This window comes from Actinokineospora spheciospongiae, assembly GCF_000564855.1.
GTDB lineage: Bacteria > Actinomycetota > Actinomycetes > Mycobacteriales > Pseudonocardiaceae > Actinokineospora > Actinokineospora spheciospongiae.
Genome location: NZ_AYXG01000087.1, coordinates 1 through 57,496, shown reverse-complemented (window position 1 = coordinate 57,496; position 57,496 = coordinate 1). Strand labels below are relative to the sequence as shown.

51 protein-coding genes and 1 tRNA gene (1 of these 52 cut by a window edge) are annotated in these 57,496 nt (G+C 72.4%); 29 read left to right on the top strand and 23 right to left on the bottom strand.

All coding sequences use genetic code 11. The features are described 5' to 3' along the window. Positions 1-499, top strand: the final stretch of a protein-coding gene (locus UO65_RS12390) for a (2,3-dihydroxybenzoyl)adenylate synthase (protein WP_035281917.1). The gene continues 1,052 nt to the left of window position 1, outside the view; the window shows 499 of its 1,551 coding nt (coding positions 1,053-1,551); its start codon lies beyond the left edge, outside the window; its stop codon occupies positions 497-499. 53 nt (positions 500-552) lie between these two features. On the opposite strand, the gene UO65_RS12385 is transcribed toward UO65_RS12390, so the two are convergent. The 3 genes from UO65_RS12385 to UO65_RS12375 all read right to left on the bottom strand — a co-directional run bounded on the left by UO65_RS12385 (position 553) and on the right by UO65_RS12375 (position 3,685). Next, positions 553-1,893, bottom strand: a complete 1,341-nt coding sequence (locus UO65_RS12385; protein WP_233427548.1) for a salicylate synthase — start codon at positions 1,891-1,893, stop codon at positions 553-555. A gap of 208 nt (positions 1,894-2,101) precedes the next feature. Next, positions 2,102-3,292, bottom strand: coding sequence for an RNA polymerase sigma factor (locus UO65_RS12380; RefSeq protein WP_052021091.1), 1,191 nt, complete (start codon positions 3,290-3,292; stop codon positions 2,102-2,104). Between the two features lie 39 nt (positions 3,293-3,331). Then, a complete protein-coding gene (locus tag UO65_RS12375) occupies positions 3,332-3,685 on the bottom strand; it encodes a YciI family protein (RefSeq protein ID WP_035281913.1) in 354 nt (117 codons plus the stop codon). Positions 3,686-3,855: 170 nt separating this feature from the next. On the opposite strand from UO65_RS12375, the gene UO65_RS12370 reads away from it, so the two are divergent. Continuing rightward, a complete protein-coding gene (locus UO65_RS12370; protein ID WP_035281911.1) occupies positions 3,856-4,767 on the top strand; it encodes an NADP-dependent oxidoreductase in 912 nt (303 codons plus the stop codon). Positions 4,768-4,786: 19 nt separating this feature from the next. Here the strand turns inward: UO65_RS12370 and UO65_RS12365 are convergent, their stop codons facing one another. Both UO65_RS12365 and UO65_RS12360 read right to left on the bottom strand, forming a co-directional pair. Next, complete coding sequence (locus tag UO65_RS12365) at positions 4,787-5,578, bottom strand: PP2C family protein-serine/threonine phosphatase (RefSeq protein ID WP_233427547.1); 792 nt, start codon at positions 5,576-5,578, stop codon at positions 4,787-4,789. A gap of 282 nt (positions 5,579-5,860) precedes the next feature. Continuing rightward, positions 5,861-6,337, bottom strand: a complete 477-nt coding sequence (locus tag UO65_RS12360; protein ID WP_161784456.1) for a hypothetical protein — start codon at positions 6,335-6,337, stop codon at positions 5,861-5,863. Between the two features lie 128 nt (positions 6,338-6,465). Between UO65_RS12360 and UO65_RS12355 the strand changes: the two genes are divergently transcribed. Next, positions 6,466-9,375 carry an AfsR/SARP family transcriptional regulator gene (locus tag UO65_RS12355; RefSeq protein WP_161784455.1) on the top strand — a complete coding sequence of 970 codons (2,910 nt, stop codon included), beginning with the start codon at positions 6,466-6,468 and terminating at the stop codon, positions 9,373-9,375. Between the two features lie 162 nt (positions 9,376-9,537). Here UO65_RS12355 and UO65_RS12350 read toward each other — a convergent pair. After that, positions 9,538-9,613: transfer RNA gene (locus tag UO65_RS12350), tRNA-Thr, on the bottom strand. A 212-nt stretch (positions 9,614-9,825) separates the two neighbouring features. On the opposite strand from UO65_RS12350, the gene UO65_RS12345 reads away from it, so the two are divergent. From UO65_RS12345 to otsB, 3 genes are all read left to right on the top strand, one after another. Beyond that, positions 9,826-11,187, top strand: a complete 1,362-nt coding sequence (locus tag UO65_RS12345) for a threonine/serine exporter family protein (protein ID WP_052021100.1) — start codon at positions 9,826-9,828, stop codon at positions 11,185-11,187. Between the two features lie 120 nt (positions 11,188-11,307). Beyond that, complete coding sequence (locus UO65_RS12340; protein WP_035281909.1) at positions 11,308-12,753, top strand: alpha,alpha-trehalose-phosphate synthase (UDP-forming); 1,446 nt, start codon at positions 11,308-11,310, stop codon at positions 12,751-12,753. A 44-nt stretch (positions 12,754-12,797) separates the two neighbouring features. Next, on the top strand, positions 12,798-15,326 hold the full coding sequence (gene otsB, locus UO65_RS12335) for a trehalose-phosphatase (protein WP_035281907.1): 2,529 nt from the start codon (positions 12,798-12,800) through the stop codon (positions 15,324-15,326). A 238-nt stretch (positions 15,327-15,564) separates the two neighbouring features. On the opposite strand, the gene radA is transcribed toward otsB, so the two are convergent. Both radA and UO65_RS12325 read right to left on the bottom strand, forming a co-directional pair. Further along, a complete protein-coding gene (gene radA, locus UO65_RS12330) occupies positions 15,565-16,944 on the bottom strand; it encodes a DNA repair protein RadA (RefSeq protein ID WP_035281905.1) in 1,380 nt (459 codons plus the stop codon). Positions 16,945-17,002: 58 nt separating this feature from the next. Continuing rightward, complete coding sequence (locus UO65_RS12325; protein ID WP_052021087.1) at positions 17,003-17,662, bottom strand: copper chaperone PCu(A)C; 660 nt, start codon at positions 17,660-17,662, stop codon at positions 17,003-17,005. A 287-nt stretch (positions 17,663-17,949) separates the two neighbouring features. Here UO65_RS12325 and UO65_RS12320 point away from each other — a divergent pair, with 287 nt between their 5' ends. The 13 genes from UO65_RS12320 (at position 17,950) to UO65_RS12260 (ending at position 30,123) form a co-directional block, all read left to right on the top strand. Continuing rightward, positions 17,950-18,441 carry a CarD family transcriptional regulator gene (locus UO65_RS12320; RefSeq protein ID WP_035281903.1) on the top strand — a complete coding sequence of 164 codons (492 nt, stop codon included), beginning with the start codon at positions 17,950-17,952 and terminating at the stop codon, positions 18,439-18,441. Between the two features lie 92 nt (positions 18,442-18,533). Beyond that, positions 18,534-19,223 carry a 2-C-methyl-D-erythritol 4-phosphate cytidylyltransferase gene (gene ispD / locus UO65_RS12315; RefSeq protein WP_035281901.1) on the top strand — a complete coding sequence of 230 codons (690 nt, stop codon included), beginning with the start codon at positions 18,534-18,536 and terminating at the stop codon, positions 19,221-19,223. Beyond that, a complete protein-coding gene (gene ispF / locus UO65_RS12310; protein ID WP_035281900.1) occupies positions 19,220-19,687 on the top strand; it encodes a 2-C-methyl-D-erythritol 2,4-cyclodiphosphate synthase in 468 nt (155 codons plus the stop codon). Before ispD ends, ispF begins: the two co-directional genes overlap by 4 nt. A 41-nt stretch (positions 19,688-19,728) precedes the next feature. Then, a complete protein-coding gene (locus UO65_RS12305; protein WP_035281898.1) occupies positions 19,729-20,121 on the top strand; it encodes a PPOX class F420-dependent oxidoreductase in 393 nt (130 codons plus the stop codon). Positions 20,122-20,139: 18 nt separating this feature from the next. Continuing rightward, positions 20,140-20,832, top strand: coding sequence for an HAD family hydrolase (locus UO65_RS12300; RefSeq protein ID WP_035281966.1), 693 nt, complete (start codon positions 20,140-20,142; stop codon positions 20,830-20,832). 85 nt (positions 20,833-20,917) lie between these two features. After that, a complete protein-coding gene (cysS, locus tag UO65_RS12295; RefSeq protein ID WP_084175499.1) occupies positions 20,918-22,312 on the top strand; it encodes a cysteine--tRNA ligase in 1,395 nt (464 codons plus the stop codon). A gap of 1 nt (position 22,313) precedes the next feature. Further along, positions 22,314-23,261, top strand: coding sequence for a 23S rRNA (guanosine(2251)-2'-O)-methyltransferase RlmB (gene rlmB / locus UO65_RS12290; protein WP_035281896.1), 948 nt, complete (start codon positions 22,314-22,316; stop codon positions 23,259-23,261). 124 nt (positions 23,262-23,385) lie between these two features. Next, positions 23,386-24,819, top strand: coding sequence for an MBOAT family O-acyltransferase (locus UO65_RS12285; RefSeq protein WP_035281895.1), 1,434 nt, complete (start codon positions 23,386-23,388; stop codon positions 24,817-24,819). A gap of 151 nt (positions 24,820-24,970) precedes the next feature. Beyond that, positions 24,971-25,615, top strand: a complete 645-nt coding sequence (locus UO65_RS33250; protein ID WP_052021086.1) for a hypothetical protein — start codon at positions 24,971-24,973, stop codon at positions 25,613-25,615. A gap of 133 nt (positions 25,616-25,748) precedes the next feature. Next, positions 25,749-26,978 carry a DUF445 domain-containing protein gene (locus UO65_RS12275; protein ID WP_035281893.1) on the top strand — a complete coding sequence of 410 codons (1,230 nt, stop codon included), beginning with the start codon at positions 25,749-25,751 and terminating at the stop codon, positions 26,976-26,978. 76 nt (positions 26,979-27,054) lie between these two features. After that, positions 27,055-27,564 carry an IS607 family transposase gene (locus UO65_RS12270; protein WP_052021085.1) on the top strand — a complete coding sequence of 170 codons (510 nt, stop codon included), beginning with the start codon at positions 27,055-27,057 and terminating at the stop codon, positions 27,562-27,564. Next, positions 27,561-28,865 carry an IS607 family element RNA-guided endonuclease TnpB gene (tnpB, locus tag UO65_RS12265; protein ID WP_052021084.1) on the top strand — a complete coding sequence of 435 codons (1,305 nt, stop codon included), beginning with the start codon at positions 27,561-27,563 and terminating at the stop codon, positions 28,863-28,865. Before UO65_RS12270 ends, tnpB begins: the two co-directional genes overlap by 4 nt. Positions 28,866-28,908: 43 nt before the next feature. Continuing rightward, on the top strand, positions 28,909-30,123 hold the full coding sequence (locus UO65_RS12260) for a DUF445 domain-containing protein (protein WP_035281956.1): 1,215 nt from the start codon (positions 28,909-28,911) through the stop codon (positions 30,121-30,123). 17 nt (positions 30,124-30,140) lie between these two features. Here UO65_RS12260 and UO65_RS12255 read toward each other — a convergent pair whose 3' ends face one another. From UO65_RS12255 to UO65_RS12245, 3 genes are read right to left on the bottom strand one after another with little or no spacing between them, the layout of a single operon-like run. Further along, a complete protein-coding gene (locus UO65_RS12255; RefSeq protein WP_035281891.1) occupies positions 30,141-30,980 on the bottom strand; it encodes a metal ABC transporter permease in 840 nt (279 codons plus the stop codon). Between the two features lie 2 nt (positions 30,981-30,982). Next, the gene (locus UO65_RS12250; protein ID WP_035281889.1) at positions 30,983-31,789 is read right to left on the bottom strand and encodes a metal ABC transporter ATP-binding protein; all 807 of its coding nucleotides are present in this window, start codon (positions 31,787-31,789) and stop codon (positions 30,983-30,985) included. Then, on the bottom strand, positions 31,786-32,724 hold the full coding sequence (locus tag UO65_RS12245) for a metal ABC transporter solute-binding protein, Zn/Mn family (RefSeq protein WP_035281887.1): 939 nt from the start codon (positions 32,722-32,724) through the stop codon (positions 31,786-31,788). Before UO65_RS12245 ends, UO65_RS12250 begins: the two co-directional genes overlap by 4 nt. 170 nt (positions 32,725-32,894) lie before the next feature. Here UO65_RS12245 and UO65_RS12240 point away from each other — a divergent pair, with 170 nt between their 5' ends. Continuing rightward, positions 32,895-33,995, top strand: coding sequence for a LacI family DNA-binding transcriptional regulator (locus UO65_RS12240; RefSeq protein ID WP_035281885.1), 1,101 nt, complete (start codon positions 32,895-32,897; stop codon positions 33,993-33,995). An 11-nt stretch (positions 33,996-34,006) separates the two neighbouring features. Here the strand turns inward: UO65_RS12240 and UO65_RS12235 are convergent, their stop codons facing one another. Continuing rightward, the gene (locus tag UO65_RS12235) at positions 34,007-34,684 is read right to left on the bottom strand and encodes a hypothetical protein (RefSeq protein ID WP_152552074.1); all 678 of its coding nucleotides are present in this window, start codon (positions 34,682-34,684) and stop codon (positions 34,007-34,009) included. A gap of 173 nt (positions 34,685-34,857) precedes the next feature. Here UO65_RS12235 and UO65_RS12230 point away from each other — a divergent pair, with 173 nt between their 5' ends. The 4 genes from UO65_RS12230 to UO65_RS12215 all read left to right on the top strand — a co-directional run bounded on the left by UO65_RS12230 (position 34,858) and on the right by UO65_RS12215 (position 37,949). Then, positions 34,858-35,349: a beta-class carbonic anhydrase gene (locus tag UO65_RS12230; RefSeq protein WP_035281883.1), complete on the top strand. Its 492-nt coding sequence runs from the start codon at positions 34,858-34,860 to the stop codon at positions 35,347-35,349. Positions 35,350-35,365: 16 nt separating this feature from the next. Further along, on the top strand, positions 35,366-36,244 hold the full coding sequence (locus tag UO65_RS12225; protein ID WP_181399867.1) for an HhH-GPD family protein: 879 nt from the start codon (positions 35,366-35,368) through the stop codon (positions 36,242-36,244). 124 nt (positions 36,245-36,368) lie between these two features. Further along, a complete protein-coding gene (locus tag UO65_RS12220; RefSeq protein ID WP_035281882.1) occupies positions 36,369-37,379 on the top strand; it encodes a peptidoglycan recognition protein family protein in 1,011 nt (336 codons plus the stop codon). Between the two features lie 54 nt (positions 37,380-37,433). Next, positions 37,434-37,949 carry a 2'-5' RNA ligase family protein gene (locus UO65_RS12215; protein WP_035281881.1) on the top strand — a complete coding sequence of 172 codons (516 nt, stop codon included), beginning with the start codon at positions 37,434-37,436 and terminating at the stop codon, positions 37,947-37,949. Positions 37,950-37,953: 4 nt separating this feature from the next. Here UO65_RS12215 and UO65_RS12210 read toward each other — a convergent pair whose 3' ends face one another. Then, positions 37,954-38,766: an alpha/beta fold hydrolase gene (locus tag UO65_RS12210; protein WP_052021082.1), complete on the bottom strand. Its 813-nt coding sequence runs from the start codon at positions 38,764-38,766 to the stop codon at positions 37,954-37,956. On the opposite strand from UO65_RS12210, the gene UO65_RS12205 reads away from it, so the two are divergent. Together UO65_RS12205 and UO65_RS12200 are read left to right on the top strand one after the other, a co-directional pair. Next, entirely contained in the window at positions 38,765-40,213 is a 1,449-nt protein-coding gene (locus UO65_RS12205; protein ID WP_035281880.1) for a M1 family metallopeptidase, read from the top strand. The genes UO65_RS12210 and UO65_RS12205 overlap by 2 nt on opposite strands. Before the next feature lie 59 nt (positions 40,214-40,272). Further along, complete coding sequence (locus UO65_RS12200) at positions 40,273-43,476, top strand: BTAD domain-containing putative transcriptional regulator (protein WP_035281879.1); 3,204 nt, start codon at positions 40,273-40,275, stop codon at positions 43,474-43,476. Between the two features lie 143 nt (positions 43,477-43,619). On the opposite strand, the gene UO65_RS12195 is transcribed toward UO65_RS12200, so the two are convergent. Next, positions 43,620-44,411 carry an ABC transporter permease gene (locus tag UO65_RS12195; RefSeq protein ID WP_035281878.1) on the bottom strand — a complete coding sequence of 264 codons (792 nt, stop codon included), beginning with the start codon at positions 44,409-44,411 and terminating at the stop codon, positions 43,620-43,622. After that, positions 44,408-45,379, bottom strand: a complete 972-nt coding sequence (locus tag UO65_RS12190; protein ID WP_035281877.1) for a daunorubicin resistance protein DrrA family ABC transporter ATP-binding protein — start codon at positions 45,377-45,379, stop codon at positions 44,408-44,410. The genes UO65_RS12195 and UO65_RS12190 overlap by 4 nt, the downstream gene beginning before the upstream one ends. Positions 45,380-45,493: 114 nt before the next feature. Between UO65_RS12190 and UO65_RS12185 the strand changes: the two genes are divergently transcribed. Continuing rightward, positions 45,494-46,513, top strand: a complete 1,020-nt coding sequence (locus UO65_RS12185) for an endonuclease/exonuclease/phosphatase family protein (protein WP_063935931.1) — start codon at positions 45,494-45,496, stop codon at positions 46,511-46,513. A 19-nt stretch (positions 46,514-46,532) separates the two neighbouring features. Here UO65_RS12185 and UO65_RS12180 read toward each other — a convergent pair whose 3' ends face one another. From UO65_RS12180 to UO65_RS12170, 3 genes are all read right to left on the bottom strand, one after another. Then, on the bottom strand, positions 46,533-47,315 hold the full coding sequence (locus UO65_RS12180; protein WP_035281876.1) for an SIR2 family NAD-dependent protein deacylase: 783 nt from the start codon (positions 47,313-47,315) through the stop codon (positions 46,533-46,535). Beyond that, positions 47,312-47,626 (bottom strand): antibiotic biosynthesis monooxygenase family protein, encoded by a 315-nt coding sequence (locus tag UO65_RS12175; RefSeq protein WP_035281875.1) that lies wholly within the window; start codon positions 47,624-47,626, stop codon positions 47,312-47,314. The genes UO65_RS12180 and UO65_RS12175 overlap by 4 nt, the downstream gene beginning before the upstream one ends. A 126-nt stretch (positions 47,627-47,752) precedes the next feature. Further along, entirely contained in the window at positions 47,753-50,308 is a 2,556-nt protein-coding gene (locus tag UO65_RS12170; protein WP_035281874.1) for an ATP-dependent Clp protease ATP-binding subunit, read from the bottom strand. Between the two features lie 396 nt (positions 50,309-50,704). On the opposite strand from UO65_RS12170, the gene UO65_RS12165 reads away from it, so the two are divergent. Then, on the top strand, positions 50,705-51,541 hold the full coding sequence (locus UO65_RS12165) for a (2Fe-2S)-binding protein (RefSeq protein ID WP_084175497.1): 837 nt from the start codon (positions 50,705-50,707) through the stop codon (positions 51,539-51,541). Positions 51,542-51,716: 175 nt separating this feature from the next. Here the strand turns inward: UO65_RS12165 and UO65_RS12160 are convergent, their stop codons facing one another. After that, a complete protein-coding gene (locus UO65_RS12160; protein ID WP_035281873.1) occupies positions 51,717-52,064 on the bottom strand; it encodes a histone-like nucleoid-structuring protein Lsr2 in 348 nt (115 codons plus the stop codon). Between the two features lie 469 nt (positions 52,065-52,533). On the opposite strand from UO65_RS12160, the gene UO65_RS12155 reads away from it, so the two are divergent. Further along, positions 52,534-53,274, top strand: a complete 741-nt coding sequence (locus UO65_RS12155; RefSeq protein ID WP_035281871.1) for a class I SAM-dependent methyltransferase — start codon at positions 52,534-52,536, stop codon at positions 53,272-53,274. Positions 53,275-53,714: 440 nt separating this feature from the next. Here UO65_RS12155 and UO65_RS12150 read toward each other — a convergent pair whose 3' ends face one another. Genes UO65_RS12150 through UO65_RS12135 form a run of 4 tightly spaced genes read right to left on the bottom strand, consistent with a single transcriptional unit; the run spans position 53,715 to position 56,769 of the window. Beyond that, a complete protein-coding gene (locus UO65_RS12150) occupies positions 53,715-54,491 on the bottom strand; it encodes a type III pantothenate kinase (RefSeq protein WP_035281869.1) in 777 nt (258 codons plus the stop codon). 3 nt (positions 54,492-54,494) lie between these two features. Further along, complete coding sequence (panD, locus tag UO65_RS12145) at positions 54,495-54,947, bottom strand: aspartate 1-decarboxylase (protein WP_035281867.1); 453 nt, start codon at positions 54,945-54,947, stop codon at positions 54,495-54,497. 23 nt (positions 54,948-54,970) lie between these two features. Beyond that, complete coding sequence (panC, locus tag UO65_RS12140; RefSeq protein ID WP_035281865.1) at positions 54,971-55,861, bottom strand: pantoate--beta-alanine ligase; 891 nt, start codon at positions 55,859-55,861, stop codon at positions 54,971-54,973. Next, the gene (locus tag UO65_RS12135; RefSeq protein WP_035281863.1) at positions 55,858-56,769 is read right to left on the bottom strand and encodes a Rossmann-like and DUF2520 domain-containing protein; all 912 of its coding nucleotides are present in this window, start codon (positions 56,767-56,769) and stop codon (positions 55,858-55,860) included. Before UO65_RS12135 ends, panC begins: the two co-directional genes overlap by 4 nt. Positions 56,770-57,496 lie beyond the last annotated feature (727 nt).

Below are 57,496 nucleotides of genomic sequence, written 5' to 3'. Positions count from 1 at the left end.
CGTCGTCGACGAGGACGGTGACGCGGTCGCCCCCGGTGAGCTGGGACAGTTGCTGACCCGCGGGCCGTACACCCTGCGCGGCTACTACCGCGCCGAGGAGCACAACGCCCGCGCGTTCACCGCGGACGGCTTCTACCTGACCGGCGACCTGGTGCGGGAGCTGCCCAGCGGCCACCTGGTCGTCGACGGCCGGGTCAAGGACGTGATCAACCGCGGCGGGGAGAAGGTGTCCGCCGAGGAGGTGGAGAACCACCTGCTGGCCCACCCGCTGGTCCACGACGCGGCCCTGGTCGGGGTGCCGGACGACATGCTCGGCGAGCGCACCTGCGCGTTCGTGCTGGCCCGGGGTGAAGCGCCGACGCTGGCCGGGATCGCGGCGTTCCTGCGCGAGCGCGGGGTGGCGGACTACAAGCTGCCCGACCGGCTGGAGGTGCTGCCGGAGTTCCCCTACACGGCGGTGGGCAAGGTCAGCAAGAAGGAGCTGGCCGCCCGGCTGTGAGATGCGGAAAAGCCCCGGCCCGGGTTCTCCCGGGCCGGGGCTTTTCCTTGTTCTCAGGCGGAGATTTCGACCAGTTCGCGGACCGCGCGGACCACGTGCGGGGCGACGCTGCCCAACTTCTCGCAGGTCTCCTCGTACTCGCGCTCGGGGGTGGAGTCGGCGACGATGCCCGCGCCCGCGCGCAGCCAGGTGCGGCCGTCCCGCTGGTAGATGGCGCGCAGCACCAGCGCCGCGTCCAGGGCGCCGTCGCAGTCGGTCATCAGGACGGCGCCCGCGTAGAGGTCGCGGCGGCGGTCCTCCATCCGGGCGATGCGGTCGTAGGCGGGGAGCTTGGGGATGCCCGAGGCGGTGACCGCCGGGAACAGGGCGGCCAGCGCGGAGAAGGCGTCCTGGCCGGTGGCGAGTCGGCCGTTGACCCGGGAACCCAGGTGCTGCACGCTGCCGCGCTCCTTGACGGCCATGAACTCCTTGACCGTCACCGACCCCGGCTCGCACAGGTCTTCCAGTTCCTCGCAGGCCAGCTTGACCGACGCCGCGTGCTCGTAGACCTCCTTGGGGTCCGACAGCAGGTCCAGCCTGCGGTCGAGGTTCGTCGTCTCGTCGCCGTCCAGGGCGCGGGTGCCCGCCAGCGGCTGGGTGCTGACCTCGCCGTCGGCGGCGACCTCGGTGACCGTCTCGGGGCTGAACCCGGCGGCCCGCCAGCCGCCGAGGTCGAGCAGGAACGAGCGGGCGGGGGTGTTGCGGGTGCGGCCCAGCACGTACGTCGACACCAGGTCCACCTCGAAGGGGACGTCGACCGCGCGGGAGAGGATGACCTTGTTGAGCTGGCCCGCGCGGATGTCGGCGACCGCGGCGGCGACGGCGTGCTGGTAGGCGATCCGACCTTCATCGGCGGTGATCTCGACCGGGGTGGCCTCGACCTCGGCCGGGGCGGCGGGGGTGCCGAGCAGGTCGGTGATCTCGGCGAGGCGGGGCACGTCGACGGTGCGGACCACGACCTCGTCGGCGCCGAGGCGGATCTCGGTGCGCGGGACCGCCAGGTGCAGCAGGGGCTGGTCGGCGACCAGGTCCGGTCTGCCCGCGATGGCGTAGGCGAGTTCGAAGCCCGCCCAGCCGAAGGCCCGCCAGCGCGACACACCCGCGTCCGCGAGGGCCTGCTTGACCTGGGCCAGCGAGTTCCCGGTCCACGGCTGGGCGGTGGTGCGGCCGTCGACCGTGGTGCGGACCGCGTCGCGGTTGAGGACGACCTCGACCAGGCGGTCACCGGCGAACCAGAACTCCCCCGCGCGCTCGTAGACGACGTGCGACTCGAACACCCCGGACGAGGCCAGGCGCCCGGCCAGCGCCAAGGGCTCGAACCGGCCGGGAATCCTCAGTTCGTGGTATCGGTGCACGCGGCTCTCCCAGGGCGTCATCGACCGGTTCTTAGGTCAGGCTTGCCTAATCTAACCGCAGGTGGGCGCCCTGAGAAGGGGTCGGTGTGAGATGAATCGGACACCACCGCGGCGCAGGGTCCCTGGCCGATGTGGATCGTGCTGTCAAGCCGCCCACCGGGTCATCGTTGTGCACAGGCCCATCCCCAGGCTGGGGAAAACCCGGGTGTCAGCCGCAGGCGGCGGCCCGGTCGAGGAGCAGGGCGCGCTCGCGGGTGTTGCGGGTCAGCCCGGCGGCGCGCTCGAACTCGGCGCGGGCCTCGGCGGGGCGGCCCAGCTTCACCAGCAGGTCGCCGCGCACGGTCGGCAGCAGGTGGTAGCGGCTGAGCGCGGGCTCGCCTGCCAGCGCGTCCACCAGGTCCAGGCCGGCCTGCGGGCCGTGCGCCATCGACAGCGCGACCGCCCGGTTCAGCTCGACGACCGGCGACGGGTTCACCGAGGCCAGCTCGGCGTACAGGTCGGCGATGCGCGCCCAGTCGGTGTCCTCCGGGCGGGCGGCGCGGGCGTGGCAGGCGGCGATCGCGGCCTGCGCGGTGTACGGGCCGCGCGGCCCCAGCCGCTCCGCCTTCTCCAGGGCGTCGAGGCCGAGGCCGATGAGCAGCCGGTTCCACCGGGTGCGGTCCTGCTCCAGCAGCAGCACCGGTTCGCCGTTGGCGTCGACCCGGGCGCCCGCCCGCGAGGCCTGGATCTCCATCAGGGCGACCAGGCCGTGCACCTCCGGTTCGCGCGGCATCAGCCGGGCGAGGACTCGGCCGAGGCGCTGGGCGTCCGCGCACAGCTCCGGGCGCATCAGGTCGTCGCCCGCGGTGGCCGAGTAGCCCTCGTTGAAGATCAGGTAGATGACCTCCAGGACCGAGGCCAGCCGCCCGGCCAGCTCCGGGCCGGACGGCACCTCGTACCGGACGTCGGCCTTGGCCAGCGCCTTCTTCGCCCGCACCAGCCGCTGCGCCACGGTGGACTCGCCGACGAGGAACGCGCGGGCGATCTCCTCGGTCTTGAGCCCGCCGAGCAGCTTCAGCGTCAGCGCCACCCTGGCCTCGGCGGACAGCACCGGGTGGCAGGCGGTGAAGATCAACCGCAGCAGGTCGTCCCGGATCTCCCCCGCGGTCGGCTCCGGGACCTCGGTCTCCAGGTCGCGGGCGATCTCCAGGTACTTGCGGTCCAGGGTCTCCCGGCGGCGGAACTGGTCGACGGCGCGGCGCTTGGCCACGGCCATCAGCCAGGCGCCGGGGTTGCGCGGGGTCCCGGTCTCCGGCCACTGCTCCAGCGCCGCCACCAGGGCGTCCTGTGCCAACTCCTCGGCCATCCCGACGTCGCGGACGAGCCGCACGAGCCCGGCGACGAGCCGTGCGGACTCCATCCGCCACACCGTTTCAACCGCGTCCGCCACGCGGTCAGGCTACGGCGCCTCGACCACCAGCCGGACGTCCATCTCGATGTCGTGCCCGAGCACGTCGGCGAACCGCAGCGCCCACTGCACGGCCTCGGCCCGGTCCGGCAGCTGCATGATGGCGAACCCGGCAATCAACTCCTTGGTCTCGGCGAACGGCCCGTCGGTGACCGTGGCCTCCCCGTCCTTCACCACGACCCGGGTGGCCTCCTTGGTCTCCCGCAGGCCCTCACCGGCCAGCAGCACCCCGGCGTCGACGGCCTCCTGGATGAACGCCCCCATCCGCTGCATCAGCTCGGGGGTCGGCGGGACACCGGCCTCCACGTCGGGGGTCATCTTGTGCATCATCATGAAACGCGGCATGTCGCTCTCCTCGATCGTGTGGCTCGAACACTGACGCGTCGAACGAGCCACCCCCGGAATCGACACCCGGTCGAAAAAAGTTTCCGCGCCCGGGTGAGCGGTGTGTGGGCGTGGTCCGCGCGGGTAGGCCCAGGGCATCGCCCACCCGATCGCCTGCGCAGAGGAGTGTCATGAGGGCATACGGATTCCGCGAGTACGGGGGCCCCGAGGTCCAGGAATACCTCGACCTGGACCCGGTGGAGCCGATGGCCGGTGAACTGCTGGTCGAGGTCGCCGCGGCCGGGGTGAACCCGGTCGACTGGAAGATCCGCGCCGGGCACATGAAGGACGTGCGCCCCCTGGAACTGCCCGCCGTCCTCGGCACCGAGGTCTCGGGCGTGGTCCGCGCGGTCGGCAAGGACGTCGAGGGCTTCGCCGTGGGCGACGAGGTGTTCGGCAGCACCGCCCCCGACTCCGGCGCCTACGCCGAGTTCGCGCTGACCACGGCAGCCGCCACCGCGCACAAACCCCCGCACGTCTCCTTCACCGACGCCGCCACCCTCCCGGTCGCCGCCGCCACGGCGTACGACGCGCTGGTCCAACTGGGCCTCGAGGAAGGTCAGACCCTCCTGATCAACGGCGCCAGCGGCGGCGTCGGGGTCGCCACCGCGCAACTCGCCCGGGACCAGGGGCTCACGGTCGTCGGCGTGGCAGGCCCGGACAAGCGCGAGCTGATCGAGTCACTGGGCGCGATCTTCGTCGAGTACGGCCCCGGCATCGTCCAGCGCGTGCACGACCTGCTGCCGAAGGTCGACGCCATCTTCGACCTGGCGGGCGGCGACGGCCTGCGGGCGGTCGCCCCCCTGCTCGACGGCGGCCCGATCGTCACCGCGGGCGACCCGGCCACCGCGGCCGAGTTCGGCGGGGTGATGGTCGAGCGCGACCGGACCGCGCGGGTGCTGGCGATCGTCGCGGGTCACGTCGCCGAGGGGAAGCTGGACCCCAGGGTCGAGGACGTCGTGCCGTTCGAGGAGGCGGAGAAGGCGGTGGCCGCGGTCGAGGTGGGCCACGCCAAGGGCAAGGTCGTCATCTCCCTGCGCTGACCGCCCCGAACCCGCGGTGTCACCGTTGCGCGAGCGGGATGGCCTCCGTCACCTGGTCGGCTTCCGCCGCCGCACCGGATTCCGACGCCACGTGGTCGACCAGCACAACGGTCACGTTGTCCCGCCCCCCGGCGGCCAACGCGGCGTCCACCAGCCTGTCCGCGGCCTCCTGCGGGTTGACGACCTCACCGAGAACGGCCGCGATGTCCTGATCGGCGACCTCCCCGGTCAGCCCGTCGGAGCAGATCAGGAACCGCTCCCCCACCACGGGCGTCCGCGGCCAGAGATCGGGCTCCGGGGGCGCGTCCGACCCCAACGCCCGGGTCACGACGTTGCGCCGCGCGTGCACCGCCGCCTCCTCCGGGCTCAACCGCCCGGCGGCCACCATCTCGGCGACCTCGGAGTGGTCCCTGGTCAACTGCTCCAACCCACCGTCGGCGTACCGGTAGACCCGCGAGTCCCCGATGTTGAACACCACCCACCGAGCCTCCCCGTCCACGTCGGCGAGGCACACCCCGGTGACGGTCGTCCCCATCCCCGCCTGCTCCGGGTGCCGCTCCGCGGCGGCCACGATGTCCGCGTTCACCCGCACGAGCCGCGCCCGCACGTCCTCCCCCCGCACCACCCGCTCCACGTCCAGCTCGCGCAGCCCGTCCACCGCCATCCGACTGGCCACGTCCCCCGCCGCGTGCCCACCCATCCCATCGGCGACGGCGAACACCCGCCCCTCCGCCAGGAAGCAGTCCTCATTGGCGGCGCGCACCAACCCCACATCAGTCGCGGCCCCCACCCGAATGACCGGAACGCTCACGCCGACCTCCACCCGCTCCCGCGGACGACACCGCCCGCACCCGCAAGAATGTTGCACACCGCCACTACCTGGGGTACCCCAATCCGCGAGCACCGCACCGCACTGTGATCGAAAGAGTGCGTCCCCCGTGGACCGGGGGTGCCCTCGACACACGCGGTGATCTGCGGAACCAAGCGCTGGGAGCGGTGGGCGGGGCGCGCGGGAGCGCGCGTGGAGCGATGGGGCGAACGGCCTGGAGTTGATCTTCACACGGTTTCGGCCCCGGCTGGCACCAAGGACCGGTCAGGGATGCGCGTAGCCCTCGCAGACGAGGTCGTAGGTGTCGTTCTCGTCCCTGAAGCAGAGGATGACGTAGCGCGGGCCGCCCGCGATGTCGACGGGCACGTTGATGGTGTCGGTGGACACGTCGTTGCAGTGCAGACTGGTGCTCCTCGGCGGCCATTCGTTGCCATTGGCGTCGTAACCCCAGGCGTAGAGCCGACGGCAGTTGCTCGCCTTGAACGAGTAGTCGACGTCGACGGATCGTTGATGCCAGCGCAGCTTGCCGAGGGCGTAGGTCGCGCCGTAGCGGAGGATCGGATCGATCGAGCTGGACGGGTCCGCGGTGGTCGTGAGGGGTGTCGCGGTCGCGACCGGTGCCCCGGCCAGAACGGTCGCCGCCACGACCGCGGTCACGGTGGCGTACGCCTTCGCCCGGCGGACCGGCTCGCCTGCCCTCCAGCCACCTGAGCGGCGTGCCTTCGCGTCGATTCCCATCATGGATCTCCCCTTTCGTCACCACGTGTCGGCTGACGACGAAAGGCTCGCAGTGTTCACTGCAGTCGTACTGCAGTCCTACGGAAAGTAACTGGTCAGAGGTACGATCGAGCCGGGGAGGGGGTGTTTGCGTGCCTGGTGTTCGGTTCGGCGTGCTCGGCCCGGTCGTGGTCTGGCGTGGGGTGGACACGGTCGAGGTCGGCTCCGGCAAGTGCCTGCGTGTGCTCGGGGTGCTGTTGCTGCACGCCAACCAGCGAGTGGACCGCCAGCGGATCATCGAGGGCGCCTGGGACGGGAACCCACCGAGGAGCGCGGTGAACCTCGTCCAGAAGTACGTCGGTGACGTGCGCAGATCGCTGCGGCTCGATCGCGGTTCACTGCAGACGATCGGCACCGGTTACCTGTTGCGGGTGGCCCCCGACCAACTGGACAGCGATCAGTTCGCCTCCCGCCTCGTCCGGGCGCGCGAAACGAAGAGCGACGGTGATCTCACCGCGGCCCGGCAGCACCTCGCCGAGGCCGTGAAGTTGTGGCGCGGGCCTGCCTTCAGCGGCATCGACACGCCCGCGGCCACCACCGAACGCGCCCGGCTCGCCGAGTACCGGTGTGGTGCACTCGAGGACCTCTCCGAGCTCGACCTGCTGCGCGGCGAGCACGCGCTGGCCGTCCCCGAGCTGTTCCGGCTCGCCGAGGAGCACCCGTACCGCGAACGCGCGCGGGAGCTGCTCATGATCGCGCTCTACCGCAGCGGGCGCCAAGGCGACGCGCTCGCGGTGTTCCACGACGTCCGGCGACTGCTGGCCGACGAGCTCGGCGCCGACCCCGGGCCCGGGCTGCGGCGTGTGCACGCGCAGATCCTGCGCGCGGACCCCGCACTGGACTGGGTCGCCACGGCCGGGCAGCAGCGGCCGATCGCCCAGTTGCCCGCGGACATCCCGGACTTCACCGGGCACGCCGAGCCGCTGGGCGAGCTGCTGGGGCTGCTGGGCGAGCGCCCGGTGGTGGTGATCGTCGGCGCGCCCGGGACCGGGAAGTCGACGCTCGCGGTGCGCGCGCTCCACCAGGTACGGGACGGCTACCCGGACGGCCAGCTCCACCTCGACCTCGCAGGCACGTCCGAGGTGCCCCGGGACCCGGCGCCGATGCTGGCCGAGTTGCTGCGCGCCCTCGGCGTCACGGACGCGGTCATGCCCGCCGGTCTGCACGAACGAGCCGCCCTCTACCGGTCACGGTTGGCCGACCGCCGCCTGCTGGTGTTGCTCGACGACGCGGCCTGCGCCCAGCAGGTCCGGCCGCTGCTGCCGCCGTCCGGCGGTTGCGCGGTGGTGATCACGAGTCGGCACCGGCTGGCGGACCTGGCCGGTGCCGAGCACGTCGAGCTGGACGTGTTGTCCCCGCGCGATGCCCGTGACCTGCTGGCCCGCATCGCAGGCGCGGAGCGCGTCGGGCGGGAACCGGAGGCGGCCGATGCGATCGTCGAGCTGTGCGGGCACCTCCCGCTGGCCATCCGGATCGCAGGCGCGAAGCTCGCGGGCAGGCGCGGGTGGACCCTGCGGGTGCTGCGCGACCGCTTGGAGGACGAATCCCGGCGCCTGCGCGAGTTGCGGGTCGGCGACCTCGACGTGCGAGCCAATTTCGACCTCAGCCTTCGCCAGCTCCCCGAGGAATCCGTCCGGGCGTTCCGGCTGCTGGGGTTGCTGGGCGCGGAAACACTGCCCGCGTGGGTGATCGGCCCGCTGCTCGGTGGACGGGTGGCGCACGACGTGCTGGACGCCCTGGTCGACGCCTACCTCGTACGCCTGGTGACCACCGACTCCGCGGGCCAGCCGCGGTATCGACTGCACGACCTGCTGCGCGCCTACGCGACGGAAGGCGCATCGGGCAACTACCCGGTCGCGGAACGCCGGGCGGCGGTGGAACGGGTCATCTCGGCCTGGCTCGCCCTCGCAGAGCAAGCCCGGGACTTGTTCTACCCCAGCCTCTTCCGGCCGACACCGGGCCGTTCACCGCGCTGGAGCCCGGATCACCGGGTCGTCGATCCCCTCGCCTGGTTCGACGCCGAGCGCGGGACGCTGCTGCGCGCGATCGAACTCGCGGCCGAATGGGGCTTCGCCGAACTCGCGTGGGAGTTGGCGGTCGCCGCGGTGCCGTACTACGACCACCGCAGCCTCTACCAGGACTGGAACCACAGCCACCGGCTCGCATTGGCAGCGGCCACAGCGGCAGGTGACACCCACGGCGAAGCGGCTTTGCTGCAAGGACTGGGCCAGGTGCACATCTACCTCGACGAGGTGGACGAAGCCCGCCAGGACCTGCGCCGGTGCGTGGAGCTGTACCGGACCACCGGCGATCGACGCGGCGAAGGACTCGCGTTGGCGAGCCTGGGCACCGTGCACCGCGTCCGCGGCGAACTCGACGAGGCGCTGGCCTTCGACGAGGAAGCGCTGGCCCACTTGGTCGCCGCCGGGCACCGGCAGGCGGAAGCGCAGATCCGGACCGCCATCGGCATCATCGGCTTCGAGCGGGGCTCCGACGACGCGGGTCTGTGGATCGAGGACGGCCTGCGGATCGCCCGGCACCTCGGCGACCGCCACCGGCAGGCGGTGATCCTCCGCACGCTCAGCCGGTACCACCTGGGCATCGGCGACACCCCGGCCGCGCTGCGCGACCTCACCGAAGCGTTGACGATCTTCAACGAGATCAGCGACGAGCGGTGCGGTGCCTACACCGACCAACGGCTCGGCACGATCTACGCGGAGCTCGGTGACCGTTCCCGTGCGGAGTCGGCCCTCCAGCGCGCGGCACTCGTCTTCCGCCTCAACGGCGACCGCAGCAACGAGGCCGCGTGCTGGCAGCAGCTCGGCGAACTCGAGAGCGAGCTCGGTGACGCCGCCGCGGCCCAGCGTCACCTGGGCTCGGCGGTCGAGCTGTGGCGGGCCATCGATCTGCCCGAGCGCGCCGACGCTGTGCAGGCCGTGCTCGACGCGGTGACCGGCGACCAGAGCCGCCGGAGGTCGAATCGCGACCCGACGTGGAGGTAGGCACGTCGAGGGGGCCGGATCTGGCTGGAGCGCCGTGACACGAGGGGGCCGAACGATCTTCGCTCGGTAGCCGACAGCGGATTGTCACCGTCAACGACGCCGCCTGCTCCCGGCTTGTCGACAACATCCGCCAGCCCGAGCGGTACCGACTCTGACCTGCAGTGGAGCCGGTATCGGGACTTGAACCCGAAACCTTTCGCTTACAAGGCGAGTGCTCTGCCAATTGAGCTATACCGGCGCGGCGCCCTCGGGCGCCGCGCCCATCCTAAGGCCGGAGCCCGCGCGGTTGCGGGGTGGGCCGGGATCGGAGACTGTCGCCTGGACGGCCCGGGTCACCCGGGAGGGTGACGCTGGGGTGGGGAGGCGGTTGTGGGGCGCTTCGGGCGCGGTGGGCGGCGGGTGGGGCTGTGGTGGCAGCGCGACAGGGCCGCTGGACCGGCGGGCGGTGGGGTGGCTCCGGTGGCGGGTGAGGCGGTGGAGGGGCCTGCCCAGTTGGCGGAGCGGCAGGTGCACTTCGTGCTGGACCTGGCGTTGCGGATCGGGGAGGTGCAGATGACGTCGGGGGCCGGGGCCTCCGACGTGACGGCGACGATCATCGCCGTGGCCGCTGCCTACGGGTTGCCGCACTGCGAGGTGGACGTGATCTTCACGTCGATCACCGTGGCGTGTTGGCGGGGGACGGAGGAGCCGCCGATCACCTCGTTGCGGGTGGTGCGGTCGCGGTCCCTGGACTACACGCGGTTGGCCGCGGTGGAGAACCTGGTTCGGCGGATCACCCGGCAGCGGGTGTCGGCGGAGGACGCCCACGTCGAGTTGGAGGGGATCACCACCGCTGAGCACCCCTATCCGCGGTGGATGGCCACTGCCGCGTGGGCGGGGATGGCTGTGGCGGTCACCGTGCTGATCGGTGGGGATCTGTTGAGTGCGTTGTTCGCCGGTGGGATCACCGCGGTGGTGGATCGGGTGGGGCGGGTTCTGAACAGGAGGGCGCTTCCTTTCTTCTTCCAGCAGGCTGTCGGGGGTGCGTTGGCGACCGGTGGGGCGCTCGCGCTCTTTGTCAGCGGGTGGGTGCCCGCGGCTCGGCCGACGTTGTTGGTGGCGGCTGCCATCACCGTTCTGCTCTCCGGGCTGTCCGTGGTGTCCACCGTGCAGGACGCCATCACCGGGTACAACGTGACCGCGGCGGGGCGGACCATGGAGGTCTCGCTGATGACCGCGGGGCTGATCGCGGGTGTCGTGCTGGCCTTCAACGTCGCCACCGCGCTCGGGATGCAGTACACGCCCCTGGCCGATCCGCTGCCGCCCAGTGCGCTGCGGCTGCCGGTGCTGGCCCTGGCCGGGGCGGCGGCCTCGGGGTGCTTCGGGTTGGCCAGCTACGCGACGCCGAGAGCGCTCGTGGTCTCGGCCGCGGCCGGGGGGATCGGGGCGGCGGGGTTCGGGGCGCTCTCGCTGACCGGGGCGGGGCCGATCGCCGCTTCCGCCGGGGCCGCCGTGGTCATCGGGTTCGGTGGTGGGGTGGTCTCGCGGCGGTTGGGGATGCCGCCGCTGGTGGTGGCCGTGTCGGGGATGGTGCCGTTGCTGCCGGGGATCACCACCTACCGGGCGCTCTACCAGCTCGCGGTGGAGCGGACCGTCAGCGGGCTGCCGACGTTGATGTTGGCCGCCGCGATCGCGTTGGCGCTGGCGGCGGGGGTCGTCCTCGGTGAGTACCTGGCGCAGCCGGTGCGGTCGGGGCTGGGGCGGTTGGAGCGGCGGTTGGCCGGGCCGCGCATGTCCGGGCCGCTGCGGCCGACCCGGCGCCGGTTGGAGTGACCGGTCGAGTGACAGATTGCACCCAATTCACGCCCCGCTCGCAGGACGCGGGGTCGGCCCGCGTTGGCTAGCCTCAACAGGCCAAGCGAGCTCCCCGGTTCGACAGGAGGCACGTCCAGCGTGAGCAGCGAAAACGCTCCCGGGTCCGACGGCGCGGACTTCATCGTCGCGGCGAACCGGTTGCCGGTCGACCTGGAACGGCTGCCCGACGGCACCCAGCGCTGGAAGTCCAGCCCCGGCGGCCTGGTCAGCGCGCTGGCCCCGTTCCTGCGCAGCCACAGCGGCGCCTGGGTGGGCTGGCCCGGCGTGCCCGACGTGGAACTCGACGAGCTGACCGAGGACGGGCTGCGGCTGCACCCGGTGTCGCTGACCTCCACCGAGGTGCGCGACTACTACGAGGGCTTCTCCAACGGCACCCTCTGGCCGCTCTACCACGACGTGGTCGCCACGCCCGTGTTCGACCGGGGCTGGTGGGACACCTACGTCAAGGTGAACCACCGCTTCGCCGAGGCGTGCGCGAAGGTGGCCGCCCCCGGCGCGACCGTGTGGATTCAGGACTACCAGTTGCAACTGGTGCCCTCGATGCTCCGCGACCTGCGGCCCGACCTGCGGATCGGGTTCTTCCTGCACATCCCGTTCCCGCCGACCGAGCTGTTCATGCAGCTCCCCTGGCGCGCGGAGATCGTGCGCGGGCTGCTCGGCGCCGACCTGGTCGGCTTCCACCGGCCCGGCGGCGCGCAGAACTTCCTCTGGCTCGCCCGGCGGCTGCTCGGCCTGGAGCCGACCCGCGGCGCGGTCGGCGTGCGCACCCGGCCGGGTGTCATCCAGCTCGGCAACCGGGCGGTGCGGGTGGGCGCGTTCCCCATCTCCATCGACTCGGCCGGGCTGGACGCGCTGGCCCGCAAGAAGGAGACCGTCGCCCGCACCCAGCAGGTCCGGGCCGACCTGGGGAACCCGAAGAAGATCATCCTCGGGGTGGACCGGCTCGACTACACCAAGGGCATCGACCGCCGCCTCTACGCCCTGCACGAGCTGCTCCAGGAGGGCAAGGTCGACCCGGACGAGGTGGCCATGGTCCAGCTCGCCACCCCCAGCCGCGAGCGGGTCGAGCACTACCAGCGGATGCGCGGGGAGATCGAGCAGATCGTCAGCCGGATCAACGGCGAGTTCGGCCGGGTCGGGCGGCCGGTCGTGCACTACCTGCACCAGTCGGTGGGGCGGGCGGAGCTGGCCGCGTTCTTCGCCGCCGCCGACGTCATGCTGGTGACCCCGGTGCGCGACGGCATGAACCTGGTCTGCAAGGAGTACGTGGCCTGCCGCCACGACCTGGGCGGGGCGCTGGTGCTCTCGGAGTTCGCCGGGGCCGCCGCGGAGCTGACGAGCAGTTTCCTGGTGAACCCGCACGACCTCGATGGTGTCAAGAACGCCATGCTCGCGGCCCTCACGATCGATCCAGCAGAAGGTCGCCGTAGGATGCGCGCGCTGCGGCGACAAGTGCTGACCCACGACGTCGACCGGTGGGCGCGCTCATTCCTCGACGCACTGGAACCAGAGCACGGCCACTAGCGCCCTGTCGTTCCCCTGACACCGATGTCCCCAAGGAGAAGGCGTTGACCGCCGAGGCCCTCCCCGCCGAACTCCGGCGTGCGATCGTGCAGTTGGCCCGCACCCCGCGCCTGCTGGTCGCCTGCGACTACGACGGCACTCTCGCGCCCATCGTCGAGGACCCGGAGAAAGCGCGGCCGCACACCGAGTCGGTCGGTGCGCTGCGCTCCCTGGCCGGGTTGCACGAGACCACCACCGCGGTGATCTCCGGGCGCGCGCTGCGCGACCTGGCGACGCTGTCGCGGCTGCCGTCGGAGGTGCACCTGGTCGGCAGCCACGGCTCCGAGTTCGACGTGGGCTTCGTGCACGCGCTCGACGCCGCCGCCCGCGAGCTGCACCAGCGCGTGGAGGCGGAGCTGGACAAGCTGGTCGACGGCGCGGTCGGCGTCCAACTGGAGGTCAAGCCCGCCAGCATCGCCGTGCACGTGCGCCGCACCGACCCGGAGACCGCCGAGCGGGTGCTCGGGCTGGTCCGCTCCGGGCCGTGCACCTGGGCGGGCGTGGAGGTCACCGAGGGCAAGGCCGTGGTCGAGCTGGCCGTCGTGCAGACCGACAAGGGCCACGCCCTCGACGTGCTGCGCCACCAGGTCGGCGCCACCGCGGCGATCTTCGTCGGCGACGACGTGACCGACGAGAAGGCCTTCGCCCGGCTCTCCGGCCCCGACCTGGGCGTGAAGGTCGGCGAGGGCGACAGCCTGGCCGGGTACCGCATCGCCGACCCGGTGGCGGTGGCCACGATGCTGGCGTTCCTGCTGGAGGAGCGGCGCAACTGGCTCTACGGCGAGCAGGCCCCGCCGATCGAGCGGCTGTCGATGCTGGCCAACGAGCGCTCGGTCGCCCTGGTGACCCCGGACGCCCGGCTGACCTGGCTGTGCCACCCGGAGCCGGACTCGGCGGCGATCTTCGCCGACCTGCTCGGCGGGCCGACCGCGGGCCACTTCTCCGTCTCCCCGGAGCGCGGCGGGCTGCCGCTGGGCCAGCGCTACCTGCCCGGCACCATGACCGTGGAGACCCGCTGGTCGGGCCTGCTGGTCACCGACTACCTCGACCACGGCGCCGAGGAGTACCGCACCGACCTGACCCGGGTGCTGTCCGGCACCTCCGCGGCCGTGGTGGAGTTCGCCCCGCGACCGGAGTTCGGCCAGGTGCAGGTGCGCCTGGAGGCCACCGAGGACGGCCTGCGGGTGCTCGGCACCTCCGACCCGATCGCCCTGCGCTCCCCCGGCGTCACCTGGGAGATCACCTCCGACGGCATGTGGGACGCCGCGCGCGCGGTCGTGCAGCCCACCGCCGACGCCCCGGTGGTGTTCGAGCTGCGCTGCGGCACCGGCGACCTGTCGCCCAAGGCGCAGACCGAGCCCGAGCGCAAGGCCGTCGCGGGCCGGTACTGGTCGACGTGGCTGGACACGCTGGTGCTGCCCCCGGTGGAGAAGGAACTGGTGGCCCGCTCCGCGCTGGTGCTGCGCGGCCTGTGCCACAGCGAGACCGGCGCGATCATGGCCGCGGCCACCACGTCGCTGCCGGAGGAGATCGGCGGCGTCCGCAACTGGGACTACCGCTACTGCTGGCTGCGCGACGCGTCGATGACCGCCAAGGCCCTGGTGTCGCTGGGGTCGACCGCGGAGGCGGAGGCGTTCCTGGGCTGGGTGCACGGGGTCCTGGAGACCGTGGCCGGGCCGGAGCGGCTGCACCCGCTGTACACGATCGCGGGCACCACGCTCGGCCCGGAGGCCGTGATCGACACGCTGCCCGGCTACGCGGGTTCGCGCCCGGTCCGGGTCGGCAACCTGGCCAACCAGCAGGTCCAGCTCGACGTGTTCGGCCCGGTCGTGGACTTGGTCGCCGACCTGGCCGAGGCCCGGGGCTCCCTGACCGACGGCGACTGGACCATGGTCCGCGCCATGGCCGAGGCCGTCACCCGCCGCTGGCACGAGCCCGACCACGGCATCTGGGAGGAGCGGCACCGCCCGCGCCACCACGTGTACTCCAAGGTCATGTGCTGGCTGACGATCGACCGCGCCATCAAGCTCGGCCGGGCCCACGGCCGCGAGGTCGACCCCACCTGGGAACCCCTGCGCACCCAGATCGCCGACGACGTCCTGACCAACGGCTGGAACGACGAGATCAAGTCGTTCACCACCGCCTACGACGGCACCGACCTGGACGCGGCCACCCTGCTCATCGGCATGGTCGGCCTCATCGACCCCACCGACGAGCGCTTCGTCGCCACGGTCACCGCCACCGAGGCCGAACTGCGCTCCGGCTCCACCGTCTACCGCTACCACCGCGACGACGGCCTCCCCGGCGACGAGGGCGGCTTCCACCTGTGCGCGGCGTGGATGATCGAGGCCTACCTGCTCACCGGCCGCCGCACCGAGGCCGAGGACCTGTTCGCCCAGATCGTCGACGCGGCGGGCCCCACGGGCCTGCTGCCGGAGGAGTACGACCCGGTCGCGGAGCGCTCGCTGGGCAACCACCCGCAGGCGTACTCGCACCTGGGTCTGATCCGCTGCGCGCAGTTGCTGTCGGCGTGATTGCCCCGATCGGGGGAAGCGCGCGGATGTCGAGGAACTGACGGGACACGTCGGCAGTCTCTCCCCCTGGGACTTCACCCAGGGGGAGAGACCCGTGCCGGACGGCACCGCGCCACCGCCCACGACCGACGGGCAGATCGACGCGGTTCGGGACGGGAACGGTCGGGGTCCTGTCCACTGTGGTCGTCTACTGTGGAATTTGTGCGGCGTTGTCGAATTGTGGCTTCGCGGACGTGGTCTAGGGGCGCAGCACCGACAGGTTGTTCATCGCCGAGCCCAGGTCGGGCACGATGCGCACCTGCATCCCCTCCGGCAACTCCCCCGGGTCCGGGGGCACCAGCGCCTTGGTGAAGCCCAGCCGCATCGCCTCGGTGAGGCGGGCGCGGACGCCGCTCACCCGGCGGACCTCGCCCGCAAGGCCGACCTCGCCCAGCACCACCAGGTCCGGGGGCAGGGCAACGTCCCGGGCCGCCGTGGCCACGGCCAGGGCTATGGCCAGGTCGGCGGCGGGTTCGGGGATCTTCATGCCGCCCACCGTGGCGGTGAACACGTCCGCGTCGCCCAGTTTGACGCCGCCGCGGCGTTCCAGGACGGCGAGGACCATCGCCACCCTGGCCGAGTCCAGGCCGCTCACCGCGCGGCGGGGGGTGCCCAGGGGGGACTTGGCCACCAGGGCCTGCACCTCGCCGAGCAGGGGGCGCTTGCCCTCGACCGCCACCGTCACGGCCGTGCCCGCGACGCCTGCCTCGCGCTTGTTGAGGAACAGGCCGGAGGGGTCCGGGACGCCGACGATGCCGCCTTCGACCAGTTCGAAGCAGCCGACCTCGTCGGCGGGGCCGAAGCGGTTCTTCACCCCGCGCAGCATCCGCAGGGACGAGTGGCGGTCGCCCTCGAAGTGCAGGACGACGTCGACCAGGTGTTCCAGGACGCGGGGGCCCGCGATGGAGCCCTCCTTGGTGACGTGGCCGACCAGGACCACCGGGAGGGCGCGCTCCTTGGCCAGGGCCACCAGGGCCGCGGTCACCGCGCGGATCTGGGTGACGCCGCCGGGGGTGCCCTCGGCGGCCGGGGAGGACATGGTCTGCACCGAGTCGACGACCAGCATCCCCGGCTTGACGGCGTCGACGTGGCCCAGGACGGCGGACAGGTCGCTCTCGGCGGCCAGGAACATGGCGCCGTGCACGTTGCCGGTGCGCTCGGCGCGCAGCCGCACCTGCCCGGCCGACTCCTCGCCCGTCACGTACAGCGTGGGGCCGTACTCGCCGTCGCGGGCGGCCCACCGGTAGGCGACCTCCAGCAGCAGGGTGGACTTGCCGACCCCGGGTTCGCCCGCCAGCAGCACCACCGCGCCGGGCACGAGGCCGCCGCCGAGGACGCGGTCGAGTTCGGAGACACCGGTGCGCCGGGCGCGGGCCGCCTCCACGTCGACCTCGTCGATCGGGCGGGCCGGGGTGCTGGGCGCGCCCGCGGCGATCCGGGCCAGGCCGGGGCGGGGGGCGCCGACCTCCTCCAGCGTCCCCCAGGCCTGGCACTCCGGGCAGCGGCCGAACCACTTGGCGACGCCGTGCCCGCACTCGGCGCAGCGGTAGTTCGGCTTCGGGGTCTTGGTCGTGGCCACGGGACAAAGCTACGGGCGGGCACCGACAGCCCGCGCCCGCCCGTCCACGACCGGTGGGTCAGTGCTCCTCGGCGTGCTGCTCCTCGCGCGGCTCGCTGCTGGCCCCGATCGGCAGTTCGACGGTCACCGGGCCCGCGTTGGCGAAGACGAAGGTGACCGGCACGGTCTTGCCGGGGAACAGCCTGGTGTTGATGTCCTCGAGCACGATCTCCAGCTCGCCCAGCTTCTCGTTGGGGGCCTTGGCCGAGGTGGTCGGCGCGACCGAGCCGGGCGCCGAGGACGGGGCGCCGGAGGGGGTCGGGGTGGGGGCGGCCGAGGAGTGCCCGCCGACCTCGGCGTTCTCCCCCGGGGTGCCGACCTCGATGGCGAAGCCGCCGGGCAGGTCCTTGCTCCCGGTGACGGTGGCCGAGGCGGCGACCGGGCTGGTGACCTCGGTCAGCGCGTCGTCCGCGGAGCCGGTGTTGACGATGGTGAGCACCAGCGGCGCCTCGGACCCCTCGGGGTAGGAGCCGCCCTCCGGGTAGGCGAGCACCGCGTTGCGCAGGGCGATGGCGCCCTGGGTGTGCTCCGCGCCGTTGACCGCGGGGAGCTGCGAGTCGGTCTGGGTGATCTGACCCGCCGAGCACCCGGTCACCCCGAGGACCGCGGCCAGGCCGAGGCCGGCCAGGGCCGGGGCCAGGCGCCGCCCACCGGTCAGGTTCTGCTGTCCACGACTCACGAAGGGCTCCTGCGTCCGCTGCCGACATTGCCGGGCGAAGCCTAGCCCGCGCAATGGATCGGAGCCGCGTGTGGTCCGCCATAGTGGCCCGCCGGGGCCGCCGCCACAACGTCCACAGTGGATCAAGCAGCCCCGATCGGGTGATGGCTGAGTACGCGACAGGGGCGTTTGTCAACCCCGAACATCTCCCCCATTTGGCCCTTGACCTGCGAAGACGGATCACAGGTCCATCACCGGCACCGCCCGACCCGTGTTAAGATGGAGTCAGCGAAAGGGGCAGAGGACACATGGTTTTCAAGGTCGGAGAGACCGTCGTCTACCCGCACCACGGTGCCGCACTCATCGAAGCGATCGAAACCCGGGTGATCAAGGGCGAGGAGAAGAAGTACCTCGTCCTCAAGGTCGCCCAGGGTGACCTCACGGTTCGCGTCCCCGCAGACAACGCCGAGATCGTGGGCGTGCGGGATGTCGTGGGTCAAGAGGGCCTCAACCGCGTCTTCGACGTCCTGCGCGCGCCGCACACCGAGGAGCCGACCAACTGGTCGCGTCGGTACAAGGCCAACCTGGAGAAGCTCGCCTCCGGCGATGTGAACAAGGTGGCCGAAGTGGTGCGAGACCTCTGGCGGCGGGAGAAGGACCGGGGCCTGTCCGCTGGTGAGAAGCGGATGCTGGCCAAGGCGCGCCAGATACTGGTCAGCGAGTTGGCGCTGGCCGAGGGGACCGACGAGGACAAGGCGGAAGTCCTGCTGGACGAGGTCCTGTCCACCGCGGCCGTCTGATCCTTGGCGAAAGACCTGGCAAGTCCCGATCGGGCCACCGTCGAATCCGGCCCGGTCGTGACGCTGCTGACACCCCGCGGGACGACGTCCCGGTGAGCACGGTCGTCCTGGTGCCCGCCGCGGGCCGAGGTGAACGCCTCGGCCACGGCATGCCGAAGGCGCTCGTCCCGGTGCGCGGTGTCGCACTGCTCGTCCATGCCGTGCGCGGCCTGCTCAACGCGGGCCGCGTGCGGCATGTCGTCGTCGCGGCCCCGCCCGCCGAGGTGGGCGCCACCGAGGCGCTGCTGCGCGAGCACGGCCTGCGCGCGGAGGTCGTGCCCGGTGGCGCCGACCGCACCGAGTCCGTCCGGCTGGCGCTGCGGCACGCGCTGGCCGTGCACCCGGACGTGCGGGTCGTGCTGGTGCACGACGCCGCCCGCGCGTTCACCCCGCCCGCCGTCGTCGACGCCGTCGTCGCGGCCGTGGAGGCGGGTGCCCCCGCGGTGATCCCGGTGCTGCCGATGGCCGATACGGTCAAGCGCGTGGACATCGACGAGGTCGTCCAGGACACCCCCGACCGGGCCGCGCTGCGGGTGGTGCAGACCCCGCAGGGCTTCGCCGTCGACACGCTGAGCAGGGCCTACGCCCTCGCGGGCGACTCGGCGACCGACGACGCGGGCCTGGTCGAGAAGCTCGGCGTGCCGGTGTTGGCGATCCCCGGCCACCCCTATGCGATGAAGATCACCACCCCGTTCGACCTCGCCATCGCCGAGGCCGTCCTCGCCGGGGAGGGGCCGCGGTGAGGGTCGGCATCGGCACCGATGTTCACCCGATCGAGCCCGGCCGCGCGTGCTGGATCGCGGGGCTGCTCTGGGAGGGCGTCGACGGCTGCGCGGGCCACTCCGACGGCGACGTCGCCGCGCACGCCCTGTGCGACGCGCTGCTGTCGGCGGCGGGCCTGGGCGACCTTGGCGCCGTCTTCGGCACCGGTGACCCGCGCTGGGCGGGCGCGCACGGCGCGGTCCTGCTGGCCGAGGTGCGCAGGCTCGTCGAGGCCGAGGGGTACCGCGTGGGCAACGCCGCGGTGCAGGTCATCGGCAACGCGCCCAAGATCGGCAAGCGCCGCGCGGAGGCGCAGGAGTCGCTGTCCGCGGCGGTCGGCGGCCCCGTGTCGGTCTCCGGCACCACCACCGACGGCCTGGGCCTGACCGGCCGCGGCGAGGGCATCGCCGCGGTGGCGACCGCGCTGCTCGTCCCGGCGGGCTGAACGCCGCGCGGACCGGCCCGCGCGGCCGTAGGTTCGAGCCCATGGCAGCGCTGAGCGAGACCGCACGCAAGATCTTCGACGACCACAACTACGTCGTCCTGGCCACGATCAACCCCGACGGCAGCCCGCAGACCTCGGTGCTGTGGGCCAAGCGCGACGGCGACGACATCCTGCTCTCGACGGTGCGCGGCAGGAAGAAGGCCCGCAACCTCGAACGCGACCCGAGGGTCAGCCTGACCGCCTACGACCGGGAGAACCCGTACAGCTACGTGGAGATCCGCGGGTCGGTGTCGCTCACCGACGAGGGCGGCCGGGAGCTGATCGAGGAGCTGTCGCGGGCCTACCGGGGCGAGTCCTACCCCGAGGAGCCGGAGGGCACCGTGCGCGTTGTGGTACGCCTCACACCGGACCGGATTACAGGCAACTCGGCCTGACCCTCTAGCGTGGGCGCCGTGGGCATCCGCGGCGTCCTGCTGGACTTCTCGGGCACCCTGTTCCGTCTGGAGCCGGGTGCCCGGCCCGACGACGACTTCTCCAGCCTCGACGGCAGCCCGCTGACCCCCGAACGGGTGGTCGAGCTGTTCGCGCTGATGACCATCCCGACCGGCGTGCCCGAGCACCTGCCCGCCGACCTGCACGACACCTGGCACCGCCGCGACCTCGACCCGCGGGCGCACCGCGCGGGCTACGAGGCCTCCCTGGGCGCCCCGGCGCTGGCCCTGGCCCCCGACGTGCCGAGCAGGCTCTACGACAGGATGCTCGACCCCGAGTCCTGGCGGCCGTACCCGGACACCGGCGCCGTGCTGCGGCTGCTGCGCGAGCGGGGCCTGCGGGTGGCCGTGCTGAGCAACATCGCCTGGGACCTGCGCCCGACCTTCGCCGCGCACGGCCTGCTCGACCTGGTCGACGAGTTCGTCCTCTCCTTCGCCGAGGGCGTGGTCAAGCCGGACCCGAAGATCTTCCGCCTGGCCTGCGAGCGCCTGGGGGTCGACCCGGCGGACGCGCTGATGGTCGGCGACAGCGCCGAGGCCGACGGCGCGGCCACCCGGATCGGCTGTCGATTCGAGCGGGTGGAGCCGCAGGCGACCGCGAACCGCCCCGACGCGCTGCTGCGCGCGGTGGGCGCCCACGGCATCGCGGGGTAAGTCAAGCCAAACCGGGCACGACCGCGCGTGGCGTTGCCCGTACCATTCTTCCCAAGAAATCTCGTGCTCCCACCAGGAGATAACCGTGTCCCTGCACATCTTCGACAGCGCCAGCCGTTCGCTGCGCGAGTTCGCGCCGCGCGAGCACGGGATCGTCTCCATCTACGTCTGCGGCGCCACCGTGCAGGGCATCCCGCACATCGGGCACGTGCGCAGCAGCCTGAACTTCGACGTGCTGCGCCGCTGGCTGGCCCACCGGGGCAACGACGTGCGGCTGGTCCGCAACGTGACCGACATCGACGACAAGATCCTGACCAAGGCCGCCGAGGCGGGCAGGCCGTGGTGGGAGTGGGCGGCGACGCACGAGCGCGCCTTCGACGACGCCTACGACGTGCTGGGCTGCCTGCCCCCGTCGATCTCTCCGCGCGCCACCGGCCACATCACCCAGATGGTCGAGCTGATGGAGCGGCTGATCGCCGCGGGCCACGCGTACGCCGCCGACGGCGACGTGTACTTCTCGGTCGGCTCGTACCCGGCCTACGGCGAGCTGTCCCGGCAGAAGCCGGACGAGGTGCAGCAGGGCGAGGGCCCGGCCCTGGCGGGCAAGCGCGACCCGCGCGACTTCACCCTGTGGAAGTCCGCCAAGCCCGGTGAGCCGTCCTGGCCCACCCCGTGGGGCGCGGGCCGCCCCGGCTGGCACCTGGAGTGCTCGGCGATGGCGCGCACCTACCTCGGCGCCGAGTTCGACATCCACGGCGGCGGCCAGGACCTGGTGTTCCCGCACCACGAGAACGAGCAGGCTCAGTCGCGGGCGGCCGGTGACGGGTTCGCCCGGTACTGGATGCACAACGCCTGGGTGACCATCAGCGGCGAGAAGATGGCCAAGTCGCTGGGCAACACGGTGTCGATCCCGGAGATGCTCAAGCGGGTGCGGGCCCAGGAGCTGCGCTACTACCTGGTGGGCCCGCACTACCGCTCGAACATCGAGTACTCGGAGGCGGCGCTGGAGGAGTCGGTGCGCGCCTACCAACGGGTGGAGTCGTTCCTGCGCAAGGTCGTGCAGCGCACCGGCGTGGTGCCCGAGGGCGACCCGGGTCCGGAGTTCGCCGCCGCCATGGACGACGACCTGGCCACCCCGGCCGCGCTGGCCGCGGTGCACAGCGCGGTCCGCACCGGCAACACCGCCCTCGACGGCGGTGACGACGCGGCGGCGCGGGCGGCGGCGGCGTCGGTGCGCGGGATGACCGGGGTGCTGGGCCTGGACCCGTTGTCGGCCAAGTGGTCCGATACCTCCACAGTGGACAACGGGCTTCGCGAGGCGGTCGGCGCCCTGGCCGACGGTCTCCTCGCCGAGCGGCAGCAGGCCAGGGCGAACCGCGACTTCGCGGCCGCCGACGCGATCAGGGACCGCCTGCAGTGCGCGGGCATCACCGTCGAGGACACCCTCGACGGTCCATTGTGGACATTGAAGGACAGCTGACGTGGCAGGGAACTCCAGGCGCCAGGGCGCGATGCGCAATCCGGGCACCAAGAAGGGCGCGGTCGTCGGCTCCGGCGGCCAGCGGCGCAAGGGGCTGGAGGGCAAGGGCCCGACCCCGAAGGCCGAGGAGCGCCCCGGCCACAAGAACTACCGCAAGCCCACCACCAAGCGCGTCGCGGGCACCAAGGAGAAGCCGACCAGCGAGCTGATCGCGGGCCGCAACCCCGTGGTGGAGTGCCTGCGCGCCCAGATCCCGGCCACCGCCCTCTACGTCGCCATCGGCGTCGAAGCGGACGACCGGGTGGCCGAGTCCATCCGGCTGGCGGCCGACCGGGGCATCTCGGTCCTGGAGGTCTCCCGCCCGGAGCTGGACCGGCTGACCGCGGGCGCCATGCACCAGGGCCTGAGCCTGCAGGTGCCGCCGTTCGAGTACGCCCACCCCGACGACCTGCTGGAAGCCGCCGCGGCCACCGCGGAGCCGCCGCTGCTGGTCGCCCTGGACGGCGTCACCGACCCCCGCAACCTGGGCGCGGTCATCCGCTCGGCGGCGGCGTTCGGCGCCAACGGCGTGCTGCTGCCGCAGCGCCGCAGCGCGGGCATCACCGCCGTGGCCTGGCGCACCAGCGCGGGCACGGCCGCGAAGATCCCGGTCGCGGTGGCGACCAACCTGACCAGGGAACTGCGGACCCTGGCCGCCAAGGGCCTGATGATCGTCGGCCTCGATGCCGACGGGACGATGGAACTGGACGACCTGCACCTGGCCACCGGCCCCCTGGTGGTCGTGGTCGGCTCCGAGGGCCGGGGCCTGTCGCGGCTGGTCCGCGAGGCCTGCGACGCCACCATCAGCATCCCCATGTCGGCCGGGGTGGAATCGCTCAACGCCTCGGTCGCCGCGGGCGTCGTGCTGGCGGAGGTGGCCAGGCGCCGGCGAGTGGCGGGCCGCACCTGACCGCGCCCCGGTGACCGCGGGTGAGCGGCCCCCCACGGGCCGCTCCCGCGGCGGAGCGAGCGGGGTGACCAGGCGGCGGACCCGTTAGGGTCTGGGAGCCGTTGGCGCGCCGAGGGGGCAGAGGATGTCGTTCGCCAGTCCGTTGTTCCTCTGGTACTTCACCCCGGTCGTCCTCCTGGCGGTCCTGCTCTGCCCCCGCTCCTGGCGCAACGCGATCATCGCCGTCGCCAGCCTGCTGTTCTACTCGGCGGGGGCGGGGTCCACCACGCTCCTGCTGCTCACCTGCATGGTGGTCAACTACCTGGTGGGCCCCTGGCTGGAGCCCGACGAGTGGGACACCGACCGGGCGCGCAGGCGCAACGTCCTCGTCGGCGTCATCGCCTTCGACGTGCTGGTGCTCGTGGTCTGGAAGTACGCGGGCTTCGCCACCGAGCAGCTCGCGGGCTTCGCGGAGATCTTCGGCGGCGACTTCCCCGTGGTCCACCTGGCACTGCCGATCGGCATCTCCTTCTACACGTTCCACCACATCTCCTACGTGGTCGACGTGTACCGCGGCGAGCGCCCGGCCAGCCGCGACCCGGTGTCGTTCATCGCCTACATCGCCATGTTCCCGCAGCTCGTGGCGGGACCGATCGTGCGCTACCGGGAGATCGCCGACCAGCTCCCGCAGCAGCGCACGCACCGCCTCGACGACATCTCCTCCGGCTTCCCGCGCTTCGCCCTCGGCCTGTGCAAGAAGGTGATCATCGCCGACTCGCTGAGCCCGCTGGTCGAGCAGTGCTTCGCCACCCCACCGGACCGGATGACCTTCGCCGTGGCCTGGCTGGGGGCCATCGCGTACACGCTGCAGCTCTACTTCGACTTCTCCGGCTACTCGGACATGGCGATCGGGCTGGGCCGGATGCTGGGCTTCCGGCTGCCGGAGAACTTCGCCCGACCGTACTCGTCGGTCACCATCACCGAGTTCTGGCGCCGCTGGCACATGTCGCTGTCGCGCTGGTTCCGCGACTACGTCTACATCCCGCTCGGCGGCAACCGCGGCGGCGCCGCCCGCACCTACCGCAACCTGGGCATCGTGTTCGTGCTGACCGGCTTCTGGCACGGCGCGAACTGGACGTTCCTGGTCTGGGGCGTCTTCCACGGCGCGCTGCTGGTGGTCGAGCGCGGGTTCGGGCTGGAGCGGGCGCCGGCCGGGCGGTGGCCGAGGCTGGGCAGGCGGGTGCTGACGATGCTGCTGGTCGTCGTCGGCTGGGTGTTCTTCCGGGCCGCCGGCCTGGGGCAGGCACTGGTGGTGGTCGGGCACATGCTGCTGCCGGACTTCACCGGCCTGACCGACCAGGTGGACGTGGCGCTGGGCAACCAGGTGCTGGTGACGCTGCTGCTGGCGCTGGTGATCTTCGCGCTGCCCGCGGGGCCGGTCACCGGGCCGCTGCTGGAGTCCTCGCGCGGCCGGGTGGCGCAGGTGCTGCGGGTGGCGGTGATGGTGCCGGGGCTGCTGTGGGCGGCGGTTCTTGTCGCATCCGGCACGTTCAGCCCGTTCTTGTACTACCAGTTTTAGCACGCTCAGTGTGATCTGGATCACTGTTCATAAACTGCCCGGTACCGGTGGTTATGTTCCTTTGAGCAGTCAATTCCGGTGAATCGGCACCCTGACCAGGGGGTCGGTGACGGCGCGGACAGAGGCGTCCGCGCGAAGGGAGAGATCCACCGTGCGCATGCTTCCCACCTCGCGCGCCACCGCTGGGCTGATCGCCGCCGGGCTGATCAGCCTGGTCGGCGCGGTACCCGCCCTCGCCGCCCCGTCGGTCACCGCCCGGGCCGACCTCAACGGTGACGGCACCGCCGAGACCATCACCCTCACCACCCAGACCGACGGCACCGAGCAGTTGCTCAGCGCCACCGTCGGCGGCCAGACCCGCACGCTGGTCCTGCCGCTGTCCTCGGCCGACGGCGCCCAGCCGATCCGCGTCGTCGACATCAACAAGGACCGCAAGGCCGAACTCCTGGTCACCGAGAGCACCGGCGACGGCACCACGACCTTCAACATCGTCGACCTCGGCACCGGCGGCTTCCGCGTCGCCACCACCCCGGACGGGCAGGCCCTGCGCTTCTTCGAGGGCGGCGGCCCGGGCGCCCGCTCCGGCTACACCTGCAAGGAGTTCTTCGGCACCCGCGAGTTCACCATCCTGTTCGCGGTGGCCAGCAGCTCGGCCCCGAACCCGGACTTCATCGGCACCCTCGCCTCCTACCGCTTCGCCAACGGCGTGGCCACCCCCAGCTCGCAGATCCCGATCTTCGGCGTCAAGGGCGACAACCCGCAGCTCGTGGTGAACCCGAGCGCCTGCAACGCCTGACCCCCGACACCCCCGACCGGCCCGCCCCCGCCCGGGGGTGGGCCGGTCCTCTGTGTCCGCTCCCCCTGTGTCCACTTCCACCGCGCCGGTGCCGCGGCGTGCGAAACTGACCCGGCGGCGAGGGGGTGATCGGGTGGACTGGCGGGCCGTCGCCGACGACATGGGCGAGCACTGGCACGTGTACCTGACGATGCCGCTCATCGCGGCGGTCATCGGGTACGTCACCAAGCGCGCGGCGATCGAGATGATGTACAAGCCGCTGGAGTTCGTCGGGATCGGCAGGCTGGGGTGGCAGGGGGTGATCCCGGCCAACGCCGAGCGGATGGCCACGGTCGCCATGGACCTGATGACGACGAACCTGATCGACCCGAAAGAGGTCTTCTCCCGGCTCGACCCCAAGGCCGTGGTGGCCGAGCTGCGGGAACCCATCGAACGGGTGGTCGAGGAGATCACCACCGAGCTGGTCGGCGAGTACCAGCCGAACCTGTGGGAGCGGCTGCCGAACCGGGCCAGGGCGCTGCTGCTGGCCAGGGTCCGCGCCGAGGCGCCGCGGATGGTCGAGCGGGTGATGCGCGAGCTGGCGGCCGACATCGACCAGGTGCTCGACGTCAAGGACATGGCGGTGCGCAACCTGGTCCGCGACAAGGCCGTGCTGAACCGGCTGATCCGCGACACCGCCACCCCGGAGATGCGCTTCATCGCCCGGTCCGGCGTCTGGTTCGGCCTGGTGATCGGGCTGGTGCAGGTCGTGGTGTGGGCGCTGACCAAGAGCGCCTGGGTGATGCCGGTCTTCGGCGGCCTCACCGGCTGGCTGACCGACTGGCTCGCCCTGAAAATGATCTTCTTCCCCCGGCAGCCCAAGCGCTTCCTGGGCCTGGTCACCTGGCAGGGCATGTTCCAGCGGCGCAAGTCCGAGGTGGCCGAGGACTACGGCGACCTCATCGCCAAGGAGGTCCTGACCGTCCACAACGTGCTGGAGGCCGTGCTGACCGGCCCGAAGTCCGACCGGCTGTTCGAGCTGATCCACCGCGAGGTCCGCCGCTCCATCGACGCCCAGGCGGGCACGGTCAAACCCCTGGTCGTCGCCGCCGTCGGCTCCCGCCGCTACCAGGAGATGAAGCGCGCCGCGGCGCACAAGGCGGTGGCCCGCATCCCCGACACCGTCCGCCACGTCGAGGACTACGCCACCGGTGCCCTGAACATCCGCGACACCATCGTCGCCCAGATCCGGGCGCTGACGCCGATCCAGTACGAGGGCCTGCTGCGGCCCGCGTTCCGCCAGGACGAGTGGAAGCTCATCGCGGTCGGCGCCGTCATCGGGTTCCTGGTGGGTGAACTGCAAGTGCTGCTGGTGCTGCACTGACCTGGGAGCCACTGACAAAGGTCGGCAGCTATTTGTAAATGTGTAATAAAACGCCATTCTGTGTAATAATGGATGGGTGAAGCTGAGTGTCTGGGCCAAGGAGCAGGGCGTTTCGTACCGAACCGCCTTGAACTGGTTCCACGCCGGGACGCTGCCGGCGCCTGCCCGGCAGCTCCCGACCGGCACCATCCTGGTCGACCCACCGGCCAAGACCGTCGGCGCGGTGGTGGCGTACTGCCGGGTCAGCTCGCAGGAGCAGGAATCGGACCTGGAACGCCAGGCCGGACGAGTGCTCACGATGTGTTCACAGCGCGGGCTTCGCATCGACCGCACTGTCACCGAGATAGGCTCGGGCCTGAACGGGCAGCGGACAAAGCTGCGCAAGCTGCTTGGCGACCCGAAGGTGTCCACGATCGTCGTCGAGCACCGCGACCGGCTGGCCCACTTCGGGGTCGAGTACCTGGAAGCAGCCTTGGCCGCCCACGGTCGAACCGTGATCGTCCTCGACGAGACGGAACCTGCTGACGACCTTGCCCGCGACCTCACCGAGGTCGAGCCCGACGAAGCACCGGGTGATCCATCATGATCCGCGCCTACCTGTTCGCCTTGGACCCGATCGATCAGCAGGCCGACGCGATGCGTTCGCACTGCGGTGCGCAGCGGGTCGCCTACAACTGGTGCCTGGCCCGGGTACTCGCGAACTGGGCGCAGCGCTCGGCTGAGCAGACCTACGGCCTGACCGGCGAGCAGCTCACCCCATGGATCGACACCTCCGCCTACAGCCTGCGCAAGGCGTGGAACGCCGCCAAGGAGCAGGTGGCGCCTTGGTGGGCGGAGAACAGCAAGGAGGCATACGCCTCGGGGTGTGCGAACCTGTCGACTGCGCTGGGCAACCGCAAGGCCGGTCGGGCGAGGATGCCCCGTTTCAAGTCCAAGCGCCGGGCGCGGCTGACCTGCCGGTTCACCACCGGCGCGTTCGGCCTCGGCCCCGACTGTCGCCACATCCGGCTCCCGGTGATCGGCTTGGTCCGCACCCACGAGTCGACCCGCGAACTCACCCGCCACGTGGAGGCCGGGACCGCTCGGGTCCGCTCGGTGACGTTGAGCTTCCAGCGTGGACGGTGGCATGGCAGCTTCTCCGTCGAATTGCCCGATCCCGTGCCCACTGAGCGGACCCGAGGCCGGGTTGTCGGTGTCGACCTGGGCATCAAGTCCCTCGCGGTGCTGTCCACCGGTGAGACGGTGCCGAACCCGCGACACCTTGACCTGGCACAGAAGGCGCTGCGCCGAACCCAACGGGCGTGCGCCCGCCGCCGCGGACCGGACCGCCGCACCCGCGTCGAGCCGTCCAATCGGTGGCGCAAGTCCCGCGCCCGCGCCGACCGTATCCACACACGCGTCGCCAACCTGCGCCGCGACGCCATCCACCAACTCACGACCCGCTTGGTCCGCGAATTCGACGTGATCGCGATCGAGGACCTGGCCGTGGCGAACATGATCCGGAACCGGCGCCTGGCCCGGCGGATCGCCGACGCGAGCTGGGCGGAGATCCGCCGCCAGCTCACCTACAAGACCCAACGCACCGGCGCGGAGCTGATCGTCGCCGACCGCTGGTTTGCCTCCTCCAAGACGTGCTCCGGATGCGGCGCGGCGAAAGCCAAGCTGGCCCTGTCCGAGCGCACCCACGCCTGCGTGGAGTGCGGCATCGTCCTGGACCGGGACGTCAACGCCGCGATCAACCTGGCTGCTCTGGCAGCCGACCGCGCACAGTTGGTGCGTGAGCAGCCCGAAGGAACCGGTGTCAGACGTCCGCTCGCGGACGCAGTCGGACCGCCTCGGGAAGAGCCTCCGGCTCAACCTCACCGTCGCGAGATGGTGAGTCGATGATCGGGACAGAACGTCGCATTTCATCGAACGGGTCCGCTTGAACATCGACGCGTTCCTCGGCGGCTTCGCGGCCAACTGGCCGGTCTACGCGTCGATGCCGTTCATCGCGGCGGTCATCGGGTACGTGACCAAGCGGGTGGCCATCGAGATGATGTTCCGGCCGCTGCGCTTCATCGGCGTCGCCGAGCCCTACCTGGGCTGGCAGGGCGTGGTCCCGCGCAACTCGGCCAGGATGATCCGGGTCTCCGCCGACCTCATCACCGGCAAGCTGGTCGACCCCGCCGAGATCGTCGCCCGCCTCGACTCCGACGCCATCGCCCGCCAGATCCAGACCCCCCTGCTGCTCACGGTCGACCGGATCGCCCGCGAGGTGCTGGAGGAGCACCACCCCCAGCTCTGGGAGATGCTGCCGGTCCTCGCCCAGGACCTGGTGGTCAAACAGGTCCAGGCGGGCACCCCCGACCTGGTCCGCCGGGTCATGGACGAGGTCCGCCGCAACATCGGCGAGGTCCTCGACGTCCAGCAGGTCGCCGTCACCGCCCTGGAGCGCGACAAGGCACTCCTGGTCCGCCTGGTCCGCGACATCTCCCGCCCGGAGATGGCGTTCATCGCCCGCTGCGGCATCTGGTTCGGCTTCGCCCTGGGCGTCGTCCAGACCGTCGTCTGGGCCCTGACCCAACAGCCCTGGGTCCTCCCCGTCTTCGGCGCCGCCATCGGCTGGTTCACCGACTGGCTGGCCATCAAGCTGGTCTTCTTCCCCCGCTCCCCCGTCCTCGGCTTCCAGGGCGTCTTCCAGCGCAGGCGGGTGGAGGTCGCCCGCCAGTACGGCGACCTGATCGCCCGCGAGGTGATGACGGTCCCGAACCTGGTCGAGGGCGTGCTCAGCGGCCCCCGGTCGGAGAAGCTGCTGACCTCGATCCAGAAGCTGGTGGCCGACTCCGTCGAAGCGCAGGCGCGCCTGGCCCGGCCGTTCGTGTCGGTGGCGGTCGGCTCGCACCGGTTCGAGGAGATCAAGGTCGCCGCCGCCCAGAAGGCCATGACCCACCTGAGCGCCACCGCCCTCGCCGCCGAGCCCTACGCCCGCGAGGCCCTGGACATCGGCAACACCATCGCGGCCAAGATGAACCAGCTCAGCCGCGTGGAGTACGAGGGCCTGCTGCGCCCGGCGTTCCGCCAGGACGAGTGGAAGCTGATCGCCGTGGGCGCCGTCATCGGCGCCCTGGTCGGCGAACTCCAGGTCCTGCTGCTCCTGGGCTGAGCTGGTGGGCTGCCGGACTACGCCAGGGCGGTGCGGCGGGCTCGGCCGAAGAGCCAGCAGACCAGGTAGATCAGGAACGAGATCGCCGTGACGAAGGCGCTCACCGGGGCGCCGGGGGCCAGCGACAGCACGATCCCGCCCACCGCCGACACCTCCGCGAACACCACCGCCAGCACCGTCGCGCGCAGCGGGCTGGCCGTCACCCGGGCCGCCGCCGCGGCGGGGGTGACCATCAGCGCCAGCACCAGCAGCGACCCGACCGTGCGGACCCCCAGCGCCGTGGCGACGCCCACCAGCACGGCGAACACCACCGCCAGCAGCGTCGTCGGAACGCCCCGAGCGCGGGCCACGTCAGGATCGACACTGGCGAACAGCAGCGGCCGGTAGACCACGGCCAGCACGGCCAGCACCACCACCGCGGCCCCGGTCAACAACGCCATGCTGGCGAAGTCCTGGCCGACGATCTGCCCGGTGAGCAGGCCGAACTTGTTGGCCGCGCGCCCCTTGTAGAGCCACAGCATCAGCACGCCCAGGCCGAGTCCGAACGCCAGCACGACGCCGATGACCGAGTCGTACTCGGAGCTGCGGCGGGTCAGCAGGCCCAGGACCAGGGCGGCGACGATGGCGCCCGCGAGCGCGCCGTTGCCGACGTCCCAGCCCAGGAGCAGGGCCGCGGCGCCGCCGGTGAGGGCCAGTTCGGAGGTGCCGTGGACGGAGAAGGCCATGTTGCGGCTGACGATCAGCGGGCCGAGGACGCCCGCGAGCAGGCCGAGGACGGCGGCGACGAGCAGGGCGCTGAGCACGAAGTCGAGCGAGAGGAGCTGCCAGGTCAGCCGGAAGTCGAAGATGTTGTCCACCGTCAGTGCTCCGCCAGGTGGAAGTCCTCGCACACCGCGCCGTGCCCGCCGACGATGTGGACCTGGCCGCGGACGCGGAGGACGTCGACCTCGGTGCGGTAGAGCTCGGAGAGGGTTTCCGAGGTCATGACCTCGTCCGGGGGGCCGATGCGGAAGCGTCCGTCCACCAGGTACAGGACCCGGTCGACCAGGGGGAGGACCGGGTTGATCTCGTGGGTGACGAACAGGACGGCCGTGTCGGCGGTGCGGCGGCGGGTGTCGATCAGGTCGCTGACCGCGCGCTGGTGGGCCAGGTCGAGGGAGAGCAGCGGCTCGTCGCACAGCAGCACCGCCGGGTCGCCCACCAGGGCCTGGGCGACGCGGAGGCGCTGCTGCTCACCCCCGGAGAGCATCCCCACCGGGCGGTTGGCGAAGGCCTCCGCGCCGACCTCGGCCAGCGCGGTGTCGACGCGGCGGCGGCGTTCGCGGATGCCGGTGAGGCCAAGGCCCCAGCGGTGCCCGTCCCAGCCGAGGCCGACGAGGTCGCGGCCGCGCAGGGCCAGCGCCGGGTCGAGGGCGCGCTGCTGCGGGATGTAGCCGATCCGGCGGTTCGCCCGCCCCGGGGCCGCCCCGGCGACGGTCACCGCGCCCGAGCTGAGCGCGCGCAGGCCCAGCAGCACGCGCATCAGGCTGGTCTTGCCGGACCCGTTCGGGCCGAGCACGGCGACGAACTCGCCGGGGGCGACGTCGAGGTCCAGCCCGTCCCAGAGCACCCGGTCGCCGTAGGCGAGCCGGGCGCCGGACAGGGTGACCGCCGGGGTGGTGCTCATGATCCGGACACGGCTCCCGCGAGTGAGTCGACCTGCTTGGTCATCCACTCAAGGTATCCGGTGGCGTCGGCGGGGAGCGTCTCGGTCACCGCGACGACCGGGACGGCGACCGCGGTGGCCTTGTCCTTGAGCTGCTTGGTGACCGGGGTCTCGGTCTGTGCGTTGTAGACGACCGCGGCGACCTGCTTGCCGGTGACCAGGGCGTCGATGTCGGCGACCGCGGCGGCGGGCGGGTCGGTCTCCTCCTCGATGGCCTCGGCGAAGGCGGGCGGGGTGGCGTCGGCGAGCCCGGCGGCGGCGAACAGGTAGGCGGCGACCGGTTCGGTGGCGACGACCTTCGCGCCCGGCTTGGCCTGCCCGATGGCGGCGGCGGAGGTGGTCAGCTTGTCCAGGCCCTCGCCGAAGGTCTTGGCGTTGGCGGTGAAGCTGTCCTTCTTGTCCGGTGCGATCTCGCCGAGCTGGGTGGCGAGGGTGTCGGCGACCTTGCGGACGGTGCCGAAGTCGTACCAGACGTGCTCGTTGACCTCCTCGCCGTCGGCCGGGGCCGCGCCGAGCAGGTCGAAGGCGACGATCTTGCGGGCGTCGGCCGCACCCTGGGACAGGCCCGCGATGAAGTCGTCGTAGCCGCCGCCGTTGGAGATGACGACCTTCGCGTCGGTGAACTTGGTGGCGTCGGCGGGCTTGGCCTCGTACCCGTGCGGGTCCGCCGCCGGGTCGCTGAGGATCGCGTTCACGGTGACGCCGTCGCCGCCGACCGCCTGCGCGACGCTGGCCCAGACGTTGGTGGAGGCGACGACGACGACCTTGCCGTCGGCTGCCGCGCCGCTCGTGGGCGCCGCGGTGTCCTGTGAGCCACCACACGCCGTGACCGAGGCGAGGGTGACCGCCGTGAGGCCCGCCGCGACGGCGAGTGGTCTGCGGGAACGGGGTGTCATGAGGCTTCTCCCAGGGCAGGCGCGATCCATGATCGCGGTAATGGTAATCGTTGTCGGTTTCAGACTACGTCAGCCCGCGCAGCGCCACTCATCCGACCGGGTGACGCCAACCGCGCGACCGGGCGGTAACCGGGCTTCTACTAGTGGTTCTGAACCGTTACGGTCAGTCCATGGCGCGGTCAATGCACGTTCGACGCCCGGCGACCCTCGCGTCCCTCGCGGCGGAACTCGGAGTCTCCCGGACCACGGTTTCCAACGCCTACAACCGACCCGACCAGCTCTCACCGGAGCTGCGCAGGCGCGTCCTGGAAACCGCCCGGCGCCTCGGCTACCCCGGTCCGGACCCGGTGGCCCGGTCACTGCGGACCCGCAAGGCGGGCGCGGTGGGGCTGCTGCTGACCGAGAACCTGTCCTACGCCTTCCGCGACCCGGCCGCGCTCGGCTTCCTGGAGGGGCTGGCGCTGGCCTGCGAGGACGCGGGCCAGGGCCTGCACCTGGTGCCGGTCAACCCCGAGCGCGAGGACGTCGCCGCGGTGCACCGCGCGGGCGTCGACGGCTTCGTCGTCTACTCGGTGCCCGACGACGACCCGCACCTGGCCGCCGTGCTGTCGCGGCCGGTGCCGACCGTGGTCGCCGACCAGCCCATCGTCGACGGCGTGGACCGGGTCGGCATCGACGACCGGGGCGCCATCACCGCCCTGGCCCAGCGGCTGATCGCGCTGGGCCACCGCCGCGTCGGTGTGGTCTGCATGCGGCTGGCCCGCGACCGCAACGACGGCTTCGCCCCGGTCGAGCGCCAGCACGCCGCGCACTTCCACGTCCAGCGGGCCCGGCTCGCCGGGATCGCGGACGCCTTCACCATCGCGGGGGTGGAGTGGTCCCGGGTGCCGGTGGTCGAGCGCTTCGACCACAGCACCGCCAGCGGGGCCTCCGCCGCCGCCCAGCTCCTCGACTCCGACCCGCAGGTCACCGCCCTGGTCTGCACCTCCGACATCCTCGCCCTCGGCGCCCTCGCCGAGGCCAAGCGGCGCGGCCTGCGGGTGCCGCAGGACCTCACCATCACCGGTTTCGACGGCATCCCCGACGGAGAGCGCATCGGCCTGACCACGGTGCGCCAGCCGGTCCTGGAGAAGGGCAAGGCCGCGGGCAAGCTGCTGCTCGGCACCGTCGACCCGACCCGGCCGCGCGAGATCACCCTGGAGACAGAGCTGGTCACCGGCGCCACCGCCGCCCCGCCGCGCACCGCCGAGGAGCGCTGGTTCGGGCCCTGAGCGCGGACCCCTCACGGGAGCAGCGCGAGCGGCGCCCCGGCGCCCACGACCGCCCCGAGCCGGGGCACCACCAGGTAGTTCCCCGGCGGGACCGCGGTCCGCGCCAGCGGGCAGCCGGGTGCTGAGGTGCGCCCCGCCCAGTTGACCTCGAACACCAACCGCTCCCCCGGCTGCACGACCTGCGGCTGCTGCCCGGACACGCGCGCGCAGTCGTTGTTCGACCACACCCGGGTGACCCCGTCCGCGCTGGTCACAACCAGTTCGCGCAGCGCGCGGCCGACGTCGCGGGTGCACGGGACCGCCCCGGCGTTGGTCACCACCAGCCGCAGCGCGGGCCGCTGGCCCACCCGGTACGACGGCGCCTCCACCTCGGCGGACACCGCCACCGCCGCGTCGGGGCACGGCAGGTTCGGGTCCGGCGGTGGCGGGGGCGGGGCGGGACTGGGTGGCGGCTCGGGCGCCGCGGTGGTGGACGAGGGCGGGGGTGTGAGCGCGGAGGTGGACGGCGGCGCGCTGGTCGGCTGGTCCTCCGCCCCGGCACCGCGCACCTCCCGGCCGTCGCCCCCGCCGTCGAGCAGTGCCGTGATGCTCCAGATGAGCACGACCACGCCGCCTGCCGCCAGCGCCACGGCGAGCGCACGACGTCGCAGGTAGGTGCCGCGCGGGAGCGGTCCTTTCGGGTCAATCACCTGCGGAACGGTAACGCCGCCGTGCGGCCGAGTGGAGTAAGACGCCACCCCCTATCGGGCGGTATCCGGAACGGACACATGCACCAGGAGTGATATTGGACAAGACCGCCTTGCCCCCCTGGTGAACAACCGGTTTCATGGACCGGACACAGAGGATTGACGGAAGGGCCGCCGTGACCGCGATCGACGACCTGCTCCAGCGCCATCTCGACGGGCCGGACCACGGGGCACCGGAAATCCCCACCCCGGTGCCCGACCTGCACGTGGCCGTGGTGACCTGCATGGACGCCCGGATCAAGGTGTTCGACGTGTTCGGCCTGCGCCACGGCGAGACGCACATCATGCGCAACGCGGGCGGCATCGTGACCGACGACGTCATCCGGTCGCTGTCGATCAGCCAGCGCAAGCTCCAGACCCGCGAGGTCGTGGTGATGCAGCACACCTCGTGCGGCCTGGCCACCTTCACCGACGACGAGTTCCGCGACGAGGTCGCCGCCGACACCGGCATGCGCCCGCCGTGGGCGGTGGAGTCGTTCCGCGACGTCGAGCAGTCCGTGCGGCTGTCGGTCGAGCGGGTGCGGCGCAGCCCGTTCATCCCGCACACCGACAACGTCCGCGGCTTCGTCTACGACGTGCGCACCGCGAAGATCACCGAGGTGCGGTAGTACCTACACTCGCCGGGTGGACGCCGCCGACCTCGCCGACCTGACCGACTGGTTCGACCGGACCGCCCGCGACCTCGCCTGGCGCAAGCCGGGCACCACCGGGTGGGGTGTGCTGGTCAGCGAGATCATGCTCCAGCAGACCCCGGTGGCCAGGGTGGAACCGATCTGGCTGGAGTGGATGGCGCGCTGGCCGCTGCCCTCGGCGCTGGCCGCGGCGAGCCAGGGCGAGGTGCTGCGGGCGTGGGGCAAGCTCGGCTACCCGAGGCGGGCGCTGCGCCTGCACGCCGCCGCGACCGCGATCGCCACCGACCACGGCGACGTGGTCCCGGCCGACGTCGACACCCTGCTCGGCCTGCCCGGCATCGGCGCGTACACCGCCCGCGCGGTGGCGGCGTTCGCCTACGGGCAGCGCTGCCCGGTGGTCGACACCAACGTCCGGCGGGTGGTGGCGCGGGCGGTGCACGGCGCGGGTGACGCCGGTCCGCCGTCGACCACCCGGGACCTGGCCGACGTGGCGAAGCTGCTGCCGCAGGACCCGGCGACCGCGGCGAAGGTGTCGGCGGCGCTGATGGAGCTGGGCGCGGTGGTGTGCGTGGCGCGCGGACCGCGGTGCGCGGACTGCCCGGTGTTCGACGGCTGCGCCTGGCAGCACAACGGCCGCCCGGCCTATGACGGCCCGGCGAAGGCGGTGCAGCGGTTCGCCGGGACCGACCGGCAGGTGCGCGGCCTGCTGCTGGACGTGCTGCGCGGCAGCGCCGAACCCGCCTCGAAGGCGCGGCTGGACCTGGTGTGGTCCGACGCGGGCCAGCGCGACCGGTGCCTGGACTCGCTGCTGGTCGACGGGCTGGTGGAGCAGACCGCGAACGGGGAGTTCGCGCTGCCCGGAGAGCACTGAAACCAGCCAACCAATTAGCCCGATGGTTGGCAAACCATTGCCTCAAGGGTGACCCCCTGGCTACGGTCGGCGACACCAGTTCCCGGTCCGGGGCCGTCCGGCTCCTTCGTCGAGGGAGATCGAGATGACTCTGACCAGGCGCGACTTACTGCGGACGAGCATCGCCGTCGGTGCGGCGGGGGCCGCACTTCCCGTGTTCACCGCCACCGCGAACGCCGCCGCCCCTGTGATCGCCTCCTGCCAGACCTGGGGAGCGCGGGAACCGCGGGCGGCCGTGGAGGTGCTGGACCGCAGGCCGACCTACATCGTGGTGCACCACACCGCGGGCCCCAACAGCGGCGACCTGTCGCTGGAGCACGCGTACGCGATCTCGCGGTCCATCCAGGACCACCACATGGACAACAACGGCTGGATCGACAGCGGCCAACAGCTCACCAACAGCCGCGGCGGGCACGTGACCGAGGGCCGCCACCGCAGCCTGGAAGCGCTGCGCGACGGGACCAGGCACCTGATGGGCGCCAACGTCGGCGACCACAACAGCGAGGTCATCGGGATCGAGAACGAGGGCCTCTACACCAGCGTGGACGTGCCCGCGCGGCTGTGGAACTCCCTGGTCGGCCTGGTCGCCTACATCGCACGGCAGTACGACATCGCGCCGTCGGAGATCCGCGGGCACCGCGACTTCAACAGCACCGAGTGCCCCGGCGGCGTCCTCTACGGGCGGCTGCCGGAGCTGCGCACGGCCGTCGGCGGCGTCCTGGGCCGCGCGGTGGCGCACCCGCAGACCTGGCCGCTGCTCAAGCCGGGCGACACCGGCGACAGGGTCAAGGCCGCCCAGCACCTGCTGCGCGAACGGGGTTCCCGCGACCTGCCCGCCGACGGCGTGTTCGGCGCGGCCACCGCCGCCGCGGTGCGCCGCTTCGGCGACGCCGCGGGCCTGCGCTCCGACCCCTGCTACGCGAGCCGGGTGGCCGACGAGAGCGGCTTCCTCGGCGCGGGCGCCTGGCCCGCGCTCATCCGCCCGGTCGAGCTGTCCGAGGCCAGTGAGGCCGCCGCCGCGGCCCGCACTCTGCTCCGCGACCGCTCCCTGACCCGGGTCGAGTCCCGCGACTGGCGCACCCTGCTGAACGGCTAGCGGCGCGTCCCGTGCCCGGGCCGAGCCGGGCACGGGACCTGGCACACTGCGGCCATGCCCCAGGGAGTGGTCGCCACGTTCGACCCCGACGCCGACCGGTCCGTCCGCGCCCTGTGGTCCCGCCTGGACGCCGCCGGGCTGCCCCCCGAGCGCCCGTTCCCGCCGCACCTGACCTTCGCGCTGGCCTCGGACATCCCGGCGAAGACCCGCACCGCCCTGGTCGCGGAGCTGCGCCTGCTGGCCGTGCCGGACATCTGGCTCTCGGCCCTGTCGACGTTCAGCGCCAACGAGAACGCCCTGGTGCTCGCCGCGGTGACCGACGCGGAACTGCTGGCCGTCCACTCCGCACTGCACGACGTGCTGGCGGGCAAGGTGCGCAACCCCAGCGCCTACTACCTGCCCGGCAACTGGATGCCGCACTGCACCCTGTTGCAGGGCGTCCCCACCCCGGACATGACCACGGCGTTCAACGCGGTGTTCCCCACCGACACCATCCGCGCCAAGGTGGTGAAGGTGTCCATTTTGGACACCAAAAACCCGGGCACCGAGGACGTCCTCTTCACCCGCTGAACCCTCAGCGCCCCAACAGCTCCGACAGGAACGCCTCTACCGCGCCGCGGTAGAACTCCGGCGCGGACCCGTGCACCAGGTGGCCCGAGCCGGGGGCGACGACGTGGCGCCCACCGCCCGGCGCGCGCAGCGGGATCTGCTCCTGCTGGCCCGCGGGCATCACCGAGTGCTCCGCCTCGACCGCCAGCACCGGGCACGACACCGCGTCCACGTACGCCCAGAAGTCCCGCCGCCCCCACTCCTCGGCGATGCCGAACAGGTCCTCCAGGTCCGCGATCAGCCGGTAGCCGCCGTCGCGCTCCTCCACGCACTCGGCGAAGTAGTCCGCCGCGGGCCCGAAGAACTCCCGGACGTGCGCCAGCGACGGGAACGGCACCGGCCACTCGGCGAACAACGCCCGCCAGTCGTCCGCGGTCCGCCCGACCAGGTCCACCCCCACGTCCTCGGTCACCACCCCCCGCACCAGCGACGGCGCGGACGCGGCGGCCCCCAGCGCGTGCAGCCCGCCCATCGAGTGGCCGATCAGGACGGCGGGCTCGCCCAACCCGGCCAGCACGTCGACCAGGTCGCCGACGAAGTCCTCGGTGGTCCACACGCCCCGGTGCGGGTTGCGCCCGTGGCTGCGGGCGTCGAAGCCGAGCACCCGACCGTAGCGGGACAACCACGCGGCGCACGGCCACCAGGTGGACGCCCGGCCCATCAGCGCGTGCAGCACCACGATCGGTCGACCCGTACCGCCGAACTCCACGATCTCCACCGCGCCGAGTGTGCCCGAAGCCACCGCGACCTCACCGGACAGCGTCCAGAATGGGCCCATGCCCAGGGTCCCCGCCGTCCGCCTCACCGCCACGCTGCTCGCCGCGGTGGCGTTCACCGGGTGCACCGCCACCCCCGACTCGACCGCACCGCCCGGCACCACACCGCCCGCGGTCGACGGGGCCGAAGGGGCGGAGGGGATCGGCGACCCGTACTACCCCGACGACGGCAACGGCGGTTACGACGTGACCGACTACGCCGTGGGGATCAGCTACGACCCGGCGGCGCGGCGCCTCGACGGCGACACGACCGTCACCGCCGAGGCGACCGCCGACCTGTCCCGGTTCAACCTGGACCTCACCGGCTTCGACGTCAGCCGGGTCGAGGTCGACGGCGTGCGAGCCCGGGCCGAGCGCGCGGGCGACCACGAACTGGTGATCACCCCGGCCACCCCGGTCGTCAAGGGCGCGGAGTTCAAGACCCGGGTCGTCTACTCCGGCGAGCCGCAGGCCGAACCGGACGGCGACCTGGGCACCAACGGCTGGCAGGTCTCCACCTCCGGCGGGGCGTACGCGGCGGGCGAGCCGCACTCCGCGTCGAGCTGGTACCCGGTCAACGACCACCCCCGCGACAAGGCGACGTTCAGCGTCCGGGCCCGCGTGCCCGACGGCTGGAGCGTGGTGTCCAACGGCCGCGAGGAGGCGCCGAAGCCCGAGGGCGGGTGGACGACGTTCACCTGGGTGGAGCCGAACCCGATCGCGCCGTACGTGACGACCGTGGCCATCGACCGGTGGACCATCGTCCGGTCGACGCTGCCCGGCGGTGTCCCGCTGGTCGACGCGTACGCGCCGGGCACCGAGGGCAAGCGGGCCGACGAGGAGCGGGTGCCGGAGGTGCTGGCGTTCCTGGCCGACCGGTTCGGCCCGTACCCGCAGAGCGGCGCGGGCGGGATCTTCCTCAACGAGAACATCGGCTTCTCGCTGGAGACCCAGGGCAGGCCGATCTACGCCAAGTGGGCTGACCTGGACACGATCGTGCACGAGCAGGCCCACCAGTGGTACGGCGACAGCGTGTCCATCGAGAGCTGGGCCGACATCTGCCTCAACGAGTGCTTCGCCTCCTACGCGCAGTGGCTGTGGGACGAGTCGGCGAACCGGGTGGACCTCGACGACCGGTTCCGCGCCACGGTGTCCAAGACGTCGGGGAACACCCGCTACTGGAACCGCAAGCTCTACGACATGGGGCCGGGCAACGAGTTCACCGCCGTCTACGACAAGGGCCAGCTCGCCATGCACGCCCTGCGCCGCCAGATCGGCGAGGACGCGTTCAGCAGCCTGCTCAAGCGGTGGGCGAGCACCCACCGCGACGGCAACGCGAGCTGGCCGCAGTTCGAGGACATGGCCGTGGAGGTCTCCGGGCAGGCCGACCTGCGCCCGTTCCTCACCGCCTGGTTCCGCGACGCGGCGAAGCCGGAGGACCGGTACCTGTTCCCGGGCACTCTGCGGTGACAGAGATTTGAGCGGTGGCCGGGAGTCGGGCGGCAACCGCGGTTTGGGAGGCTGGTCGCGTGCGGGTGGCGATGCTCGGCCCGGTGCGGGTCACCGGCGCGGGCGCGGTGGAGGTCGAGCTGGGCGGGGCCCGGCTGCGGATGCTGCTCGCCCGGCTGGCCCTCGACGCGGGCCGGGTGGTCACCTCGGCCGCGCTGATCGACTCGCTGTGGGGCGACGAACCGCCCGCTGACGCGGTGAACGCGCTGCAATCGCTGGTGTCGCGGCTGCGCCGGGCGCTGCGCGCCGGGGCCGACGGGCTGGTCGAGTCGTCGGCGTCCGGGTACCGGCTGGTGGTCGACCGCGACGACGTCGACGTGCACCGGTTCGAGCGGCTGGCGGCCGAGGGCAGGCTGGCGCTGCGCGAGGGCAGGCCCACCGAGGCCGCGGCGGCCCTGCGCGCCGCGCTGGAGCTGTGGCGCGGCCCGGCGCTGTCCGGGCTGGCCGACGCGCCGTTCGCCGGTGCCGCGATCACCAGGCTCACCGAGCTGCGGGTGGCCGCCCTGGAGGACCGGCTGGCCGCCGACGTCGACCTGGGCGGGCACGCCGACACCGTGGCCGAGCTGCACGGCCTGGTCGCCGAGCACCCGCTGCGCGAGCGGGCGGCCGGGCTGCTGGTGCGCGCGCTGTACCTGTCCGGCAGGCAGGCCGAGGCACTGGCCGCCCACGAGCGCATCCGCCGGGCACTGGCCGAGGAGCTGGGCGTCGAACCGTCCGCAGAGCTGCGCGACCTGCACCTGGCCGTGCTGCGCGGCGACCTCGCCCCGGCGGCCCCCGCCGCCGTCCCCACCCCGGCGCTGACCAGCTTCGTCGGCAGGCGGGTCGAGCTGGCCGAGGTGCGCGGGCTGCTCGCCTCGGCCCGGCTGGTGACCCTGGTCGGGCCGGGCGGGGCGGGCAAGACGCGGCTGTCGTGCGAGGCCGTCGCGGGTTCCGAGCGGCCGACGTGGCTGGTGGAGCTGGCCGCGGTGCGCGCCGCCGAGGACGTGCCCGGCGCGGTGCTGGCCGCGCTCGGCGCCCGCGAGACCCGGCTGCTGGACGCCCCGGGCGGCGCGCCGCCGCGACCCGGCCGGGTGCTGGACCGGGTGGTGGAGATGCTGTCGGCGCAGCGGGGCGTGCTGGTGCTGGACAACTGCGAGCACCTGGTCGAGGCCGCAGCGGCCCTGGCGGACGCGGTGCTGGCCCGCTGCCCGAGGCTGACCGTGCTGGCCACCAGCCGCGAGCCGCTGGCGATCACCGGCGAGGTGGTGTTCGGCGTCGGACCGCTGGGGCTGCCCGCCGAGCGCGCCGAGGCCGCCGAGGTGCTCGCCGCCGAGGCGGTGCGGCTGTTCGCCGACCGGGCCGAGGCCGCCGCCCCCGGGTTCGCCGTCGCCGAGCACGCCCCCGCGGTCGCCGAGGTCTGCCGCCGCCTCGACGGGCTGCCGCTGGCCCTGGAGCTGGCCGCCGCCCGGCTGCGGTCGATGACCCTGGGCCAGGTCGCCGAACGGCTCGACGACCGGTTCCGGCTGCTCACCGGCGGCAGCCGCACCTCGCTGCCCCGGCACCGGACGCTGCGCGCGGTGGTCGAGTGGAGCTGGGACCTGCTGGAGGAACCGGAGCGGGTGCTGGCCGCGCGGCTGTCGGTGTTCCCGGCGCCCGCCGCGGCCGACTGGGTCCCCGCGGTCGCCGCCGACGACACCCTGCTCCCGGCCGAGGACGTCGTCTACGTGCTGGCCTCGCTGGTGGAGAAGTCGCTGGTGCAGGTGGCCGAGGGCCGCGACGGGCAGGTGCGGTACCGGGTGCTGGAGACGGTCCGGGCGTACGCGGCCGAGCGGCTCGCCGAGCACGGCGCCGCCGAGGTCGCGCGGGTGCGCGCCGCGTTCAGCCGGTGCGCGCTGGCCTTCCTCGACGACGCCGAACCCCGGCTGCGCGGCCCGGACCAGGTGCGCTGGATGGCCAGGATCGCCGCCGACCAGGAGAACGTCCTGGCCGCCACCCGCTACGCCGCCGAGGCGGGCGACGCCGACCTGGCCACCCGGCTGGCGCTGCGCGCGGGCTGGTTCTGGATGATCAGCGGCCACCACCGGGAGGCGGTGAACCTGATGCGGTCGGTTGTCGCGCTGCCCGGCCCGGCCCCCGCGCACGCCACCGCCACCCTGCGCGCCCTGACCGCCTTCGACGACGCGGCCGGGATGCCCGACCCGGCGGTGCTGGCCGAGCTGCGCACCGAGCTGGCCGAAACCCGCGCCATGGACCACCACCCGTCGATGGCGATGGTGGAACCGATGCTCGCCGCGTTCGCCGGGGAGGTCGACGAGGCGTTCGCCGGGCTGGCGCGGGCGGCGGCGCACCCGGACCCGTGGGCGCGCGCCATGGCCGAGCTGGGCCGGGCCTTCCTGCTGGAGAACACCGGCGACCTGGCCGGGTCGGAGGCCGCGGCGGCCGGGGCGCTGGCCCGCTTCCGCGAGCTGGGCGACCGCTGGGGCCAGGCCATGGCGATCGGGCAGGTGGCCGAGCGCCGCTCGCTGCTCGGCGACCACGCGGGCTCGATCGCCGCCGTCGAAGAGGCCGTCCACCTGGTCCGCGAGCTGGGCGCGGCCGACGAACTGCCCGGCATGCTCGCCCGGCTGGCCATCCAGCGCGGCCGCGCGGGCGACCTCGACGGCGCCGAGCGCGGCCTGCGCGCAGCCCTGCGGATGCTGCGCGAACGCGGCACCAACGACCTGGGCATCCTGGTCCAGAGCTGGCTGTCCACCGTCCTGCGGCAGCGCGGCGACCTGTCGGCGGCGGTGGCCGAGCACGAGGCGGTCACCGCGCGGGTGGCGACGCTGGAGAACCGGGCCCCGCACATGGCCAGGACGCTGACGACCGTCGGCGCCCAGCTCGCCGTCGCCACCGGCGACCTGCCGCTGGCACTGGCCCGGTTGCGCACCGCCGCGGTCGACCTGTCGGCCATCCCGGACATGCCGGTGGTCAGCGCCGTCGCGGAGACCGCCGCCATGGCGTGGCTGGCCGCGGGCGACCCGGCGGGCGCGGCCTACCTGCTCGGCCTGAGCACGGCCATCCGCGGCGCCCCCGACCTCGGCAACCCGGAACTGACGAGCCTGAGGGCCGCGATCGACGAGCGGATCGGCGCACGGGCAGGGGAAGCGGCCCACGCGGCAGCAGCGGCCCTCGACCGCGCCACCGCGCTCAAGTCCCTCCACAATGCAGTGTCCACAGCAGATTTTGGAGCACCTGCGGAGTGATGGGGAACATCGCACACCGGAGAAGCTGGTGCGCCATGTCGCATTGGATTCACCACTGAATCCGACCAGACCATGATCCGGCGGCCAACCGATGAACCGATGGCCCGCCCCGCACGCGGCGGAGCGGGCCATCGGCGGTCCGGTCAGCCGACGCGGCGGCGGTAGGCGCGCAGTGCCAGGGGGAAGAACACCGCGGCGATCGCGACACCCCAGACGAAGGCCCAGACCGCATCGCCCACCCACTCCCCGCCCAGCAGCAGGCCGCGGGCGGCGTTGGTCAGGTGCGACACCGGGTTGATCTCGACCCAGCCCCTGAGCCAGCCCGGCATCGTGTCGGCGGAGACGAACACGTTGCTGCCGAAGGTGAGCGGCAGGATGAACGCCACCAGCGTGCCGGGGACGGCCTGCGGGCTCTTGACCAGCATCCCGACGAACACCGACACCCAGCACAGGCACAGCCCGAACAGGATCATCAGCACCACCGCGACCAGGAACCGCCCCGGGTCCGTCTGCACCCGGAAGCCCAGGATCACCGCGAACACGATCAGCACCGCCAACGTGACCACGAACCGCACCACGTCGCCCAGGACCGCGCCGACCAGGGGCGCCGAGCGGGCGATGGGCATGCTGCGGAAGCGGTCGAAGACGCCCTTGCTGATGTCGGTGCACAGCGCCATGCCGGTGCCCAGGCTGGCGAAGGCGATGTTCTGCACCATCAGGCCGGGCAGCAGCAGTTGCAGGTACTGCTCGGGGCTGCCCGCGAGCGCGCCGCCGAACAGGTAGACGAACAGCAGCAGGAAGATGATCGGCTGGAGCGTGACGTCCAGCAGGGACTCGGGGTTCTTGCGGGTCTTGGTGATGGACCGGCCCGCCAGGGCGAAGCCGTGGCGCAGGGCCAGGCCGGGGCTGATGTGGGTGGTGGTGGGCGTGCTCATGCCACGCTCCCTTCGGTCACCGGGGTGGTCCGGCCGGTCAGGGACAGGAACACCTCGTCGAGGCTGGGCAGCCGCAGCGCCAGCTCGTCGGCGGTGATGCCCGCCTCGTCCAGCCTGCGGACGAGCGCGGACAGCAGCAGCGAGTTGTCGACCGGGGTGCTCAGCAGGCCGGACTCGGCGTCGGTGATCGGGTCGATGCCGGTCAGCTCGCGCAGGATCGCCGCGACCGCGGGCAGGTCGGTGGGCAGGCTCGGGCGCACCTGGAGGGCCTGGCCGCCGGTGCGGCGCTTCAGCTCGTTCGGGGTGCCGTTGGCGATGACCCTGCCGTGGTCGATCACCGTGATCAGGTCGGCCAACCGGTCGGCCTCCTCCAGGTACTGGGTGGTCAGCAGCACCGTCGTCCCGTCGTCGACGAGGGTGCGGACGGTGGCCCACACCTCGTTGCGGCTGTGCGGGTCGAGGCCGGTGGTGGGTTCGTCGAGGTAGAGCACCTCGGGGCGGCCGACCAGGCTGGCCGCCAGGTCGGCGCGGCGGCGCATCCCGCCGGAGTAGGTCTTGACGGAGCGGCCCGCGGCGTCGGTCAGCTCGAAGCGCGCCATCAGGTCCTTCGCGCGCGCCTTGGCCTCCGCCTTGGGCAGGCCCAGGAGCTTGCCGATGAGCACCAGGTTCTCGGTGCCGGACAGGTCCTCGTCGACCGAGGCGTACTGGCCGGTGAGGCCGATCAGCCCGCGCACGGCCGTCGCCTGCTCGCGCACGTCGTACCCGCCGACCCTGGCCCACCCCTCGTCGGCGCGCAGCAGCGTCGCCAGGACCCGGACCGCGGTCGTCTTGCCCGCCCCGTTCGGGCCGAGCACCCCCAGCACCTTCCCCCTCGGCACGGCCAGGTCGACCCCGTCGAGGGCGACCGTGTCCCCGAAGCGCTTCACCAGCCCCTCGGCCTCCACGGCCAGATCTGTGTTGCCGGACATGCGTCCCCCTTCTTCGTGTCCACCCAGGCTGCACCCGACCGCTGTCAGCGCGGGCACAGCGCGCTGTCAGCGGCACCCCGCCGTGACAGCGGCCCGGTGGGGCATCCTGGTGGCATGGCGCTCACCCGGCCGACCAGCGCGGAGATCCCCCCGCCGGAAGGTCCACCCCCACCACCCCGGCGCAGGCGACGGCGCTGGGTGACGGTGCTGGTGGCCCTGCCGGTGCTGGCCCTGCTGGGGCTGACGATCCTCCGGCTCAGCGGCCACGACGGCAATCGGTTTACCGCCGCCGCGCTCGCCCTCACCCCGTACACCGCCGTGGGCGGGCTGGTGATCACCCTGTTCGCTCTGGTCCTGGGCCGCCGCCTCCAGTCGCTGCTGGCCCTGGTCCTGTCGATCTCCCTGGGCATCGTCCTGACCCCCCGCGTCCTCCCGGACGGCACTTCCCTGCCGGACGGCCAGCACGTGCGGGTGATGACCGCCAACCTCCGCCTCGGCCTCGCCGACCCGGCCACCCTGGTCCGCCTGGTCCGCGATGCCCGGGTCGACGTGCTGGCGTTGCAGGAGCTGACCCCGGCCGCGGTGGCCGCACTCGACCGGGCGGGCATCGCCGACCTGCTCCCGAACCGCGTGCTGCGCCCCAAGGCGGGCGGCGAGGGCGGCGGCATCCTGGCCAAGGTGCCGCTGCGGCAGATCGTGCTGGTGCCGGAGCGCAGCCGCTTCGAGATGCCCGCGGCGGTCCTGGACCTGTCGGGCAGCCAGGACCTGGAGGTGGTCTCGGTGCACACGGTGCCGCCGGTCGGTTCCGAGGTAGACCGCGCGCAGTGGCAGCGGGAACTGGCTGCTTTCCCCAGCCCTGATGGGCGCACCCGGCCCCGGGTCCTGGTGGGCGACTTCAACGCCACTTTGGACCACGCGTCGTTCACCCAGCTCATCGACCGGGGGTACTCCGACGCCGCCGAGGTGACCGGGGAGGCCCTTCGTCCCACGTGGTCGCAGTGGCCGGTGGGGCCGCCGGTCACCCTGGACCACGTGCTGTTCGACCGGCGGCTGGGGGCGGCGTCCGCGGCGGTCTACGACCTGCCCGGCAGTGACCACAACGTGCTGTTCACCGACCTGGTGCTGCCCCGCTAGAGAACCGCGGGGACAGGGCCTACAGGCGCTCCTGGATGGCGGTGAGCGCTTCGAGGGCGCCGACCGGCAGGGAGACGCCACGGTTGTGGCGGATGTCAGGCTCCCGGGGGTTGATGCGGATGAGGGCGCCGGTCGCCGCACCCGCGAGTTCGGCGTACCGGCGGACGGTGGGAACGGCCTGGCCCGCGCCGATCTCCACGACGGTGACCTTGCGGCCGCGCCGCCACCCGTTCACCGCGTCGAGTTGGGCTTGGCTGCGGTCGGGGACCCAGTGGGCGTCGCCGAACATCAGGATGTTGGGGCGGGCGAGGCTGCCGCAGGACGGGCAGGCGGGGAGGTCGCCCACGGCGCGCATGGTGTCCGGGTCGACGGTGATGTCCTGCGTGGAGGGCCAGATGTCGCTCCGGCACGGCAGGGTGCACTGGAGGTGGTGAATCGACCCGTGCACCTCGGCGACGTCGGCGAAGCCCGCCTTCTGGAACTGGCCGTCGACGTTGGAGGTGAAGACCCGGGCACCCCAGGAGCGGAGGATGGCGAAGCCCCCGTGCGGGATCGTGTCGCGGTAGAGGTGGGTGCGGTGGCCGTAGAAGCCCCACGCCAACTCCGGGTCGTCGGCGAAGTGCACGGGGTCGGCCAGCTCCTCGAAGGCCAGGCCCAGGCGCGCGTACGGGGGGTACGCGCGCCAGAAGCCCTGGTTGCCCCGGAAGTCCGGGAGGCCGGAGTCGACGCCCATGCCCGCCCCGGCGCACACCAGGACCGCGTCGGCCTCCCGGATGAGGTCAGCCGCCCGCTCGAAGCTCACTCAGCCGGGCGGGGGCTCGTGCTCTGGACGACCTCGAACTCCAGCAGCGCCGAACCGGTGCCCACCGGCTTGGCGCGCTCGCCGGAGTGCGCCTCCTTGGCGGAGCCCTTCATCCAGGCCTGGAAGTGCTCCTCGGTCTCCCACCGGGTGTAGACGAAGTAGCGGGTCTCCCCGCCGGTCGGCCGGAGGAGTTCGAACCCGAGGAAGCCGGGTTCGCCGTCCACCGCGCCCAGCCGGGCGGCGAACCGCTTCTCCAGCTCGGGGCCGGAGCCGTCGGGGACCTCAATCGCGTTGATCTTCACCACTGCCATGCCCCCAGCGTACTGGCGTCCACCGCCACCCCGCTCCATCCATCCACAGCCCTCTTGGGGCGGGAGCGGAAAAGCCGGAAGGCGGCCTCCCCGTGGGGAGACCGCCTTCCGGTTCAGAACTCAGGCTCAGCCCTCGGCCGAGTCCTCGCCTGCCTCGCCGCCACCGGGGGCGGAGAGCTCGACCGGCGGGGAGTCGGGGACCTGCGACGGCTTGGCCTCACCGCGGAAGACGAACTTCGCCTTGTCGGTGGAGCCCTCGCCGCCGTCCCAGCCCTCGACGTCGGCGATGATGATCTGGCCCGGCTGGATCTCGCCGAACAGGATCTTCTCCGAAAGCTGGTCCTCGATCTCGCGCTGGATCGTGCGGCGCAGCGGGCGGGCGCCCAGCACCGGGTCGAAACCGCGCTTGGCCAGCAGCAGCTTGGCGCGCTCGGTCAGCTCGATCGCCATGTCCTTGTTCTTCAACTGCGTCTCGACCCGGCCGATCATCAGGTCCACCATGGTGATGATCTGCTGCTCGTTGAGCTGGTGGAAGACGATGATGTCGTCGATGCGGTTGAGGAACTCCGGGCGGAAGTGCTTCTTCAGCTCGTCGTTGACCTTGTTCTTCATCCGCTCGTAGTTCGAGCCCTGGTCGTTGCCGCTGGTGAAGCCCAGGCCCACGGCCTTGGAGATGTCCTGGGTGCCGAGGTTCGAGGTGAAGATGATCACGGTGTTCTTGAAGTCCACCGTGCGGCCCTGGCCGTCGGTCAGGCGACCGTCCTCCAGCACCTGCAGGAGGGTGTTGTAGACCTCCTGGTGCGCCTTCTCGATCTCGTCGAACAGGACCACCGAGAACGGCTTGCGGCGCACCTTCTCGGTGAGCTGGCCGCCCTCCTCGTAGCCCACGTACCCGGGAGGGGCACCGAAGAGCCGCGAGGCGGTGTAGCGGTCGTGGAACTCGCCCATGTCGATCTGGATGAGGGCGTCGTCCTCGCCGAACAGGAAGTTCGCCAGCGCCTTCGACAGCTCGGTCTTGCCGACACCGGACGGGCCGGCGAAGATGAACGAACCCGAGGGGCGCTTGGGGTCCTTGAGGCCCGCGCGGGTGCGGCGGATCGCCTGGGAGACGGCCTTGACGGCGTCCTCCTGGCCGATGATCCGCTTGTGCAGCTCGTCCTCCATGCGGAGCAGACGGGTGGTCTCCTCCTCGGTGAGCTTGAAGACGGGGATGCCGGTCCAGTTCGCCAGGACCTCGGCGATCTGCTCGTCGTCCACCTCGGCGACGACGTCGAGGTCGCCGTCCTTCCACTGCTTCTCCCGCTCGGCCTTCTGGCCGAGGAGCTGCTTCTCGTTGTCGCGCAGCTTGGCGGCGCGCTCGAAGTCCTGCGCGTCGATCGCGCTCTCCTTCTCGCGGCGCACGTCGGCGATCTTCTCGTCGAACTCGCGCAGGTCCGGCGGCGCGGTCATCCGGCGGATGCGCATCCGCGCGCCCGCCTCGTCGATCAGGTCGATCGCCTTGTCCGGCAGGAACCGGTCGTTGATGTAGCGGTCGGCCAGCGTGGCCGCGGCGACCAGGGCGGCGTCGGTGATCGTGACGCGGTGGTGCGCCTCGTACCGGTCGCGCAGGCCCTTGAGGATCTCGATGGTGTGCTCGAGCGACGGCTCGCCCACCTGGATCGGCTGGAAGCGGCGCTCCAGCGCGGGGTCCTTCTCGACGTACTTGCGGTACTCGTCGAGCGTGGTGGCGCCGATGGTCTGCAGCTCACCGCGGGCCAGCATCGGCTTGAGGATGGAGGCCGCGTCGATCGCGCCCTCGGCGGCACCGGCCCCGACGAGGGTGTGGATCTCGTCGATGAACAGGATGATGTCGCCGCGGGTCTTGATCTCCTTGAGGACCTTCTTCAGGCGCTCCTCGAAGTCACCGCGGTAGCGCGAGCCCGCGACCAGGGAACCCAGGTCGAGGGTGTAGAGCTGCTTGTCCTTGAGGGTCTCGGGCACCTCGCCCTTGACCACCATCTGCGCCAGGCCCTCGACGACGGCGGTCTTGCCGACGCCGGGCTCGCCGATGAGGACCGGGTTGTTCTTGGTGCGCCGCGACAGCACCTGCATGACCCGCTCGATCTCCTTGGTCCGGCCGATGACCGGGTCCAGCTTGCCCTCGCGGGCGGACGCGGTCAGGTTGCGGCCGAACTGGTCGAGCACCAGCGACGACGACGGGGTGCCCTCGCCGCGACCGCCGGTCTCGGTGGACTCCTTGCCGCCCTGGTAGCCCGACAGGAGCTGCAGGACCTGCTGGCGGACCCGGTTGAGGTCGGCGCCGAGCTTGACCAGCACCTGGGCGGCGACGCCCTCGCCCTCGCGGATCAGGCCGAGCAGGATGTGCTCGGTGCCGATGTAGTTGTGTCCGAGCTGCAGCGCTTCGCGCAGTGACAGCTCCAGGACCTTCTTGGCCCTCGGGGTGAAGGGGATGTGCCCGCTCGGCGCGTGCTGGCCCTGGCCGATGATCTCCTCGACCTGCTGCCGCACGCCTTCCAGCGCGATCCCCAACGACTCGAGCGCCTTGGCGGCGACACCCTCACCCTCGTGGATCAAGCCCAGGAGGATGTGCTCGGTGCCGATGTAGTTGTGGTTGAGCATCCGGGCCTCTTCTTGGGCCAGGACGACCACCCGCCTCGCGCGGTCGGTGAACCTCTCGAACATTCGCACTCCCTGACTGCTGCGCCGGCGGCCCTCATCCGCTCCGCTCGGATCGGATTCAGCACCGTGGGACCACTGTAGTAGGCCCGACGCAAGCTCTCAGTGCCACTTGCGGCCGAACCCCCGTGGCGCCGTTGCCCGGTGGTCCCTTCGTTGTGTCCAACGTGCGGTGACCGGGAGGGATTCCGCAACCGGGGCCGTGTCCGCTGAGCGCGAACACGCGCCGGGAGCACCCCTTCCGTGGGCTTCGCCACCCGGGAAAGCGCACCGCGGGCTGTTCCGGTGGCCGACCGCGCGGGATACTGGGTAAGGTAAGGCATACCTCAGTAACCGTACGGAGCAGAAGGGCCACGCCATGTGGACCAGCGGCCACGTCGCACACCGTGACGGTACCCGCCGGTGACGACCGGGTACCGGGTCCGGCCCGACGCCCTGGACCGGCGCGGGCCCCTGGCCGACTCGCTGTCCAGGGTGAACCCGCGGCAGGCGCGCGTCGAGCTGCGGTACGGCCTGCCCGGGGGCGCACCGAGGTGGACCACCTGCGCGGACTTCCTCGACCTGCCCGACGGGTTCGACCGCTGGCGGTCCGGGCTGGCGGGTTGGCTGCGGGCCCAGTACGGGGATTCGCCCGATCGGACGACCGCCGGTTACGTGATGTCCTGGTACCTGACCGTCCCCGGCTACCTGGCCGGGCTGCTGTTCCACCACGAGCGGCGGGTCCCGTCGCTGCGCCCGGAGGACCTGGCGTTCCGGATGGCCGAGCCCCGCCCGCACCCGGACGCGATCGCGGTGCTGAACCCGAACTTCGCCTGCCTGCCCGACGACCCGGCCGCGGGCACCGCCGAGGCCACCGCGGTCGCCGACGAACGGGCGCTGGCCGCGGTGCTGCGCGGCCGGTTCGCCGCGCACGCGAGCCGGTTCGCCGACGTGTTCGGCCCGCAGGTCCGGTTCGGCAGGCGGATGCTCTGGGCGGCGGCGACCGACGCGCTCGACAACGCCCTGTGGCTCGCGGGCCGCTACGGCGGCGACGAGGGCGCCGGGGTGCTCGACGCGGCCCTGGTCCTCGACGACGGCCCGGCGCCGTTCACCTCGGGGTCGACGCTGCGCGCGGTGCACCCCGCCGACGGTGGCCCGGTCGAGTGGACCAGGCGCCGGGAGAGCTGCTGCTTCCACTACCTGCTCGCCGCCGGGCAGGGCACCTGCTCCACCTGCCCGCGGGTGTGCCCCAAGGGGTGAGCGTTCCGGGTGGGACCGGAGTGACGAATGCGACTCCGATCACCCGGGGGAATCACCGGGGCGCACCGGCGGACAACTCCGCCCGCGAATTCGCGCGGACTCGCCGAAGATCATCGGAATGCCCGAAGGGGCACCGGCGCACCGGTGCCCCTTCGGACCTGTCCGCGTTTCGGGCTCAGGCCTGCTCGTTGTAAGCGTCGAGAACCTCCGACGGGATTCGGCCGCGATCGGAGACCTTCATCCCCTGCTTGCGCGCCCACTCGCGAATTGCCTGGTTCTGCTCGCGGTCGGCGGACGCCGTGCGCGGGGCGCGGCCGACCGCGACCTTGCCCGGCACGCGCTTGCGGCCACCGGAACGGCGCGCGCTGTCGATGAAGTCGGCGAGCGCCTCGCGCAGTTTGTCGGCGTTGTCCGAGGACAGATCGATCTGGTAGGACGCGCCGTCGAGGCCGAACTCGACCGTCTCCTCAGCGATCGACCCATCGAGGTCGTCGACGAGCGAAACAGTGACCTTCTGCGCCATATGGGCCTCCTCGGGCTGGAATGTACCGGCTCATTGAGCGACTCGGCCACCATGTGGTGAATTGCTCCCGGGAAGCAGGTTAGCGCAAATCCACCGGATTGCGTTAGCGCCCGATACCCGAACGGGTCACCCGCACGGGGGGAGTGAAAGCGGATCGGTCCCCGGGGCACTCGCCATACCCGACAACGCGGAACTCGCCGAGCACCGGGGCGGAACTCGCGCGAATGCGATGTCGGCCGGTCGGCGCCGTCCCGGTCGGTGCCGAACGGGCCCGGCCGAACGCGGGGACACCCGAGCGCCCGCGGGCGTGCCCCGCACGCCCGCGCCACTGCCGAACGCGGTTCCCGGGACGGGCGCGACCCCACCCGGAACGCGCGCCGCGGCGGTCCCGCCGGGGACGCACACCCGGGTCGTGGCAAGGCGAACTCCCCCACCGGGTATCGCCGGGGGACGAGGCTACGGTGGCGCCATGGACTCCGAGGAGTTGTTCGCCAGGCGGGCCGCCTCATTCGGCTCCGTGGCCGCCGACTACACCCGCCACCGGCCCGGCTACCCCGTCGAGGCCATCGAGTGGGCCATCGGCGACCGCGACCGGGTGCTGGACCTCGCCGCGGGCACCGGGAAGCTGACCGAGAGCCTGCTGGAGCTGGGCCTGGAGGTCACCGCGGTCGAACCCGACCCGGCGATGCGCGCGGAGTTCACCCGGCTGTTCCCGGACGTGCCCGCCCTGGACGGCACCGCCGAGGAGATCCCGCTGCGCGACGCCTCGGTCGAGGCCGTGGTGATCGGGCAGGCCTACCACTGGTTCGACCCCGCCCGCGCCCTCCCGGAGATCGTCCGCGTCCTGCGCCCCGGCGGCGTCCTGGCCGCCCTCTGGAACCACGACGACCTGACGGTGCCCTGGGTGGCCGGGCTGGAGAAGCTGACCACCACCACCGTCGGGGAACTCCCCCGGCAGCCGAGGGGCGTGCCGGAACACCCGCAGCTCAAGCCGCCGGAGCAGGTGCAGGTGCACCACTCGCAGCGGCGGACCGTGGAGTCGATGATCGCCACCCTGCGGACGCAGAGCCACATCTCCCAGGCCCCGGAGGAGGAGCGGGAAGCGGTGCTGAACCAGGTCCGGTCCTACCTCCAGACGCACTCGGAGACCTCGGAGGGCGAGTTCGAGCGCCCCCTGATCACCACGGTGATCCGGGCCTTCCGCCGCTGACCGCAACTCCCCGACAATCGCAACCCCCGCGGCGAACCAGACCTCCCCCGGCAATCCAGACCTCCCTCGGCGAACCGACTTCCACAGCGATCCCGGCCCACGCGGTGCCGTCCCCGGCTCGCCGCGGATTCAGCCTTCCGAGGGATACGAGTTGTCCACAGGCAAGATCCACTTCCCCCCGCTTTCCCCTTTGCCCCGGTAGAATGGCCGCAAGGACGCGGGTCCCCTTGGGAGGGTGGGGGTTGTGGATGGTTACGCGCGCGCGAGAAAAAGCGGCGTGTGTGCTTGGTTCGGGTTCGCCAGTGGTGGGGTTGTCGGCCGAGGTCGGAGTGCCGACGGGTTTTCGGGTCCGGTGGGTCGGTTTCACCGGGGAAAGCCGGGGAGCGAAAGCCGGGTTTCGTGATGCCGCTCGCGCGGTGCCGACAACGGGGATAGGCGAATCAGCGTTGGTTTCGCTCGTAGATGAGGCGGAGGCCCTGGAGGGTCAGGTCCGGTCGGTGGTGGGTGATGGTGGTGGTTTCGTCGATGACTATCGGGGCGAGACCACCGGTGGCGATCACCGCGATGTCGTCGGTGTGGCCGGTGTCGCGCAGTTCCCGGGTGATCCGGGCGACCAGTCCGTCTATCTGGCCCGCGTAGCCGTACATGATGCCCGATTGCAGGCATTCCACCGTGTTCTTGCCGATCACCGACCGGGGGCGCACCATCTCCACTTTGCGCAGGGCGGCGGCCCGCGACGCCAGCGCGTCGACCGAGATCTCGATGCCGGGGGTGAAGGCGCCGCCGAGGAATTGGCCCTTGGCTGAGATGACGTCGATGTTGGTGGAGGTGCCGAAGTCGATCACCACGCACGCGGTGCCGAAGTAGTGGTGCGCGGCGAGGGTGTTGGCGATGCGGTCGGAGCCGACCTCCTTGGGGTTGTCGACCAGCAGCGGGACCCCCGTCCTGACCCCGGGTTCGACGATGACCCTGGGCAGGGACCGGTAGTGGCGGCCCAGCATGGCGCGCACCTCGCGCAGGACCGCCGGGACCGTCGACAGGGCGGCCACGCCGGTGACCCGTTCCGCGTGCTCGCCGAGGAGCCCGCGCATGGTGAGGGCAAGTTCGTCGGCGGTGATCCTGGCGTCGGTGCGCATCCGCCAGTCGCGGAGGAGGTCGTCGGCGTTGTGCAGGCCGAAGGCGATGTTGGTGTTGCCGACGTCGATCGTGAGCAGCAAGGGTCAGCTCTCGTGCGCCAGGAGGGCGTCCAGCCGGGCCGCGTCGACCGTCTCCGCGCCGCTGGTCAGCTCGGTGCCCTCGGGGACGTGGGCGGCGTCCGCGCCCAGGTGCACGACCCTGTTGTCCGCGTCGACGAAGACGACCTTCGGGGCGAAGGCCGCCGCCTCGGCGCTGTCCATCAGGCCGTAGGCGATGAGGATGACGATGTCGCCGGGGTGCACGAGGTGGGCGGCGGCGCCGTTGATGCCGATGACACCGCTGTCGCGCTCCCCCTCGATCACGTAGGTCTCCAGGCGGGCGCCGTTGGTCACGTCGACGATGGCGACCTGCTCGCCGGGCAGCAGGTCGGCCGCCTCCATGAGCACCGGGTCGACCGTCACCGAACCCACGTAGTGCAGGTCGGCCTGGGTGACCGTGGCGCGGTGGATCTTCGACTTCAGCATGGTGCGGAACATGGGCCGGTCCTTCTGGCGGGGGGCTAGACGTACTGGGCGAGGTCCTGGGTGCCGAGCAGCACCGGGACGTTGTCGATCAGGCGGGTGGTGCCGAGGCGGGCCGCCACCAGCAGGCGGGCGTCGCCGCCGTCCGGGGCGGGACCCAGCTCGGGGTCGCGCAGGGCGAGGTAGTCGACCTTCAGCTTCGGGGTCCCGTCGAGCACGGCCCGGGCCGCTTCGAGGACCGCGGTCGCCCCACCGGCACCGGCGTGCCCGCCCGCGGACAGGGCCGCGGACAGGGCGACGGCCGCCGTGCGCTGGGCGTCGTCGAGGTAGGCGTTGCGGGAGGACTTGGCCAGCCCGTCGCGGTCGCGGACGGTGGGGACCCCGACCACCTGGGTCTCCATGTCCAGGTCGCGCACCATCTTCTTGATCAGGACGAGCTGCTGGTAGTCCTTCTCACCGAACATGGCGTAGTCCGGGCGGACGATGTTGAGCAGCTTCGCCACCACCGTCAGCACCCCGGCGAAGTGCCCGGGCCGCACCGCCCCCTCCAGCTCCTCGCCCAGGGGTCCGGGGTGGACGGTCACCTGCGCGCCCGGCGTGTAGAGGGCCTCGACCGGCGGGGTGAGGACCAGCTCGACCCGCTCGGCCTCGCACACCGCCAGGTCGGCCTCCAGCGGCCGCGGGTAGCGCTCGAAGTCCTCACCCGGCCCGAACTGCAACGGGTTCACGAAGATCGACGCGACCAGCACCGTGTTCGGGATGCGGCGGGCGCGGGCCATCAGCTCCCGGTGGCCCTCGTGCAGGGCACCCATGGTGGGCACGAATGCGATCTTGCGGCCGGTGGCCCGCAGCGCGCGGGTGACCCTGGCCAACTGCTGCGGGTCGTCGTGGACGTGCAGCTTCCCGGCGGTGAAGCGCGGGGCGGTCATCGTTGCTCCTGTGGTGGTTCGTGGTCGAGGGCGGCCAGGACGTCCGGAAGCTGGTCGGGGCGCAGCAGGCCCGCGGCACCCGCCCGGTCGGCGGTGCGGGCCGCCAGCGCCCGGTAGGCGGGCAGCAGGTCGGGGGCGTGCTCACCGAGCACGTCGACGTGCTTGGCCACGGTGCCGCTGTCACCGCGGGCCACCGGACCGGTGAGGGCGCGGTCACCGTGGCGCAGCGCGTTGTCCAGGGCGGCCGAGAGCAGCGGGGCGATCACCCGCTCGGCCAGGCCGGGGGCGGTCACGCCCGCTTCGCGCAGCAGGTCGGCGCAGTCACCCACCAGCGTCATCAGGTGGTTGGCGCCGTGCGACAGGGCGGTGTGGTAGAGCGGCCGGACGGCTTCGGCGATGCGCACCGGCTCGGCACCCACCTCAACCACCAGCGCCTCGGCCACGCTCCAGGCCACCTCGTCCCCGTCGGCCGCGGTGACGCCGAAGGAGCAGGTCGCCACCCGGTGCAGGTCCTCGGCGCGGCCGGTGAAGGTCATCACCGGGTGCATGGCCAACGCCAACGCACCCGCGTCGACAGCCGGTTGCAGCACACCGACCCCGTTGGCACCGGAGGTGTGCACGACGATCTGCCCCGGCCGCAGCGCACCGGCGGCGGCGAGACCGCGCACCATGCCCGCCAACCGGTCGTCGGGGAGGGCGAGCAACACCAGGTCGGCGTTCGCGGCCACCTCGTCCGGCGGCCGGATCGGGGTGCCGGGCAGCAGTTCCTCGGCCCGGCGCAGCGATTCGCGGGACACCGCGGCCGCGGCGGTCACGGTGTGCCCGGCCCGCCCCAGGGCGGCACCCAGCACGGCACCAACGCGCCCCGCCGACACCACACCGACCCGCAACCGCGCAGGCCTGCTCACGACGCACCACCGGAGACCGGCACAACACCGAACGACATCGCCACGGCTCCTCGACCTCGTTCCAGTCCCGCATCGGCGCGGGTACCGGACGACGGCCGCGAGAGTAGCCGCCGCCGGGCCGGGGGGTGGCATCCGGGTGACGGCCACCACGCTGTCCGCTGGACCACAACGGCCCAGCCGCACCCGGGAAGCGCCGTGCTGCCGGGAGCCGCACCCGGCACGGACCCGAGCCGCCAAGACCGGACGGCCCGCCATCGAAGCCAGCCGGTCACCCAGAACGCCGCCTGCGCAGCAACCAACCACCCACAAACCACCGGCCCGGCCACCAACTTGCCCGATCCCCACCGACCACCCCACCGCAAGCCGAGTCACCGGCCGCCCAAACCCACCGGGTGCAGCGACCGACCACCCCACCAACCGCTGGTCTGGCGATCAGCCACCCGAAATCCCACCAGGCGCTGCCACCCACCGCCCCAAACCCGGCGGCCCACCACGCCGAGCCCCACCGGCACAGCCGCCGACCACCCACCAACCGCCAGCCGAGCGACCCGCCACATCGGACCCACCCGGCGCAGCCGCCGACCACCCCACCAACCGCCAGCCCGGCGGCCAACCACCAGCGGCCCACCGGGCGCAGCGGCAACCACCCCACCAACCACCGGCCAGGCGGCCAGCCACCAGCAGCCCCACCGGGCGCAGCGAAACCCGGCCACCCAACGAACCGGCG

What these genes read in the sequence shown, in the direction of transcription:
- UO65_RS12185 (WP_063935931.1), top strand. Translation starts at nt 45,494, where the DNA reads ATGGCGCTCACCCGGCCGACCAGCGCGGAGATCCCCCCGCCGGAAGGT.
- UO65_RS12375 (WP_035281913.1), bottom strand. Translation starts at nt 3,685, where the DNA reads ATGCCGCGTTTCATGATGATGCACAAGATGACCCCCGACGTGGAGGCC.
- UO65_RS12360 (WP_161784456.1), bottom strand. Translation starts at nt 6,337, where the DNA reads ATGATGGGAATCGACGCGAAGGCACGCCGCTCAGGTGGCTGGAGGGCA.
- UO65_RS12175 (WP_035281875.1), bottom strand. Translation starts at nt 47,626, where the DNA reads ATGGCAGTGGTGAAGATCAACGCGATTGAGGTCCCCGACGGCTCCGGC.
- UO65_RS12320 (WP_035281903.1), top strand. Translation starts at nt 17,950, where the DNA reads ATGGTTTTCAAGGTCGGAGAGACCGTCGTCTACCCGCACCACGGTGCC.
- UO65_RS12305 (WP_035281898.1), top strand. Translation starts at nt 19,729, where the DNA reads ATGGCAGCGCTGAGCGAGACCGCACGCAAGATCTTCGACGACCACAAC.
- UO65_RS12240 (WP_035281885.1), top strand. Translation starts at nt 32,895, where the DNA reads ATGGCGCGGTCAATGCACGTTCGACGCCCGGCGACCCTCGCGTCCCTC.
- tnpB (WP_052021084.1), top strand. Translation starts at nt 27,561, where the DNA reads ATGATCCGCGCCTACCTGTTCGCCTTGGACCCGATCGATCAGCAGGCC.
- UO65_RS12170 (WP_035281874.1), bottom strand. Translation starts at nt 50,308, where the DNA reads ATGTTCGAGAGGTTCACCGACCGCGCGAGGCGGGTGGTCGTCCTGGCC.
- UO65_RS12285 (WP_035281895.1), top strand. Translation starts at nt 23,386, where the DNA reads ATGTCGTTCGCCAGTCCGTTGTTCCTCTGGTACTTCACCCCGGTCGTC.
- UO65_RS12245 (WP_035281887.1), bottom strand. Translation starts at nt 32,724, where the DNA reads ATGACACCCCGTTCCCGCAGACCACTCGCCGTCGCGGCGGGCCTCACG.
- UO65_RS12195 (WP_035281878.1), bottom strand. Translation starts at nt 44,411, where the DNA reads ATGAGCACGCCCACCACCACCCACATCAGCCCCGGCCTGGCCCTGCGC.
- UO65_RS12160 (WP_035281873.1), bottom strand. Translation starts at nt 52,064, where the DNA reads ATGGCGCAGAAGGTCACTGTTTCGCTCGTCGACGACCTCGATGGGTCG.
- UO65_RS12215 (WP_035281881.1), top strand. Translation starts at nt 37,434, where the DNA reads ATGCCCCAGGGAGTGGTCGCCACGTTCGACCCCGACGCCGACCGGTCC.
- UO65_RS12370 (WP_035281911.1), top strand. Translation starts at nt 3,856, where the DNA reads ATGAGGGCATACGGATTCCGCGAGTACGGGGGCCCCGAGGTCCAGGAA.
- UO65_RS12155 (WP_035281871.1), top strand. Translation starts at nt 52,534, where the DNA reads ATGGACTCCGAGGAGTTGTTCGCCAGGCGGGCCGCCTCATTCGGCTCC.
- UO65_RS12220 (WP_035281882.1), top strand. Translation starts at nt 36,369, where the DNA reads ATGACTCTGACCAGGCGCGACTTACTGCGGACGAGCATCGCCGTCGGT.
- UO65_RS12210 (WP_052021082.1), bottom strand. Translation starts at nt 38,766, where the DNA reads ATGGGCCCATTCTGGACGCTGTCCGGTGAGGTCGCGGTGGCTTCGGGC.
- UO65_RS12190 (WP_035281877.1), bottom strand. Translation starts at nt 45,379, where the DNA reads ATGTCCGGCAACACAGATCTGGCCGTGGAGGCCGAGGGGCTGGTGAAG.
- UO65_RS12380 (WP_052021091.1), bottom strand. Translation starts at nt 3,292, where the DNA reads ATGGAGTCCGCACGGCTCGTCGCCGGGCTCGTGCGGCTCGTCCGCGAC.
- panC (WP_035281865.1), bottom strand. Translation starts at nt 55,861, where the DNA reads ATGACCGCCCCGCGCTTCACCGCCGGGAAGCTGCACGTCCACGACGAC.
- UO65_RS12205 (WP_035281880.1), top strand. Translation starts at nt 38,765, where the DNA reads ATGCCCAGGGTCCCCGCCGTCCGCCTCACCGCCACGCTGCTCGCCGCG.
- UO65_RS12250 (WP_035281889.1), bottom strand. Translation starts at nt 31,789, where the DNA reads ATGAGCACCACCCCGGCGGTCACCCTGTCCGGCGCCCGGCTCGCCTAC.
- panD (WP_035281867.1), bottom strand. Translation starts at nt 54,947, where the DNA reads ATGTTCCGCACCATGCTGAAGTCGAAGATCCACCGCGCCACGGTCACC.